A 40,917-nucleotide genomic window follows, 5' to 3' on the forward strand; every position below is an offset into this window, starting at 1 on the left:
CACCGGTCGAATACGAGAACAACCACTACCTCGCAACCATAAAACTCCAGGTCACACCCAACGTCTGAGATCTCTACCGAACCCGGAACGGTTCACCGAGAACCGCGCCGTATTCGGCGTGCAGCGGATCTGCCGGGTGCTCGGGGCGTCCCGCGCCGGCTACTACCGGCACCTGGCCACCGAGCAGGCCCGCGCCGAGCGCCGGGCCGAGGAAAAGCGGACCGTGAGTGAGATCCGCGCTATCCATGCCGAACACCAGGGGGCGTATGGAGCTCCGCGCGTCCATGCTGAACTGCGTGCGAAGGGGCGGAGGATCAACCGCAAGCGCGTCACCCGGCTGATGCGGAACAACCACATCGTCGGCCGGCACCTGCGGAAGAAGAAGCAGACGACGATCGCGGACAGGACCGCGCCGCCCGTGCCGGACCTGGTGATGCGTGACTTCACCGCGGACACGCTGAACACCAGGTGGTGCGGCGACATCACTTACATAGCCGTCGGCGCGACGTGGCTCTATCTCGCCACAGTGATCGACATCTGCTCAAGGAAGGTGGTGGGCTGGTCGATCGCCGACCATATGCGCACCTCGCTGGTCACCGACGCGATCGAGATGGCCGTGGCCGCCCGCGGCGGCCGGGTTCGCGGCGTCGTTTTCCACACCGATAGGGGCGCCCAATACAGCGCGGCCGCCTTTGCCAAGGTGTGCCGCCGGCACGGCATCCGGCGCAGCATGGGCCGGGTCGGCTCAAGCTACGACAACGCCCTCGCCGAGTCGTTCTTCCAGGGCCTCAAGCGCGAGTTGCTCCACGGGAGGCGCTGGACCTCCAAGGCGCAGACTCGGCTGGAGCTGTTCCGCTGGCTGTCGTACTACAACAGGCGCCGTCGGCATTCCGCGCTCGGCTACCTCACACCGGCCGAGTTCGAACAGCAACTGACCACATCACGTACGCTGTCACTCGTCGCATGAAACCCGGTGTCCACTCCCGGGGATCAACCTCAACCACCGCCTGCCCCGGAGCTGGCGCCGACACTTGGAAGCGCCTGCTCAAGCGCTTCGAGACGCCCGCTTTGTCAGGGGCTGCCGATGGGTGACCAGGTTCCTGGTGTGCTGGAGTACTCGTATACGCCGGAGAGGTCCGCGCTGACACAGTAGACGCGGTTTGTAGTAGCAGCGAAGGAGCTGGGGGAATCGCCGATGGCGGTCCAGGTGTGCTTGGCCCGGTCGTATTCCTGGAGCTTCCCGCTGGGTGTGTCGGTGGCGTACAGCGTCGTAGGGCTGGTGAAGATCTGGTCGGTCGTGCCGCGCACCTGGTGCCAGACACCCGGCGTGCCGCTGTATTCGAATGTGTCCTGGTGCCCAGGGTGCCGACGCCGTAGAGGTGGTCGGCGGTCGCCGCGAAGGAACTGCCCGGGCCCCCGACGCGTGTCCAGGTGTTCTTCTCGCGGTCGTACTCCTCGATGTCGCCGGTGGCACCGTCGGTGGCGTACAGCGTCGTGGTGCTGGTGAAGATCCGTTCCGTCCGTTGGCGGCGAATGACGGTCCAGGTGCCGGCGTTGCCGGTGTACTCCTCGACCTGGGCGTCGGCGGTGATGCGATAGAGGCGGCTGGAGGTTGCCACCACGATGCCGGCTCCGCCGCCCGCGGGCCGGGATTTCGGTGACGGCGACGGTGCCTGGGCGGACGACGACGAAGGGGTCGGCTGGGCTTTCGCCGGAGCCATCGGGCCGGTGGGAGTCGGGCTCGGCTGGGTGCGCGCCGCACTCTGCTCCGGGAGGCTCAAGGGAGGCGTGGTGCTGGTCTGGTCGTTCGAGTTCTGCACCTGGTTGGCGACGATGAGGGCGGCGACCAGGGCCGCGAGTGCCGCCCACTGCACCGGTGCTCCCCAGCGCCTCGCCCGGGTCGGACGAGCGGGCGGGGTCGGGGAGGACCCTTCCGTCCCGGCGCTGCCAGGAGTGGGAGCCGGCGGCTTCGACGGGGCGTTTCGTGGTTCGTTCGGTGTGGTCTGCGCGACCTCGTTCGTGGGCGTCGGTGTGGCGTCGTCCCCTGTCGACGGGTTGTCCGCGGACGGCTCGGTCGGGGCATCGCGGATGTCCTCCGACGCAGGCCGGTCGGTGCCGGGCGAGGAGGCGCCTGGGGGCGGGACCGGCGTGGGCGCGGGGGCGGGGGCCTGTGCGGCGGGCGGGGCGGCGGATGCTGCGATGGCGGTGTGAGGTCGCACCGTTGTTGCGCCGTTGATCCTGCGGTGCCGCAGATGGATTGCGACGGGTTCTGGACCCTGCTCGGGCCGTTTGACCTGTGGTCCTGCAGGTTGGGTGAGCCTGCCGCAGTTGCGGTGAGAACGCCTATTGCGGCGTGCTGGGGGGAGCGCTCCAGAAGGTGATCATGGTCGCAGTTCGGGGAATGCTTCCTCCCAGACGTCCTTGATGGCCCTGCTGATGAGCTTGTGGAGCACTGGCCAAAGCTCACGCAGGATGTCCCGGTTGAGGAAGCGGCATAGGTCGTCACGCATGCCTTCGGCGAGCGCCGTTCTGTACAGGCTCATGCGCTGGCGCGGCAGGTCCAGATCGAGGACGCGCAGTCCGGACCACGCGATGTGCAGCGGCAGCTCCACCCTCCCGTGCTTGGGTCCGACCAGCTCGTTGAGGCTGGCGGGCAGACGCCGCCTGTATCTCGCTCGCAGCAACGATGCGATGGATGTGGGGTCGTCGTGCACGGCGTCCATCTTCCTCGGCGCGCCGGCTCCGGGCTGTACAGGTGGCTGCGCCGGGCCGGCGCGCTGGTCGGCTGGCTGGGGCGGCAGCCAGCGCGCGGGGCTCGTCGGCGGGGGAGGGCTACACACTCTACGGAGCCGCGCGTGCTTTAACTCCCCATGCGGGAGGGGTTGGTGCTCCCGTTGGGATGCGGCTGCACCCGTAGAGTGTCCCCTTGCCACGGCAGGCCATGAGGAGAGGGCGGGGGAGCGGGTGGGGCAGCAGTACGTGCTCGGGGTGCACGGGATCGGGCAGGGCAAGACATCACAGCGGGAGCTGACCAAGAGCTGGCGCGATGCCCTCGATCGCGGTGTGAAACTGCTCCACGGCGGTGCAACGCCCACGGCGGAGAGCATGCTGGCCCCGGTGCTGAAGGTGCCGCACTGGTCGGCCCTCCTGGCCGATGACGGGGGCGGGCTGAGCACGAGGGAGGCGTTCCCTGACGACGCGACACCGTTCACCGCGGACGAGGAGGCTTTCATCGTCCAGGCCTTGGACGACTTGCTCACCCCGCAGGAACGCGCGTACGCCGCGCAGGTCGACCCCACGACCCTCGGGCTGGTCAAGGTGCCGCCGAGCATCACCCGGCGTGCGATCGCCTACGACCGGCGCAAGCCCGGCGGCCTGGCCGGCAAAGTCATTCGGTCCCTGCGCGAGGTCAACGCCTACCTGACCGAACCGGACCTGGCCGGCCTGGCCCGCAAGCACGTCCTGGAGAGCGCCGACGCGCACACCACGGTCCTGATCGGCCACTCCCTGGGCAGCGTGATCGCCTACGACCTCCTCCGCCACGGTGAGATCGCCGCGCCCGGCACGGCGGGTGCGGACGTGCACACCTTCGTCACCTGCGGTTCGCCCCTGGCCATCCCCACCGTCCAGCGGGGCATGGGCATCACCAACGGGCGGCTGACGCAGATCGCACCCCACCTGCGGTGGATCAACGTGTTCGACCCGGACGATGCCGTCACCGGCGCCGCGGGCCTGGACCTGGCGGCGGACCAGGTCAGGGACATCGAGGTCGACAACGGCCGCCTCGACCCGCATGCCGCCGTCAAGTACCTGCGCACCCTCCCTGTCGCCCGCGCCGTCACCGCCACCTGGTCATGACCGACGAGCACGCCCCCGCCACCTCCGAGCGCCGCCTCCTCGTGATCGCCGTCAGCGACTACGACGACGGCACCCCGGCCAAACGCAGGGCCTTCCGCGACGGGATCGACGCCCAAGTCGCCGTCGTCGAAGACTGGTGGAACAGCCCTCGCCTGGACGACCAGCGCCGCTTCGAACCCTCCCACCCGCCCAAACCACTGCACAGCGTCCATGACCTGAGAACGTTCCTCATCGACGAGAACCTCATCGACGCATCCGACGACGAGGCCCTCGTCATCTACCTCACCGGCCACGGCCTGGCCCCTGCGGGACCGCAGCACTTCCTCCGTCTGCCCGACACCCACACCGACCGGCCCCTGGCCACCGCGTTCCCCACAGCCGAACTCATCGCCGCGGCCCTCGACTCTCCGGCCGAGCATGTGCTGGTCATGGTCGACTCCTGCTTCTCCGGCCGTCTCGCCGAAGAACTCGACCGCACCCTCAAGGCCCTGCACCCCGACCGGCACGCCCTGAGCTCGCTGGTCGTCCTGGCCGCAGGCAACGAAGACAGCACACCCCGCCTGCGCGCCTTCGCCTCAGCCCTGGCGGCCGTCCACGCCCACTGCGCCGACGAGGCCAACGGCTACGCCCGCTCCCATCTGAGCTGGGAAGACTTCCACACCATCCTGGACGCGGTGTGGGATCCAGCGCAGATGGCCGACATTCACGTCCTGTGGCCGCCTCGCAGCGTCAGCCGCCGTCTCGCCGCCCGTGAGCTGAGCCCCTGCCTGCCCAACCCCGGCCACACCGACACCACCCTGCTGGAAGACGCCCGCAGCCAACTGGGATGGACCCGGCCCGACGTCGACGACTACTGGATCACCAGGGCCAGCGGCCAGATGTCCGGCGACGCGGGCTGGTACTTCACCGGCCGCACCGCACTCGTCACCCGCATGAACGCCTTCCTCGCCGGCAGCGACAGCACGCTCATCGTCACCGGGCAGGCCGGCTCCGGCAAAAGCGCGCTGCTCGCCCGCCTGGTCACCCTCAGCGACCCGCGCTTCTGCGACAACCCCGTCTACCGCCCCTACCTGGCAGCGATCCCAGAGAAACTGCGGGTGCCCATCGGCGCCATCGACGCCGCGGTGCTGGCCCGCAACACCGACCCGCAGGAACTGTCCGCCGCGCTCTACCGGGCACTCACCGGCCAGCCCGTGCCGGCCGGCACGGACGCCTCCGAGCTGCTGCGCGGCCATGCCCGCACCACGCTGGCCCGCACCGGCCGGCCGCTCACCGTGGTCGTCGACGGTATTGACGAAGCAAGAACCCCGCGCCGCATCATCACCGACGTCCTGGGCCCCCTCGCCGCCCTGCGCGGCGACGGCCAAAACGCGGTCCGCCTCATCCTCGGCATCCGCAGCTCACCACCCCCCTCCCGCCACACCCTGCCGGTCAGGGACACACACGCCGAACGGGGCCTCCTCGACCTGCTCCGGCAGGCCACCGACGCAACCGCCCCACTGCGCACCGACGACGACAGTGCGCAAGAGGACATCGCCGCCTACACCGCAGCCCTGCTGCACGCCGAACCCGCCACAGGATCCCGGCTGGTCCACCGCAGCAACCAGCCCATCGCCGTCGCCGCCGCCGCCGTCGCACAGGAAGTCACCCCTTCCTTCCTGGACGCCCGGCTGGCCGCCCAGCAACTGCACGCCCGCGCCTTCCTGCCCGCGCCGTCCGACGCCCCATGGCGCCGCCAACTGCGCGAGGGCACCCAGGAACTGCTGCGGCAGGACCTCGCGGACGTCGCCCAGCACACCCGCACCAGGCCCGAGGACCTCCTGGCCGTCCTGCGCGCCACGGCGTTCGCACTGGGCGCCGGACTGCCCTGGGCGACCGTGTGGCCGGCCGCCGTCCACGGCCTCGAACCCGGCTGCGACAGCCCGGAAGCGACGATCCGGCTGGTACGCAACAGCCGCCTCACCGGATACCTGACGACCGCCGTCGAAGACGGCCGAACCGTCTACCGGCCCATCCACGAACGCGTCAGCGAAACCCTGCGCACCGCCCCCCAGACCCTGCTCATCGAGCAGACCCTGCCCGGTTTCGACGACACCCCCGACACCGGCAGCACCCAGGTACACGCCCATCTGACCCAGGCCTTTTCCCGTCTCCTCGCGGCCGCACCCCAGCAGCCGCCGCACCCCTACCTGCGCCGTCACCTGATCGCCCACGCCGAGGCGGGCGGCGTCCTCGACGACGCGCACATCCCCGCCTCGTTCCTGCCCTTCGAAACCCACGGCCGCATCCGCGGCGCCCTGGGACTTCCCGTCACCGCTCAGGCCGGCACCCGGCGCCTGGCCGCATGGTCCCGCATCGAGCCGTTCCTGGCCGACGCCCCGCCCGCCGCACGGGCCGACAGCCTGGCACTGGCCGAACAGGCGGACAGCGCTCAACCCGTGCCGCGCCCCGACACCCTGCCCCGGCCGCCGTCACTGGTACCCCGCTGGAACCGGCTCCGCCTGCCCAACAACATCCTCGCGGGCACCCCCAGCGGCGTCTGCCAGCTCGTTACCTTCCGCAGCGCGGACCGATCGACCATCGTGGCCGCCGGTCACGTCGACGGCTCCGTCACCATGTGGGATGCCCGCACCGGAGTCCCCTTCGGTGCACCCTTCACCAACCTCGGCCCCTATGTCCGCGCCATGACCGTCCTGAGCACACGCCGGAGGAAAACCCCGCTCCTTGTGGTGGGCAGCGATGTCGGCCTGTGGCGGTGCGACCCGGAGACCGGACGCATCTGGAGCCTGCTGGACGGCCGCATCAGAGCCATCGCATCCTTCACCGGACCGGACCGGGACACCGTGCTGGCCGTTGCGACGCCGCAGGGCGTGCTCACGATGGACCCCTACACCGGAGCCATCGTGCGCGAACGCCCTCGCACGCTTGAACGCCGTCCCGCCACCGTCCACGCCCTGGAGACCATCACGCTGCCCGACGGCCAGACGCTGCTGGCCATCGCAGAAGACGGCTCACACATCCCGCTGCTGGACGCACACACCCTCGAGAGCGCCGGCCAACTGCCCGGCATGGGCATGGGCACCTCGGCGCTGCAGGCATTCACCGACCGACACGGCCAGCCTCGTCTTGCCATCGCCTCCCGTTCCGGCAAAGGCGTGCGGATCTTCGACCCCGTCACCAGACGACCACAACCCCACGCCCCCATCCGCCGGTCCGTGGCCTCGATGGCCCACTTCCCCGACCTCGCCTACAACGGGCTGCTGGTCCTCGGCAGCGGTGTCGACGGAAGCATCACCCTGGTCGACCCCGACGACGGAGAACAGCTCTACACACTGCCCGCCGAACACACCAAGGCCATCCGGGGCCTGGCCGTCCTGCGGGTGGGCAGGGAACCATTCGTCGTATCCGGTTCCATGGACGGAACCATCCGGCTCTGGGATCCCGCCCGCGACGACACCCACGACAACCGCAGCACCGACCGGCACGCCGACCATGTCGCCCTCCTCCCGCAACAGACCGGCCCGCCCCGCCTCATCACCGGCTACGACGCGAACACCCTCACAGAGCTCTCTCCCACAACCGGGCGCACGACGTCCTACCCGCACGACGGCCCCGACCGACCCGGCCACCACATCACCGCCCTGGCCGCCCCGGAGAACGCCTCCCGCCACCGCCCCACACCCCTCGCCGTCGGCTACAGCGACGGAAGCCTTCGCATCCTCACCGAAGAAGGCGACCACCATGTCCTGCAGACACCGTTCGACCCCACCCGCCGCAGCCATGCACGCACCCTGCTCTTCCTGCCGACCGCACCGTCCCAACCCCCTGTCCTGGCCGCGGGGTTCAGCAACTCCTGTCTCGTCTACTACACCCTCGACGACGAGTCCGCCCCATACAGGGACACACTGCACACCGACGGCACCATCCGTGCCCTGGCCGCAGCACCCGCCGGCGAATCACCCCTACTGGCGGTGGCCACCCGCACCGTCCGCCTGCTGCACCCCGGCCAACCGGCCCACGCCCGCCTGCCCCAGCGCATCGGCGGTACGCACAGCCTGGCCTTCATCACCCTCCCCGCCGCACCAGACCCGTTCCTCGCAACCGGCGGCGCCGACGGCGTCATCAGACTGTGGAACCCCGCCACACCACGCAGGGAAGCTCTGCCTGTTCTGCAAGGCCACCGAGGGAAAGTGACCGCCCTGACCGTCCTGCACCACCCGGCCCACTCCCAGCCCCTGCTGCTCAGCGCCAGCACGGACGACACCACCATCCGGGCATGGGACTGCCAGACCGGCGAAGAGATACTGCGGCTGATCACCGCAGCCCCCATCACTACACTCGCCGTGTTCCCGCCCGGCATCCACGGCCAGGGCAGCCAGCCCACCATCGTCTTCGGCAGCCCTCGAGGGATCGCCGCCTCGACCGTCCACCTCTGAGCTCTCGTCCATCGGAAGTTGCAGTTCTGGCGGTAGACGACGTAGCACCCTTGCCACCGCGCAGTTCACGCAGCCAACGAGCTTGAGCGTGCGGCTGGTTGGCCCTCATTGCTTGCAGGCAGCGTGTTCCTCGGTCCGGACCCGGGTACAGCCCGTGGGCAGGCTCTACGGGAGACCCGTGCGCAGAGTTCGTGGCCCACTGTCGGTGAGGTGGAGGCGGTGGAGGTCTTCGTGGAGCCAGGCGTAGGCGTAGTCGGTTGCGGGGGCGTCGTCGAAGATTTCCGGTTCGCTGAGTACCGGTGTACTCGGGCGTGCCCAGGGGGACTTCGTCGGGCGGGGCCCGTGTGCGGGTGGAGGCACAGGGGTGTAGAGGGCGTCCCTTGACGGGACGAGTCGGACGGTGACCGAGCTGCTGGGCGAGGGGTGTAGGGAGAGTCGCATGCTGGGCGGTTCGTACGCGTCTTTGCCATGGGGCGGGGCTGTGTACAGGTCGCCGATCAGTGCGGCGGGGGCTGCGCTGGCCAGGCCGAGGGCCGGCTTGAGCTGAGGGAACCAGGTGTCGACGAGCGCAGTGTAGATCTCTACTGCGGCGGTGAGGACTTGCTCGGTGCGCAGCCTGAGCTGTTCTGGGCTGTAGGTGTCCCAGACCCAGTACCGCTGGCGGCTGTGTTCTTGGTCGGGAACGGCATACGGGGAGTGAAGCAAGCCGTCAGCGTCAGCCCATCGGCCGCTGCCGAGTGCCTCCTCGAGCCGCAGCAGCTCCGCCTGCCAGCCGGTGAACCGTCTGCCGAAGCCCCACCGCACCGGCACACGACCCGGCTCGCCGTAGAGGTGCTGGCGTAGAGCCTGGTGCACTTCTTCCGCTCGCAGCGGGGTGAAACGACGGGAGGTAAGTCTCATCAGGTCCGCGCCCGCCAACCACAGGCGCTCCTTGGTGTAGGCGTCGCAGTCGGCCAGGTCGAAGTCCTTGTGCGAGCACAAGGTGTGCAGGCGTGAGGCGAGCAGCCTCAGCATCTTCTGCCAGGGCCAGGCGGCATAGTCCACGGCGGCGGACCCGAACAACGCCGTCACGGGGCGCACCCCAGGCGGTTCCGTCCACCGTTGGGCAACCGGGATCGCGAGCCCCGGGGTGCGGTCACCGTCGCGGCGCAGGATGTGCAACCCCAGTTTGTTGCCCTTGAGGTCGGCATCGACCGTGACCGGGCCGGTCCACCCCGCAGAGGAAAAGATGCGGTCACCTGCCGGGCTGAGCGCTCGCTGCCAGGCATCGAGGGTTTCCTGCAGGCGCCGGCTGACCACGTCCGCAGGCAGATCCGGCCAAGGGCCTTCCCGCTCGGGCGCGGCCTGCGGGATGGCCTCTTGGACGGCCCAGGCCGCGACGCCGGGATGAGCACGCAGCAAAGGATCCAGCACCGTACGTGCCGACTCCCAGCCGCCCGAGGCGATCGCCATCGCCAGCCCGTAGCGCCAGCGGTCCAGCAACTCCACGCTCTGCACCACCTCTGTCAGCACCCCGTGGGCCAGCAGCGCCTGCCCGGCGAAGTACTGTTCAAGCACGGGCAGCGCGAAGGCCAGATGCCGGTCTCCGCGACGCACCACCAGCCGGGTGTCCAGCAGTGCTTGTACCTCTCCGGGGCTGCCCACGTCCGCGGCCGCCGCTACTCCTCCGGTGCTGAGACAGGCCGTAGCGAGCTGCTGCAAAAGCCGCTCGGCGCGCTCTTCCTTGACGCTTTCGACATCGCGCAGGGCCCGGGTGACCAACGCGTCCAGGAAAGCCACCGGACTGTTCGGCAGACGCTCATGATCTTGCTGGATCCGGGCTGCGATGATGGCGAACAAAGGTCGGTGCAGCACGCTGCGCACCATGCGCGGCTGACTGTGCACCGCAGTGCCGTTACCGCCGAGCCGGTCCATCAGCGCGGCCGCTTCGTCCGCCGGCAGCTCAGGCATTGTCCTGCGCAGTTTTTCGTCCATCTCCAGGCCGGGACGCGCAGTAGCCAGGATGCGCCAGCGCGCACCCGCCGAGGAGAGCGTCCAACTGCATGCCTGGTCCAGCAGTTCCTTACCGCGGATCGGGCCGGGCTCCTCCAGCCCGTCCACGATCAGCCGTACCCCGCGCACGGCGGGATCCCCGAGAATGCGTGCGACGCGGGTGGCAGTGTCGATCAGGTGGCCCTGGACGTCCTGCGCGGCAAGACGGACCGGAATGGGGGCCTGCTCGTCAGCGCGTGCGGCAGCGATATCACGTTGGTGCTGGCGTTCGGCGGCGAGGGACTTGCCCGCTCCGAAAACGCCTTCCAGGACCACGACTCCGCATTCCGGCAACGCAGCCACCGTGTCGGGCAAGGCTCCCACCTGCGGAGTGTCGGTGAGGTCGGCCGCCACCGCGACCGGCACACCAGCCGCGTGCCAGCGTTCCACCATGCGGGTTCGGCAGCTGGCGTCAAGGTCATCCAGGGATGCCGCGCCCACGACTTGTTCACCGGGCCCGGCCCGGAACACGACAACGGTGTTGCCGCGTCCGCCCACGATGGTATCGGCGGAGCCGCCGACGGCAATCGCTCCGTCACCCGGAGCCGACACCGTGCCGGGCGTAACTGACGCGTCCTGCGCGCTGCGAGGCATCTTGCTGCGCCGCCCGATGCCGAGGCGCTGCCACCAGGTGACCGTCACGTGCTGTTGCCGTCGCCCGTGACTGCCTCTCCGATGGAGCCGCCCGCGGACACCGACTTCGTGCCGGATGCTTCTGCCCGGCCACTCGGGGCCGGTGATCCGGGCGGGGGAGCGGGGACGGTCCCGGAGACCTGGTTGTTGTTGCCCGTCACGACCCTGCCGATACTGCCGCCGGCGGCGACGGAACCCGCTCCTGACGCGGTGGCCTGACTGGTGGCCTGGGCGGACTGGAGCACCAGAGCACGCACGGCGAAAACCGTCATGACCAGGGTGACGGCATCGGCGGCAAGGCCCGCCGCGGTGCCCGCCGTGCCGAGATCCTTCAACCACAGCAGTAGCGCCAGTCCTACACAGGCAAGGCCGGCTGCCGTCGCCACTGCCCACAGCACGCCCTTGCGCCAGCCGGTCATCACGACAACGCCCCCTGCTCGTCTCTGCCTTGCGGCACCCTAGCCGAAGGACGGGCGAACACGGGACGTGTGCGTCTTCAGTCCGCTGCGGGCGCCGTGACGCCCAGTGCACCGCGTGACCAGAAGCCCAGAGGGCTTGCACCCGCTACGTTCTGGGAGAACGGAATCCAGCGCTGGCCACTCCCGCAGTGGCTTTCGTAGATCTCGGCGTCATAAGCCTCGTTCGTCACCAGCGCCACCACGCCGACCGCGTCTCCCGCATACGCATCGTGGAGAGCTGTTGACTCGGCATGGGCTCGGACGGTTTTCACGAAGGACGGGCTGGAGATGCGGGAGCCGTCGTACTCGCCGAATCCCGCGTGCAGGACAAGCCGCAGCTGCGGCAGGAGATAGCCGGTCCTGCTCGCGGCGTTGGCCCAGTCCGCAGCCATCATGCGATCCAGCTCGGACAGCAGGAAGGCTCCCACCGTGCGAACGTCCGCTGCCCCGGTGAACAGAAGAAGACTCTCGCCGCTGTCCTGTTCTTCTCCGTAGGCCACCAGCCCCTGAGCTCCGACATGGTGCAGAGCCTGTTCGACGTAGGACTGCACCAGGCGTCGACCGGGGTGCACCGAGACAGCCTGGCCGACCCAGTTGACCAGGCCGATCAACACAGGGACGACGACCCTGACCTTGGTGGTGGGAAAGCCCGGGGCCTCCTCGTCCGTACGCGTCGAGCCCGCCGGGCCGCCTCCACCACCGAAGATCAGGTAGTGGTGGATGATGTTGTTGTCACCAGTCACGGCGATTTCAACATCGCCGCCGACGGCGACAGCCCGCTCGCCCGAGGCTTCAACCGAAGGTGGCGCCAGCGGCGCAGGATTCGACTCCGACACGACACCTCTCTCCTTTTGACCAGGTGCACGCCCTCGGGCACCAACAGCGAAAAGGCGTGACCGGTGAAGACTTGGCCAGCATAGGGTGTGCGACGCGCCGTAGACGGCTGCCGGCTGTACGCCGCCGGTAGGCGATCGGTGTCAGGCGTCGACTGGTATCCAGGACAGATGGCAGCTACGCAGACTCTCGCCCAGCAGGGGCTCGAGGTCGGTGAGGGCCGCACCCAGGCACTCCAGCGCGTCGGCGCTGATGCGATGGACGGTCTCCTCATCCCGCTCGGCGTCCGCCGAGGCGCCAGGCATCCGAATCGTGGACACCTTGTGAACGGGATCGTATGACCACAGGCCGGCGCGCGGCGAGGTGTGGTCCAAAGACTGCGGGCGGTGACGGTGGTAGTCCATGCCGCGCCGTTGCTCCAACGCGGCAAACCTCGAGTCGACTTGCAGCAGGCACAGCCGCGCCACAAGGTCCTGCAGCGAGGCGAGGCCGCTTGCCTCGGCTGCTGCCGGCAGCAGCGTGGACCAGACATCGCCTGTAGGGGAGAACGTCAGCCAGGCCTCCTTGAGATCGGTGCCCGGAGGGAAGCCCTGCGCCTTCTTCAGTCGTTTCGCCTGGTTTACCTCGTAAGCGGCAGCGGGGTGGCACAAGACGGTCCGCAGCACGAGGTTGGCCAGCCCGTGCGCGGCACCGAGAACGAAATGCGTACTCATCTCGCACAGGGCGCGCACCGCCATCCGCCGGCTGTGCTCAAGGACGGCCGCTTGCCGTGGATCATGGATGGCGACGGCCCGTTGGTGGCGTTGTGCGTCCTGTTCCGCGGCCCGGGCCAGGGCGAGTTGCTCTCCGATGCTGCCCATCAGCCCGTGGATTTCCACCACCCGGTTGATCAGTGGCCCGTAGCCCGTGACCCCGGCCTGCCTCAAACTTTCCTGCGAAGCCCAGCCCACGTGGGCTCCGCGACTGCTGAAGGCCTGCCAGCGCATTGCTACCGCCTCCACTGCCTCGCGCGGGTCGACGGCTGCCGCCTCTTCCTGCCCACCCGAAGGAGGGGCGAACGAGGAGAAACTCATGGCTGAGGTCCACTCTTGCGTCATCCGTGCAGCGTACGCAGCAGCTAGGACGACCGGCTCAGGAACGGCGGCGGACCGGACGAGTTGCCGCCACACCAGGTCCTGCGGTTGCCCGCGAGACACTTCTGCGGAGGATGCCTGGAGGGAAGGCCATCGCGGGGAGAGACAGGTTGACCTCGATCAGCCGGACAGCGGCGATGAGTTCGGTCGTTCGCTCCTGGGAGAGCCACCCGTCGACTGATCGGTTGCCAGGCGGCCCACCAACTCCTTCTGTTCGTCGTGCAGATGCTGCCATGAGGCCTGCTGCTCGTGCAGCCACTGCCGGGTCTGGTCCTCGCCGGGGCTGCCGGGCCACCACACCACGCCTTCGGGCAGGCCGCGGAGGTGATGGCGGGCGGCCCAGTGGCTCGAGCGGTGGCTGCGCCGTCAGATCGCCGACTACTCCCGGCTGGCCTGCGGGACATCCGATCGGCCGCCTGTCGAGGCATGGTGCACGCAGCCGTGACCGTGAGGCGTGTGGCTGCGTTGACCGGGCGACTGAAGGGACTCGGGTGAGAAACCGGAACTGACTCGGTGTCATCTCCTGCCGCGGGTGCGTCCGGGAGAGCGTACGGACGGCAGGTCGTCGCGCGTGTTGTCCGCGTCGAGGGCGTCGGCGGGCATCTGGCGGTAGGAATGGAGGAGTTCGGCGATGACGGCGGGACGGATCTCGGCCGCCGTCACGAGTGCGGCCAGAACCTGCGAGCGCGACGTCTGCTCCCCGGCCGCGGCTGCGGCCCGGACCAGGATGTCCAGCCTCGTGTCCACGTCCTCCGGCCAGTCGACCAGCGTCTTGCGTCGTGGACGCTGCCACAGCAATTCCACACGTCCCCCTCGCTGACATCTGTCTATATTGAATATATATTGAGCCCATGGTGACGGTGCTGCAAGAGCGTGCAGAGCAGAGGGTCTTAGACCGCGACCCTGTGAGGAAGATCCGTGTGGCAGGCCGCACGCTGACGGTGACGCCGGTGTTCGACACCTACTGGCGCTTCGCGGCGGCGCGCCAGAAGGTTTATGAGGCGCGACTTGCCGGGGGAGCGGGACCGTTCACGGACGATCCGATCCTGCAGCGACACCGTTTCACCAACTGCTTCAGGGCCGCCGACAGGGTCAGCCAGGACCTGATCGGCGGCGTGATCTACCGGGGTGAGCAGGCATGGGAGGAAGTCTTCTTCCGGACTTTGCTGTTCAAGATCTTCAACAAGACCTCGACATGGCGGCTGCTGAACGGCGCGCTGGGAGAGGTGCGGTGGGACGCCTACGACTACCGGGCCTTTGACAGGGTGCTCTCACAGGCCTTCACCGCTGGGCAGCGGTTGTACTCGGCCGCCTACATCGTGCCCCCGCCACGGTTCGGCGAGGAGCGCAAGCACCAGAACCATCTGCGGCTGCTGGAGATGATGATGACTGCGGACGCGCCGCAGCGCGTGCTGTCCGCGCCCACACTCCAGGGCGCCTACCAGGTCCTGCTGGGCTTTCCGGCGATCGGCCCGTTCCTGGCCTACCAGTTCGTGATCGACCTCAACTACGCGGCTGAGATGCCGTTTTCGGAGATGGACTTCGTCGTCGCCGGACCGGGAGCGCGCGACGGGATCCGCAAGTGCTTCGGGACGGCGGCCGACGGCATCGAGGCGGACGTCATCCGCTACATGGCCGACACCCAGGACGAGCACTTCGCCCGCCTGGGTCTTGCGTTTGCGGGACTGCGCGGGCGCCGGCTGCAGCTGATCGACTGTCAGAACCTGTTCTGCGAGGTCGACAAGTACGCCCGGGTCGCCCACCCGGACATCGCCGGGATCAGCGGACGCAGTCGCATCAAGCAGACCTACCGGCAGCAGGCCGATGCGATGCCGGCCTGGTTTCCCCCCAAGTGGCAGCTCAACGGTCCGCCCGGACGCTGAGGTTGCCGCATACGACGCCCGCCCGTCTTGCGGCGGCTGCCGTCATGCCGCGAGGCGGCTGGTGCCGGTCAGCAGGGGGCGCAGTTGGGTGATGGGGCCGTCCAGCCGGGCGTGGCCGGCCACCACGGTCAGGGTTCCGCAGCCCAGTTCGGCCTGCTGGGCGATGTAGGCCAGCAGGCGGCCCAGGCCGAGGTAGTTGCCGTAGGCGCGCTCGAACATGAAGTGGCTGCGGTACAGGGCTGCGGCGTGCACCCGCCGGTCGCGGTCCAACTGGAGGGAGATGTGGCTCAGGCAGGGGAAGCCGATGTAGCTGTTGTCCTTCCCGGCGGTGTGGACCAGCAGGTCCGCGCCGGCCTCCTCCGTGTCCGTGACTGCGGCTATGTCGATCTCGTAGGCGGCGGCTATCTTGGTGCCCGCGGCCTGGGCCCGCAGGCGGCTGATGACGGTGCCGAGCTGGTCGACGCCGGTCTTTGACGCCGCAGGGTAGGACACCAGGCGGCCGAAGTACGTGCCGCGGTGATTGCCCGGGTACCGCTTGATCACTGGATACATCCGCCGGTAGCGCTCGGCGAGGTCATCCGGGCCGGCACTCCGTGCCGCCAGGGCCGCGGGGAACAGGGTGCCGGCCACGGTCTCCAGCGGCCACAGCCCGCGAGCGGTGCGCAGCCGGTCCAGTTCGGCGCGGAACACCGGGTCGTCGCTCGTCGGGTCCGCGATGCGCACCACCGTGTGCAGGCCGGTCCGGTCCGGGTTGTCCTTGCGATCCAGCTTGTTGCAGGCGGCTACCCAGGCCTGGGTGACGTCGCGTTCGGTCACGGTGAAGGTGTGCATCAGTCCTCCTGACGCATACGGATGTGGTCCGGGGAGTCGGGCTCAGGCGGGCCAGGTCTCGTCGACCCCAGCACGCGGGGCTTCGCGCACCACCGTCAGCCGCAGCGAGGCGCCGTGCGCCAACGCCGCGACCTCGATCAGGCCCTGTCCGCCCGGCGGGAGTTCGTCGGTCACCACGGCGCTCGCCAGCGGCGTCGCGCCGTCACTGGTCCACTGCTCCAGTCCCTTGGGCAGGACGTCGAAGACCGCGTGGTCCAGGTGCAGCACCAGCACATCGCCCGCGTCGGCGTACACCGTCTGCCCCGCGGAGGCTGCCGTGATCACGTGCACCTGGGCGTGCGCGGGCAGCGAGGCCCCACCCGCCAGCGAACTGCGCAGGCCAGCAGGAGGGATCTTGGACCACTGCCCGGCCCGGCCGGCATCCAGCAGCCGGAGGTTCACCAGGTGGCGCACCGTCCCGGCGTACGACGTGCCCAGTTCGCGCGCCACCCGGTAGACATGCTCGGGACGCGACGGCCGGCCTCCGCAGATCCGCTCCAGGGCTGCCCGCACCGCCGGCAGGGGCATCAGGAACCACGCCGCGAACGCCTCCGCAGTCTTCTCCTCCTCCGGCCAGCTGCCGTTGCCCCAGCGCAGCGCGGGATCGAGTTCCTCGTCGGCCGCGGTGCGATGGCCCAGGCGGTGATGTCCCAGCTCATGCGCGGCCGTGTGCCGCTGGGTGACGGCGTTCAGCGAGGCATTCAGCATCACGGCCGGTCCCTTGTCGGCGGGGGAGAAGTACACGCCGAACAGCCGGGGCATCGGCTGAGCCATCCCGATCACGTCCGCTGCCCCGAGCGCCCGGTGCACGTGGACGTACTGCGTGCGGTCGATGCCGAGGTCGCGGTGCGCCTGGACGGCGGCGATCGACGCGATCCGGTGTGCCAAGACCCAGTTCACGCCGTCGGACTCCCGCCCTCGGAGTCCTGCTCCTCACGTTCTGCCGCACGCCGCAGCGTGAGGTACTCGGCGAACTCCAGCACGGTCTTGGCATCCCCGTCGGTGAGCTGGGCCAGCGCCCGCGGCAGACCGGCCAGCGCGTACTCGCCGGCGTCGGCGTCCTTCTCCTCGGCCAGGAAATAGGCGACCGGCTGCCGGTACAGGCGCGCCAGCTTCTTCAGCTCCAGGCTGTCCAGCCGCCGCTCGCCGCGCTCGATGTCGCTGATGGCCGAGCGGGGGATGCCGGTGGAGTCCGAGACGAACTGCTGGGACATGTTCAGGTAGTCGCGGGTCTTCTTCAGCCGTTCACCGAGCCGTACCAGCTCAGGATCACGGTCACGGCTGTCCGAGGGAGGGGTCATGACTGCTGCCTTTCGATGATGGCGTCCAGTACCGCCGCGGCGAATGCCCGCACGGACCGGGTGGCCTGGGCCGCTTCCCGGTCTGCGGGAATGGCGACGTGGTAACGCTCCTCGACGCGTGTGAGGATCTCGACCACCAAGAGGGAGTCCACGGGCAACTCCAGTCCGCCCTGCTCCAGTTCGGAGCGGAACTCGCTGGGGGAGACGCCTTCGTACTCGGCGAGGAAGTCGATGACGACCGAGGTGATGTCGTCCATGCCCGGTGTGCCTGTGTTCGACAACTCTCCCCAATCGTCTGCATTTCCAACGGCGCTGTCGTAGCATACGACATGTTGTCGGGAAAGCCAACGTGGCTGTCCCAAGATCAGACAGGTGTGGGTGTGGATTTCAAGCGCTACCAGGAAGCGGCCGTCAAAACCCTCCAACCGCCCGCGGACGGCACCGACCCCGTCCTCGTCCCTCTCCTCGGCCTCGCAGGCGAGGTCGGATCCCTGGCCACCGCCTACAAGAAGTTTCTGCGCGACGGGCCGGCCTTCGAGCAGGGCAAGCACCAGTTACGCGAAGAACTCGGCGACGTCCTGTGGTACGTCGCCGCCCTCACCCACCGTTTCGGACTCGACCTCGACGACGTGGCCGCCGCCAACCTGGAGAAGGTCAAAGACCGCTGGCGCCCCACCCCCGATGACGAGCACGCCTCATTCGACGCTGGCTTTCCCGTCCACGAGCAGCTGCCCCGGCAGACCACGCTGACCTTCACGCCCACCAGGACCGACGACGGCCGCACCGTCGTCATCCTCACCCGGGAAGACGGAACCCCCGCCGGCGACCCGCTCACCAGCGCCTCCCACGTCGAAGACGGCTACCGCTTCCACGACATCTTCCACCTCGCACACGCCACCGTGCTGGGCTGGTCCCCCGTCACCCGCTTCCTGCTGGGCCGCAAACGCAAGAGCGACCCCCGCGCCGACGAAGCCGAAGACGGCGGCCGCGCCATCGCCATCGAAGAAGGCATCTCCGCCCTGGTCTTCTCCTACGCCGCCCGCCACCGCTACCTCGCCGACATCAAGCACATCGACCAGGAGCTCCTCGCCACCATCAGCCATATGACCGCCCACCTCGAGGTCAGCATCTGCCGCGCCGCAGACTGGGAGCACGCCATCCTCACCGGCTACACCGCCTGGCGCCAACTGCGCGACCACAACGGCGGCACCGTCCACCTCGACCTCGACCAGCGCACTCTCACCGTCACCCAGCCCTGACAGCACCGCCGTTGGGGAACACTCCAACCCGGGGAGTTCCCCAACGCCCGCACGACTGCGCCCGTGCCCGATGCGCCCCGGCGGACCTTGCGAGCGGCGGTGTTCGGAGCCGGCGGCGGGCAGGAGCGACACCAGCGGGCACGATGAGGGCCTGCACCCCCGTGCAACAACTGCCCGACCGGTGACGGACGGCCGGGCAGGCTGGGCACTGACGACCCCGACCCGTCCGGATGTGACAGAGGCCGTGGCGCGGCTTCGGATGCGGTCCTGTCCTAACCGCAGAGCCGACCCTGCGTCTGCCCGCCACCCGGCCACGCTGTGGCCGCCGAACCCGGCATGGCCGAATGGGGAGGCGTCCGAGAACTACCGCAACAAGCCTTGCCGGTGGTACCGGGACCCGTGTCGGCCCAGCGCGGCACCGCCGCAGACGACGTGCTGCCGCAGGTCACCCGCCTACTGGCTCGAAGGCGACTCATGGCCTCCGCGACCCGGAACTGCGCCTGACTCCGCAGACAGAGGACCCGAGGCACTGCCCCCGCCGCACAGCCGGCTTCCGCGGAACCCTGGTGCACAAGGAACTGACGGCGATCCGCCGGACCGTGCGCGACGCGGGCTGCCTCATCCTCGCCGACGACCAGGACAAGGCCAAGGCCTACGCGGATGTCATCAAACGGGCCACCAGCTGCGACGCGACCATCGTCATCAGCGAGGACAAGGAGGCCAAGGACAAACTCGAAGCCTTCTCGGCAACCCGCGACCCGTACATCATCGCTGTCCGCATGGTGTCCGAAGGCGTGGACATTCCCCGGCTGCGCGTGCTCGTCTACCTGACCCGCACCAAGACCGAACTCTTCTTCGCTCAAGCCACCGCCCGCGTCGTGCGCATCTCCGATCCACGTGACACCGACCCCGCCGTCATCTTCATGCCGTCCCTGCCGGTGCTGCGGGAACTCGCCCAGGGCATCGAAGACGACGTGGTCCACGAGATCGAGGAACTGGAACAGGAGCACAGCTCCCAAGACGCCTCCACGCCCAGCCCTCCGCCCCCGGCGGAACCCGCTGTCACCAACAGCACCTACCCCTCCCAACTGCCCGAGGGCGGTGATCTGCTGGACTTCAGCAGCATCGCGATCGGCCCCGGAGGTCAGATGTCGCTGCTGCCCTCCACCGTCTCGGTCGACAACGTCGCCCTGCAGCAGACACTGCTGGGCGCCAACGCGCACGAGCCCTACCTGCACTACCAGGCCCAGGACGTCATCGACCGCTACGGCTATCCCCAGACGGCCATCGGCATGCTCCGGCAGATGATCCAGGACGGGCTGATCCGCGACCCGGGCAACCCGCAGCAGGAACCGGGGCCGCCGGACGACACACCGCCGCCAGTCGAGGCGGACTACCGGATCCGAGCCCACCGCCGTAAAGAACTGGAGACCCTCGCACGCCGCATCGCCCGCCAGTTCTTCAACGACGACTTCACGGGCGTCCGAAATCAGATCAACCGTGAAACCGGCGCCTACGCCCAGTACGGAAGCACCGAACAGCTCAAAGCAGGCATCGACTACGCCAAGGAATGGCTGCGCCGTCTCGCGGCAGGTGCACCGTGAACCCCTCCCGCCCCGACACCGCCCGTCAGCTCCGGGCACATGCTGTCCTGATCAACCTGCTCAGCACAGGCCTCGACAATGGCGCCAACGGCCTGTCCAGCGTTCCCGGCCTCCTCAGACAGGTCCTTGAGCGAGGATCCTGGCGGCACTTCATCACCATGCGGGACGAAGAGATCCGCCACGACGACTTCCTCGCGTTCATCACCACTCCGCCGCTCAAAGGACTCGGCGCGACCGAAGACCTGGTCCGTCGTCTGGTCGGCGACGACATCGACCTGCTCAACCTCATCGACCAGCACCTGGCTCGCCCTCCCGGCCGCCCTGCCCTCCCGCACCAGGACGGCGAAACCGGGGGAAACGCGTCTGGCGCGGAAACCGTGTCTAACAGACACAGTTTCCGCCCTGCGGGCACCACCCGCGCCGCAGGCCTGCGAAAACTACGCAAACACGCACCCCACCTGTTGCCCCAGGTCACCTCCGGAGACCTCAGCGTCAACAAGGCCCTCATCAAGGCCGGGCTGAGGGAACAGACCGTGTCCGTCCCGGTCTCCCAGCCGGAAAGGGCCGCAGACGTCCTGAGGCGGCACTTCGCCCCGGAGCAGTTGGCGGCACTGGCGGCACTGCTCACCGTTCCTGAGGACTGAGCAGGAGTCCTGTTCCCAGGGTGCCTGCTCAGCCGGATGCCCCGAACGGTGCTGGGCGTCCTGGTCTCCCGCCTTCGCTCCGCGTCCGGCGCGCACGGATCGTGTCCGTGGTCCGAGCACCCCGGGGCGGGGTTCCTCACGCCCCGGGGTGCTCGGCCACACCTGTATGCAGTCAACCGCCAACAGTCCACAACCCTGGCTGACGGAGGACATCGTGGGCATCCGCACCGCCTCCCGCAGTACGCACCACTCCCGCCGGGTGCACGCCGAGTTCCGTCCGGACCTGAGCGTCCGCACCAGCCGCGGCACCGTGGGGCTGCTGATGCGACGCGTCGGCTTGCCCGGCTGCCGCCGCCGCGCCGAGCATGTGCCCCCATCCGTCACCGACCCGGAAGAGCAAGCTGCGCCCCGCCAAGGGACACGGACCCGTTGCGTCTGCCCGGGGCTGTCAGCTGGCGGGCATTCCGGAGGGATGACAACGGCGAGCCTTGCGGCCAGACCCGCACGGGCAGGGCGCGTTCTTGGAGACACTACGGCCGGGGCCTTCCGGCGGGCGCGGCGCCGGGCGGCGAACCATGCTCTCTCCGCGGGTACGCCAGCGCTGCAGCGGCACGGGAAAGCTGCCGGCGCGCTCAAGCACCCAGGGACCGATGACACCGTAGGCCTCGTCCCGTGAGCCTGCGGAGAACTCACGGATCTCCTGTTCGGTGCCCTTCAGCAGCAGCCCGGCGACAGCGGGATACTGCTTGCCCTCGAAAGCGCCCAGGCCCTGAACTTTGAAGACGTCCTTGGCGAAGGCAGCGCCTGCGGCCAGCGCCGCGCCGGTGACCACGTCCCCCTCGTCTTCGTCGTCAAGCCGGTTGAACAGCCGCACGAGCACGCCTTCCGCATCACTGACGAGCAGGTCCTTCTCGCGCGCCAGGACATCGGTGAACCGTTCCCGGATCTCGTCAGGCGTGCGGTAGGAGAACTCGTCCGCCGGGCCGCGGTGTTCGAAGTGCAGGGTGTAGGTACCGGGCTGCAGCCCCGACTCGTGGGCGGTCACCGCGCTCGTGGACTCGAATCCCACGAACCGCACCACGGGGTGTCGCACCGTTCCCTTGCGGGACTCGTCCCCCAGGCGCGAGTGCGGGGAGAACAGATACGGGCACACCTGCGCCGCATACAGCGCGCACACCTCGTGGACCGGAGCCTCACCGCTGATGACGCCGTTTGGCAACGGCCCCTCCTGGAGCACCGTCTGCCAGCGCAGTTCGTCAGCGAAGGGCAGACCGCACACGGCACACCAGTCGAACGCGGCCAGCGCCAGCTTCCGCCGTTCGTTGATGGAACCGAAATCCACCGCCTGCGTACTGCGCTCGACCGTCGCGATCACCGGATAGCCGCGGCTGTCGACCGCGAGATGCTTCATCCTGCGGGGCAAAGCGATCGTGCCCTGCGGTGTATGCCTCAAATCCAACCCCCTGCAACCGGCCCGATCCACGATCGGCCCCCCATGAACAGGACATCATCATGCACGGTGCTCCGGGAAACGTCACACGAAAGCAGGACGTGCGCACCACAACACAACAGGTATCTCTGGTCTGCCGTTTCGTGCTGCCCCGCTGCCCGGCGCGTGCGACAGCGTCGATAGGGGGAGCCAACACGGCGCATAGTGCTGGTGGTTGACGTGCCGTCATCACGGTGCAGACGCACCGGCCTTGCGAACACAGGCGGCGTCTGTCCTCGAAGAGAGTGCTGTTCCCGGCGCGCGGCGTCGCGTGAATGCTCGATGATCACACGAAGTAGCGAGAATACGGTCACTTCCACTGCTTGTCGTCTCAGCGCTCGTTGACCGTGTCGATACAGACATTCGCCGGAACTGGTCAGCGATGTCAGACACGAGGGGGCAGACATGGGACGGACACAGAAGAACAAGCCGCGCCGTAGACCGCATCGCCCGCGCTTGAGCCGACATACGGCCACAGCCGTAGCGATGGCTGCGGCGCAGGTCGCCTGGACGCCGCTGGAGCAGGCGTACGGCTGGGTGGTCGACTGGGGGCGGTCGCGAGGCACCGCCCATCCCTTGGCTTTCCGCACCTGGTACGTCAGTCGGCTCAGCACGACGTGTCCCTGGCACACCAGCCCCGGGGAAGGCGCCGACGGCGGTGACCTGACCGGCAGGCTGACGACACGTCCGAGCTGACGCCCTGCTGCACGCCCGCAAGGCCACAGGGGACCGTCTGGCGCCCGGCGCCGAACCCGCTGACCGCCTCGCAGCTGTCCTGAATAAGGCACAGCAGGGGACACCGTCCTGCTCGACGACGCCCCGGCGGGATTCCGCAGCTGGCTGATCGCCAAGACCCCCGACCCGGCCCGGGCACGGCTCGAACACGAACTGACCGACATCATCCTCAACCAGGGCCGCTCCGGCCTGACTCGGGAACTGCTCGAACACCTCCCCGAAGGGCTGCCCGCCCTGTAGGCCGGCCCCAGCCGGACAGCGCGGCCTGCCCAGTGTGCTCCTTTCCGCTGCCCACGGCGGGCTGCTCCGCGCGTGCGGACACGACTGGTCGTGCCACCCCCGAAAGGTCGCGGACGGCGAGCCGTGCTCGCACTGCGCCTGCCCGCCCATGCAGCATCTCTGCTCCCTCCCGCCCGCACACCCAACGGAGCCACACCATGAACAGCACTGCACCCGCCCGACCGCTCGCATCACCGCCCGGCGACCCCGTCCCCGCTCCCTTCTCGGCCTGGGATCTCATCAAGGAGTCCTCCCGCACTCCGGCGCACCGCAGCGGCAGATCTGTGGTCTATCACTCCGCCATCCTTGGAACTGAGGTCGCCCGCGCCAGCGTTCTGGCCGTCATCAACCTTCTGGCAGATGGTTGGCTGGAGGCCGAGCAGCGCAGCCTCTCCGTCGAGGCCGTCGGCCCGGACGGCGTCGTCGTCAGCGACGCCCGGCGGCGCTTCCATCTCGCAGAGGGGCCCTGGGGTCACGCTCACCGGCTCTGTGACCAGCCACGGTGCCCTGAAAGGCCCACCCTCTACCGGACCTTGTGCGATGCGCACACGATTGCGGGCGGCGCCGAGACCGTCCGCGCGCAGACCAGCCTGTTCGCCGAGCGCCACCGCCAGGAGCGGGACTGGATGCATCATGTTGAAGGCGACCTCATGACGGATCTCATGCAGGCCGCGGTCGCGGTCGGACTGCCCGCAGTCGTGCACGCCCAGTACTTCGCCGAGCAGCTCCACCTCGCCGACCCCGACGACGTCGACGACTGGTACTACGAAGAGAAAACGCCAGGGATCAACGCTGACCGGGAGCGTCTCCAGCGCGCCGTGGCCCCCAGGCCTCGCACGCAGCCGATCGGTGCGCGACGCGGCGTTCCACGGCGGATCGGCCCTCTCGATCCGCTGCAACTGCCCGGAAACCCGGGAGATTTGAAGCTGGAGTTCTCCTGCGAGCCGGAACGCCTGTCGCCTTGGTGCCAGGAGGACGCCCAGTGGTGGAGCGTGAGCGTGTACCACCGGTCGGCGGATGACGACCCTGAGCCCGCGCTGGGGCAGATCGGCCGGCTGGCGCTGGCGCGGCTGGCCTGGGGGCAGGAGGACTACACCCTGGGGAGCGTGCACGGCGAGCAGTACCATCTCGGCCGCCTGGCCGCAGACGTCTTCGCCGCTTGGGAGAACCCGGACAGCGAGATGCGTCGACTCGGCCTGCAGGGACACAGTGATCTGCTGGTTCTCCTCCATGTCCAACTGGACAAGGCCTGGAGGGGATTCGGGCTCGGCGCGTACCTGGCCGCCCAGGCAGTGGAGTTCCTCGGTGCAGGGTGCCGCCTTGCCGCCGCGGATGTCGACAACGAGGACTCAGTGTGGGGCCGCCTGGTGCAGACTGCAGGATTCCACCTGCCTGACCGTGGCCCAGCGGTCCGTAAGTGTGTGGTCCCGTCCGACGACGAGCATCGCCGTCAACTGGCCCTGCAACTCGCCCAAGTATCCTGGCTCACCCACCCGCAGCGCGGTGTCTCGGCAGAAGACCCCTTCTGATCAGGGCAATTGCCTAAAACGGGGGCCTGCCAGGGTAGGGGACGACCTGGGGCTGGGGCAGTGCGTACCTCCTGCCCCAGCCCCAGGCCCTCCGCGCCGGGGCGATGCGTCAGGGCGAGGGCATGGACGGCGCCCACGCCGCCCCCGGCTTGGGAGCGATGCTTACCCGTCCCCACTGGTGGGGACCCAGCGGGGCCAGGTCGGATGCCGTCGCCGGGCGGTCGCCGCAGGTGACCGTGTAGTGCTCGGTCAGCAACTGCAACAGTGCTTCGGCGTCACGCACGCCCTCCTTGTATCCCCAGAAGTCGCCGTCCTCGCAGTCTTCGTACCCTTCCGGGCCGTCGCTGCGGCACATCTCCTCGTAGTTGATCTCCTGCCGGAACGAGGTCCGCAGCAGGACAACGACCGAGTTGTCCCTCTCGACGCTCACGGCTGCCCGTCCCTCCGGGTCCTGCCAGCCGGCGACGACGGCGCGGGCGGCCTCGGCCAGCCGGCCAGCCTCGAACAGGCCGCGGATCTCGGCTGCTGTGATCCGTCCAGCGGCCTTGCGGATGAGTTCGTCCCCATCGACACCCGCCCGGTGTGCCTGCAGCAGCCGCCAGCGCAGGTCGTCCCGTACGTCGTCGTAGCCGCGCAGGGCTGACGTCAGATACGCCCGGGCTTCCCCCTCGGGGGACGGCGTGCACACGGCAACGACCTTGTCAGCGGTGGCACGAGAGTCTCCTTCCACAAGCCGGACACGCACATCCATCGGACCATCGCGCACCACGCGCGCGAGGTACTGCTCGTCGATGACGATCCCGAGAGCGTCGTCGAGATCGTCCTGGGCGCGTTCTTGGGGAGTGCCCGGAAGCCAGTCGCTGTCGTCCTCGTACACCTGCTCGCTGCGGGGGGCGTACGAGTAGAAGGGATCCAGCACCTCGTCGTAACGCTGCCAGGGGGCGTCCTGGCTGTCGTGATCGCGGAAACGCACTTCCAACCACGTGCGGTACTGCTCCATCAGGCATTCCCTGTTCTGGGGTGGGAGGCGGGGCGCGCCGCCGGTGCGGCGTGCCGCACCGGCGGGCAAAGAGGAAAGAGAGATGAAAGGGACGGGTCCGCCGTCCGGCCCGGGGCTGAGGGGCCGCAGTCCCTCGACGGATCGACGCCGATGGGGGCCTGCGCCGTTCGTCTGCGTGCTGCCGCAACGTGCGAGCGCAGAGCGGGCGGCTGTCCGGGAGCGCTCAGTACTCCTTCAGGAGCGGGGCCCGGCGTAGGAATTCGGTGCGCAGCCCAGTGATGACCTTGTCCGCCTGCTGCTGGGTGGGCAGGGTGACCGGGGTGCGCGGCCAGGGAACCGAAGCCCACTCGTGTTGCGCCGCTGTAAGCCGTTGGGTCGGGTCGGCCACGGCGGCCGGCAGGCTGTGCCATGCCTGGGCGGCGGCTCGCCGGACCGCAGGAGCCAGCCGGTGAAGTTGCAACGGATCGAAGATCAGCAGATGAGGAGCGGCTACGTAGGGTGCAGCTGCGACGACGCCGACGTGTCCCACGTAGTCCATGAAGAACAGGCGGCTGTGGTGGTTGCCCAGTGCCTGCTGCATTTCCTGCCGCCAGGGCTGGGAAAGGACCCACTTGTCCTTGGCTCGCGTCAGTTCGGCGGTGTCGTCAGTGGCGGCCCCGGCACGGAAGGCGGGCAGAAGGCCCCAGTAGTCCTCTTCCGCCGCGCGGGCAGCCTCCTGCATTTTCGACACGAACGTATCGATCATCTCGGCGGGCACGGTGATGACCTTGGGCATCTTGGTGAGGGGACCGGTCCTGATCACGAGGACGCCGGGCGAGGCGCCGATCTCGGTCACGTCCGCTACCACGATGGCGGGGACCAGGCGGGGACGAGCGGCTTTGGCTTTGCGTTTGGCCACGAGGAAGAAGCTCTTTCAGGGGGTGGCGGCAGGAGGGCTCTCGGCGGAGCAGGCGCTTGGCGGCGCGTGTCTGTCGGCGCATGTCGCGATGTCGGCAGCGGCCCGACGGTGACATGGGGTGCAACGAGCGGATGATCTGAGGAGATGCGCGTCAGATCTGCAGAATCGGATCGTCGGCGAAGCGTCCCACCAGCTGGTTGTCGAGGAGTTCCTTGGTGATGGCTTCGGTGCCGGTCTCGATGGCTTCCTGGGCTGCCTGGCAGATCAGGTAGGACAGCGGCTTCATGTAGCCGCCGGTGCGTTCGTGCAGATGCGCGGCGAGGTCGAGGAGGTCGCCGGGGCTGTGCCGGTGCAGGCGCAGGTCCTGGTCGAAGAACTTGATGACCTCGTGCCAGATGTCGTAGTCGTCGGGACTGTAGGGGATCGGGTTGACCGCGAGGGCGGGGATGCCGCCCGCGCCACCTGCTGGTGCCTCGGCCCGTTTGCCGCGGCGGCCGGCGTTGGCGATGTCCCGGGCGCCGGGACCGCAGTAGACGAAGGAGATGCTGAATTCGCTGGAAAGGTAGCCGAAGTAGTCGAAGGCCGTCTTCAGTTCGGAGTTCTCCAGCCGGTCGATGCCGTCGACGAGGACCAGGCGGGTGCCGCGGGTCTTCATGACATGGCAGACGGGGCCGGTCATGTCGGTGCTGCGCTGGCCGCTTTCGGGATCCTTGGTGTGCTGGTGGCCGACGAAGTCGGCGAAGGGGATGGACCAGTCCAGCTTGCTGGCCGGGGACAGTGGCACGTTGATGTGGATGACCGGGATCCGGGTGCGGTCGGCGGGCAGCTGGTCGCTGACGATGCCTTCGAAGGCGCGGCCGATCTGCCGCAGCACGGTCGTCATCCCGGTCTCGCCGGGGCCGTCGACGGCCAGGTGCAGGGGGCCTTCGCTGCGCGAGCCGCTGGCCAGCCACAGCCGCCTGGCAAGGACGACGGCCTTCTTCAACGCGGGTGTTTGCACCGTGCGCATCGTGGCGTGATAGCGCAGCCGCGCATCCCCGGCGTCGACGGGAGTGTCCGCAGGCAGGAGGTCGCCCAGCTCGGGCGGTACGACGATGCGGTGGACGTAGGACTGCCAGCCGGCGCGGACGGTGGGCCGTTCAGGCCGCCCGCCGTCGCCGGCAGCAGGGGGAGAAAGGGTCACGTCGAAGCCTTCTTCGATCGTCAAGGAGCCGCCGGGGCGGACGGGTTCGCACCCGCCCGCGCCGCGCGGAAGGGACGGACGGGGTTCTACGCGCTCTCGCCGTACAGGCTGCTGCCGGACACGTCCTGGCCGGCCGGATCGTGGGCGGCGGAGGGCAGGGACAGACGCCTCGGGTCGACGTCCATGCTGGGCAGGGCCGGAATACTCCCGAAGACGGGGGCGGGGATGCCCGCGTAGGGGTTGGGGCGCGGCGCGGGACCCACCTGCGGGCCGCGCTCCAGGGACGCGGGCGCGGGCTCGGCGGTGCGGGCGGGGCCGCGGCCGGCGCGTTCCAGCAGGGAGCGTACGACGCGGGCGATGGCACGCTCGTCCTTGGCGCTGCCGCCCTCGGCGAGGTGGACGGCGGTGGCCTGGTCCCAGACGTGCTCGCTCCACTCGTCGCCGATCACCCGCTGGTAGATGAAGTCGGCCTCCGCCCAGGTGCCCGTGCGGTGGTCCTGCAGCCACACCTTTTCGGGCTGGTGCGGGTGGTAACGCACCGGCCAGCGCTCTTTCTTGCCCGGCCAGCCGGACGCGGCGCCCCGGTAGCCGTTCAGCGCCCGGCTGTCGTAGGTGCGCTGGTGCAGCCGGATGCCCGCGTCGGTGACGCGCACCCATGCGGTCGGCAGCAGCCGCAGCCGGTCCTCTGCGGTCAGCCGCAGGGGTGCGTAGCCGCTGCTGGCCACGTGCGCGGCGAACATCTGGTTGGGCGTGCGCGGCGCCATGGACGGCAGGAACGGGTTGCGCAGTTCCTGGTGCGGGCGCTGCTGCCAGCCGGTGGCGATCCACTCCTGCAGCAGGTCGTTGAGCTGGTCCAGGCGCCACAGCCGTTCGGATGCGACCTTCTTGCCGCGGTGGGTGAAGTCCCGGCCGGTGTAGCCGGTGAGGAACTGGCTGAAGAGGCTTTTCGCCGATCCGAAGGTCCGCTCGATGATCGCCTTGTGGGTGGGGGAGTGGTAGCAGGCCGGACGTACCGAGATCCCGAGATAGGCGCACGCGTCCATGAAGGCCCGCCCGGCGAACACCTTCCCGTTGTCCATGACGATCATGTCCGGCACGATCACCGGCCGGGCCGCCGCGTCCCGCATGCGCTCATCGGCCTGAACCAGCTGCGCATACGGCAGTCCCGAGCCCTCGGCGCGGGCCCTGCGCGACCAGCCCGGCCGCACCGGCTGCGGCGTGCACATCTGGGCCAGCAGCAGCAGCGCGTCGACGGCCTTGGTCGCGCGGCCGCCGTGCCGGCGGCTGTCGGGACCGGTCTTGGTGCCGCTGGACTTGGGCCGGATGACCGCCGCAAGGATCGACCGGGTGGCGACGTCGATGGCCGCGGTCAGCTCGACGGAGACGGCCCGGCCCGTTTCGTCGAGGGCCAGCACATCGAGCTGAGTGGTGTCGATCTGCACCTGCTCACCCGGCGCGATCGCCATGGCCCGCGTGAACGGCGGCTGCGGGCGGCTGCCGTCGCTTTCCCGCTGCCGGACGGTGTCCTTGCCGCTGCCGCACGCGATCCCCAGACGCTTCAGCAGCCGGTAGAACGTGGCCCGTGACGGCAGCAGCCGCCCGGCCTCCCTCTTCTTGAACTTCTTCACGCAGGCCCTCCTGAGCAGCTCGAACAGCCGTGACTTGGTTCCGGTGGACTTCTTCTTCAGCCGGCCGTACACCTGCCTCAGCAGCCGCACGACCCGCTCGTCGACGCGGCCGCGGCTGCCGGGCGCCCGCAGTCTGCGTTTGTCGACCAGCCCCCACACCCCCTCGGCCAGCCAGGCCAGCCGCTTGCGCTCCACCGTCGCCGCCGACACCTGGTGGTGCGCGGCCTGCAGTTCGGCCGCCTTGAGCGCGTACCGTTCACGCAGCGTCGTGCGCGCCGGGTCGTATCCGGGACGGGGCTCGCAGCCGGGCGCAGCGAAACCGGGCAGACCGGTGTGCACTTCCAGTACGTGGTCCAGCCAGAACTCGGCCTCCTCCCGCGCCTTTGGCGACAGTCCCTCCAGCAGGGCCACACTCGCCAGGCCCTCCCGTGCCGGCACGGCCCGGCCGCCCGTGCTGTCGTCGGGGGAGGCGAGCCGGGCGAAGTCCGGCGCGCCCAGCAGCGCACCGAGCAGGACGACGGCGTCCTCGCCGTCGGCGCCGTGGCTGAGCAGATGCACGCTGCTGCCCTGCAGGGCAGCGACCAGGTAGCTGCTGCCATGCCAGCGCACCGCGTCCCCCACCGCCACAGCGCCCTGCCGTGCAACCGGCACACACGGCGCGGCCATCACGCCACCGCCCGGGATGCCGCAGGCGACCACACCAGCGACCGGGCCGGCACGAACGGCAGGTCCCAGTCGATGCGCAGATCCCGCTTCCAGATCAAGTGATGAGCCTGCGCCAGGGCGGAAAGCTCCGGCAGGCCGGTGGCCGCCACCCCCTCGGTGAGGGGTCTCGGTGCGGCGAACGCGACGTGCAGCAGCCGGGCCGCCTCGGCATCCGCCAGACGCGCATGCCGGTAGCGGGACAGACGCCGCCGGTTCTCCGCCTCCGCCACCGACGTGTCCGCCGGGGTGTGCACCCGTACCTGCCAGCCGGCCTGGTGCCCGGCGGCATCCAGCAGCCGGAGCACCTCTGGCCAGTCGCCGCTCGCCGTGCCGCCCGGCGCGCGCACCACGAGGCGGGCACGCCCGTCGGCCAGCCGCGCGAAGAAGTCCGGCACATGGGCGCCGCCGCCGTCCGCCCAGCTCAACCGCACCGGCCACGCGGTGAAGGCGGCCACCTCGGGATCGAACTCCAGCGCGCGGGCCGCAGCCAGCGCCTCCAACGTCGCGCAGCCGGCATGGCGGGCAGCCCCGGCCGGCCGCCACCAGGTCGCGATCGCCTGCTTGCCCCGGTACTGCACCGGCTTCCACACCGGCTCCCGCTCCTCCAGCGCCTCCCGCAGCAGCTGGCTCACCGGCCGCCGCACCAGCCGCCCGGCCGGGGAATGGAACTCGGCCCACACCACATCCCGCACAGCACACCCCTTTTCACGGATCGCGAAAACATGGACGTCGCCCGTGTGATCGATCCGGGCGGTGTCGAACACGGTGACGGCCCGAGCCTCCGTCAGGGAAGCGAACCGGCTCGAACACGCTCGAACGAGCGAGGCGCGGGAATCCGGCGCGCGCCTCGCTCGATCGTGTGAACGAACCGCCTGTCGCGCCGGCCGGGCCGGTGTGCGGCACGGCGTCGGCCGAGTGGGGCGGGACCGGCAGGGGGCGTGAGGCGACCGCCGACGCGCGCCTCACCCGAACGGGTTCGAATCACGGCACATCGGCGCAGGTCAGATCGTCACATCCGGCGGCAGAACGTTCATGCGGGCCCACGCACCGTGTTCGGGCCCTGGCATGCTCCGCTGCCAAGCGCTCCCGTCGGCAACAGCCCCCGCGCCGCCATCTGCCCCCACCACCCGAGGAGTTGGGACAAGCCGTGTACGAACTCTTTCCCACGGACGCGTTGTTGCCCGCCGCCGCAGCGCGCGACCTGCCCGCCCCCGACGAACGGCGCAGGCTGCGGCGGCAATCCGACCTGTCCCTGCACCAGGTGGCCGACGCCTGCTCGGTCACCGAGACCACCGTCCGGGACTGGGAGAACGGCACCACCACCCCGCGCGGCCACAACGCAGACGTCTACCGAAACCTGCTGGCGGGGCTGCACGCACGGCTCACGCAGACTCCCGCGCCCGCCTATGCGGACACCACCGCACCGGACTGGCCCGCCCTGGGAGCCATCCACCGCGAGATCCCGTCCCAGGCCGGCACCGACCAGCCGTGCCGGCGCTGTCGGCAGCCCACCGGCCAGCGCGTCGGCGGCAAACCCCAGCATCTGGGCACCCGGTGCCCCGCCTCCGCCCACCATCCCGCATCACCGCCGGCGGCCTCCGGACCGCCACAGAGGGTGGCACCGGCCTCCATCCAGCCCGCGGCGGTCTTCCCGCCGGCTGTTCCCGCCGCGCGCCTGGACTATCCCACCGCCGGACGCCGCACCAGCGCGGGCCCCCTCGCCGTGATCGACACCGACGGCGGGCAGGGACTCGCCGCCCGCTATCCCGACGGCCACCGACGCCCAGTTGCCGCCGACAACTGCACCGAGCTGCTGTCCTGGGCCGTCACCGCAGGCCTGGGCACGCCCGCCGTCAAACCTGGGGCCGGGCTGGACGCCGGCCCGCTGCTCGTCCTGACCGAGGCGGCCACCGCCCGCCTGGCCCTGCCGCTCGCCCCGCCCGCTTGGGCACAGCGGCATCCGCGCAGCGACCACCCCCTGCTGCGGCAGCTGCGGGCGATCGGCTGGCAGACCGACACCCACGGACTCGGCCCCTGGTCCACCCTCCACCCCAGCAACCAAGATCCCCACCGCGACGGCATCCACCTGGCCGTCACCGCCTGGGGCGCCCTGTACCGCGACGCGTGGAAGCTGCCGGAGACCCTCGACGCGCCCCAACTGGCCAGCCTGTTGGGCCAGTACACGAGCCTGCTGCGCACCCCGCTGGGCACGCCCGGAGACTGCGGCCACCGGCTGATGAGCGACCTGCGTCCGCCGGCGCGCCGGCACCCCGTCTCCGGGGTCCTGCTGTGCCCGGGCGCACCGGGCGCACTGACCGAGTGCGTCGATCCCGCACCGTGCGAGGCACCGGCCGGCCACCATCTCGCCGTGGGCCGGGCGGCCGCCGACAGCCTCGCCGTCGAAGACCTCAACTGGTGGCGCACCCCCACCCCTGCCGAAGCCGAGTGCGCATACGTGGTCTGCCTGGCCGTCAACCTGCCCTACGTCGCCGACTGCAACAACATCCGTGTCGCCGACGGCCCGGCCTGCGAGGTCGATGAACCTCCTTTCGACCGCAGAACCCCCGGCAGCTGGCTGGTCGCCCTGCCCCCCGTCCGTCCGCAACACCCCCAGCTGCCATCCCCCTTCCCCACCGAAGGCCTGGCCTGGCACCCCACCCCGGCGGTCGCCTACGCCCTGGAGCGCGGCGTCACCATCCGGCCCGTCAAGGGCCGGCTGCGGCGCACCAGCCCGCCCGGGCCCTACCTCAACCCCTGGTACGACCGCTTCCGCAAAGCCCACCTCACCGCGCTGGAACGCCTGGGCATCACCGCCCAGATGACCCCGCAGGCGTTCGAGTCCGCCCTGCACGATCTGCCCCACGGTGATCCGGCAGGCGTGGCCCTGCTGCGCGCCGTGCACGCCTCCGCCGACGGCGGCCTTGCCCGGCTGGCCGCCCAGCCCGCCGACCCCGACCACCACCCCGCCCTGCCCTGGACGAGCCCGCCCGACCCCAGCTGGCGCCCCGACCTGCTGGCCGCAGTGACCGCCAACACCCGCGCCAACGTGCACCGCAAGCTGTGCCAGACCGCCCGCACGGGACACTTCCCGCTGGCCGTCCACGCGGGCCACATCGTCTACGCCACCCGGACACCCAGCATCCTGGAGATCACCGGCGAGGCCGACTGCGGATTCCGGGTCGGCATCTCGCCCGGCCACGTCCGGCCGGTCGCCGTCCGCACCATGGACTGGTTCCTCGAGCACTGCCGCCAGGACCACAACCCCGCCCAGGCGCTGACCGACACCGCCGCCCCATGGTGACGGCACCCGCCCGAACCGGCCGCCCCGCACCGCCCCAACGGCCGCCGCGCTCCTCACGGCAGACTGGTCACCGGCCCGTCCAGCCTCCAGGGCAGGCAGGAGGAGTCCTCCAGCGTCTCGGGCAGCGGCCGGTGCGGCTCCAGCGGCTGCATCTGACCCGAGCGGTAACCCGGCGGCGGAGCCGTCTGCGCCAGCCGGGCCGCCACCGGGGCGGCGACGCGGTGCTGCATCGTCCAGCTCCGCAGCGCCCGGTAGCCGCCGTGCTCCATCTGCTCGGTCATGCCCAGCCGCTCACCGACCCAGGTGATCCAGCGCCGCGACACCCAGCCGGGCGCACCGTTGTCGAAGTCCCGGCCCCAGCACCGCTGCCGCTCGTGCACGGCCATCGCCTCCGCCACCGTGACCGCCTCCGGGTAGACCACCAGCGGCAGGGCCTGCGGCCGGCGCACCAGGCCCAGTGCCCGCTCCCGTCGGGCCCACACCGTGTCCGAGCCCATCTGCCGGCACCGCCACCAAAACCCGGCCACCTGCAGGGCGTCGGCCAGCAGGGCTCGCGCGTAGGGGCCCACCCGCTGCTCCAGCCGCATCCGGCGCCGATGGGCCTCCACCACCTCCTCCAGCCCCGCAAGACTGATGTGCTGCACACGGTCGGCGCCCTGCAGCCACTGCCCGTGGCGCACACACCTGCCAGGACGCGCGCACGGCCAGCCACACCGGCGGCAGCCCGTCGCTGCGGCGGGCTGTGCATCCCGAGCACTCCGCCAGCACCGTCCAGCCCGTGGGCCACGGGCCGACGCGCGCCGGCCGTGCCCGCGAGGAAACCGGCCCCGCGGCGGCGGTGGGCAGGGTCCGGCGCAGGTGCGCCTCGTCGCGGCCGGCCAGCATCGCCAGCAGCCCGATCCCCTGACTGCTCAGCAGCACCTCGTTCGTGCGCGGATCCAGTGCGTGATGTCCCCGGACCCCCAGATCGTCCAGGACACCGGTCGGCAGGATGCCGTTGGCGGCAGCCAGCCGGACGACGAACGAACTCGCCGCCTCTCCCCGCACCGCCGACAAATCCACCGGCTTCGCCACCAGCACACCCACCGTGCCCCGCCCCTCACTTCGCCGTCGGCGCCCCCGCGTGGCTCGGTCCCGCCCCGCCGTCCGGACAACGACCACCACCCGGCCGGGGCAACGCGCCCCCCCCCGAACCCGGCAGGAGGCCTGCCGCACCGTGCCCCACCCCACCATGTCGGTCGCCGAGGCCCTGGACATCGCCGACGCCCGCCACTGGACCAGCCGCCCCCCGGTCCGGCCCCCCGCGCGCGTGCGTCATCTGCTGCGCCACCAGGACGCCGCAGAGCTGGCCCCCCGGCTGTTCGCCTTCCCGGATGCGGTCACCCGGTGGGCCGCAGGAGACACCAGCGGCCTCACCCCCGCCCAGCAGACCCTCATCGAGCGGGAGATCTACCGCGCCTGGCAGCCCGATGTCAGGCGCCGCGCCCACCAGCAGATCCTGCACCACGGCGGCTCCGTCACCGTCCAGCTGCACGCCCGCTTCACCTACACCACCAGTTGCGGCGAGTTCTGCGACCCCCGCCTGCGCTCGCTGATCGAGGACCTGCCCACCGTGCACGCCCGGATGCTCTTCGAGGCCCGCCACCGCAACGCGGACGAGGACGAACTGCGCGGCATCCTGGCCGACGGCATGGGCGAGGCCTACTTCTTCCGCGCCCTGCCCACCGACCAGCAGCAGGCCGCCGTCGCCATCAGCGACCTCCACCTCGTCCAGTTCCACTACTGAGCACCCCTCCCAACAGCGGGGCGCCCGCGCTGATGGCGACATTTGAATCTCCCCACCCCCTGCTCGGGGGTGACCCCACACCTGCTCAGTGGATCTCCCCACGCATCCGGCACCTGACCTGCGGACGGGCGCCACAAGGGAGGGGCCGCCCGATAGCCAGCCAGGTCCAGGGGCGGGGCGGACTGTCCAGGGTGGCCGGAGGCCATCGCGGAGCGACGCCGAAGGCGCCCTTGACCGGCCGGCACGGCCCGCACACTCCACGAGCGGGCGGCCCCGGCCGGAAACACGCTCGCCGCTCGTTGAAGTCCCCCACTCTGTCGAACGGCGGACCGAGTGAGGCGACGAGCGGCCCTGGTCGTTTTCAGAGATCCCCATCAGCGCCAGGCCGCCCGCCGCACACCCCGCCCGGCCCGTGACCCGGGCCGCCCGCCGATGCGAAAGACACCACGCCCATGGCCCTCATCTACGCCTTCCAGGACACCGCCGGACACTGGCACGGCGACCTCGACACCCCCCTCGTCGCAGACCCCGGGCACGGCACCCTCACCTACCTCCCGGTGCCCGGCACTCCCGAGGCGGCCAGCCCCTTCGCGGGGCAGACCCTCAACGTGCTTTTCGCCGTCACCGACCTGGACCCCGGCCCCGTCGCCTACCAGCTCGACAGCGGCGGCACCTTTACGGCCTCCTGGCACGTGCACGCCCTCCTGGCCACGCCCGTCGGCAGCAGCCGCACCGCGCCGAACCCGCCCGACCGCGACAACACCCCCGAGCCGTACCTGGAGCTGGCCGCGACCGACCACGGCCGCCGCTACCTCCTGACCGCCACCCGCCACGACGACGGCCGTCTCGCCGCCACCCTCACCGTCAGCACCCTCGCCGGCGACATCGAAGGAGAACTGTGCGGGGACATCGACACCGCCCACCTCGACGGCCTGGCCCGGCTGCTCGGTGCCGCAGCCCACGCCACCCCGGCACAAGCCACCGCCCCCGCCACAGGCCCGGAACCCCCCGCCCCTGCGGCCCCGCGGCGCGGCGAGCCGTGGACCGACGAAGCCAGCGCCCACCTGGCCGAGAGATACCGTCATGAACGCGACTTCGCCGCACTGGGCCGGGAGTTCGGGCGCAGCCCGCTGGCCATCCACCACCAGCTCGCCCGCCTCGGTCTCACCCTCCGCCCGGCCCCGCCGTTGCCCGCCGCCCGGCCCGCGCCCGTACCGAAGCAGACCCACGGCCCCACCCTCGAGGAACGCCGCAAGACCCACAGCCGCTCCCACGAGGGATGGACGCAGGCAGAGGAGAAGCAGCTCGCCCAGCGCAGCGCCCAGGGCGCCACAGCCGAGGAGATGAGCCGGGAGTTCGGCCGCAGCGAGCGAGCCATCAACAAGCGTCTGAGCGCCATCGGCGCACAGGGCCCTGCCGCCGACAAGGCCCGCACACCGGAGTTCTGACACCGGCCGGCCGGCATCCCCGGACACACCACCCCAGCGACAAGCCTGATCAGATATCTGATCAGGCTTGCATCATGGTGGGGGAGCCGATACCGTTCAGACACGGCAGGCACCCGCATCCCGAGGAGGCAGCAGTGCTGCTGACCACGGGACAGGCAGCCGAGGAACTGGGCTGCGCCGTCACCACCTACCGCCGCCTCATCAACGCGGGCGTCCTGCCCGGCCTGTCCCGCCGAGGCGTCCGCGTCATGACGCCCCTGCCCGTCGTCCAGGCCCTGCAAGAACGTTCCCACGCCCCCCTGCACCGCCTGCACGCCACCGAACTCGCCGTGCTGCGCGTCGACGCGGCACGCCCGGTCGACGACGGCCGGCAGTGGATCGGCTACGCACCTCACCTGGGCCCCGACCGCCTCCTCAACAGCCTGAAAGGCTGGTGGCGGTGCGACGCAGCCAGCATCGCCGCCGCCGGAGTGCTGCCAGTGACCCTGTCCGGGTACGTGGTCGCCGTCCTGACCGGCCTGGACCCCTTCGAACGCAACACGCAAGGCCGCTTCGCCTTCCCCGACGCACGGCTGGCCGGCTACGTCACCGACCTGGCCGCCCCCGCCACCGAACTGACCTCCCGGGTGAAGAGCGACCGCACCCTCGCCGAACTGCTGCTCGCCACCCGTCTGCAATCGCACTCCGGCGGAGCGGTCGCCTACGTCACCACCCACACCACAAGGCCCGCGACCCGCCGGCTGCCCGAGGAACCGTGATGGACGCACAGAGCTACAACACCGGCCTGGCCGAACTGCGCACCCTGCGCGAGAACATCAAGAAGACCGCGGCAGCCCTGGCCAGACTCGAGACGGAACGCTCCAACACCATCACCGCACTCGCCGGCTACAACAAGGCCAAGGCCGACCGGATCGCGCCCGCTGCCGGAATCAGCGTGGCCGAAGTCGTGACCATCGCCCCCCAGCTCGCCCCCGACAGCCTTGCCGCCGCCCCCTCCGCCGTGCCGCACACCGATGCCGGGGCACAGGACCCCGCGCCCGCGGCGCAGACTCCCGCCGCACCGGCGGATGCCAGGCAGGCCCAGGCACCCCTCACCGCGGACGGCGCCCCCCGCACCCTGCCGTCCCTGCCCGACGAGAGCACCGCTGACCGCTGGTTCACCCACACCCCCCGCCTGGTCTCCCAACGCCCGAACTTCCTGCAACGGCCTCGCGCCACCGTCTTCCTGGACGCCACCACCGGCGTGCTGGTCCACCGCGACCACACCACCCGCCTCGATCTCGGCGACCGGTCCGCCGCAGCCCTCCTGACGGCCGTCTTCCACACCGTCCCCGACAGCGTGGAGCGGATCTACATCACCGCCGGCGACCCCTGGCACCACGACGCCGACCGCTACCCCTACCTGCGCGACGCGGTCGCCGCCTGGCTGAACGCCCCCATGCCCGGCTGGCGCACCGACACCGGCCACGGCAAGGACCGCCTGGCAGGGCACTTCGTCCACGCCCGCAACCCGGTCGGCCGCTACCAGCGCGAGGGCGGCGACCACCGCGTCGAAATCCGCTCCGTGGGGGAGTGGTTCGACCTGACGGACGACGACGACCCCGCCATGGTCCGCGACGCCTTCCTGCTCCTGTGGCAGGAACTGCGCCGCCGCTGGCCCGACGCCGTGATCATGGGCTCGCCCTCACAGACCGGCCGTGACCTGTGGACCCGCACCATCCCCCAGCGCGGAAAATACGCCGACGGCTTCCCCGTGCTCTCCGAAGAACTGCGCGGCCTGCTGCACACCACCGCAGGCCAGGGCCGCAACGAACTCCTCACCCCGCCCCACGTGCCCGGGCAGCTGCCTCAACTCGTCGAATACGACCGCACCTTCGCCTACGCCAAACACACCTGGAAGTCCCCCGTCGGCACACCCCGCCGCATCACCAGCCGCACCTTCGCCTCCTGGACCGCGCAGGAACAGACCAACGCCCTCTACGGCTGCGGCCACTGGCACGTACGGGTCACCGTCCCCGACGGCTGGAACCACGTCGGAATCCTGCCCGCCCCCGCCCCCGGAGAGCGCGCCTGGCACTACCCGAGCGCACCGGGCACCACCTTCACCACCTGGGCCGGCGGACCCGAGATCCACACGGCACTCAACAACCCGATCCAGCCCTGGAATATCGAGATCATCGACGGGATCCTCTGGGAAGCGGACAAACCCCTTGCCGACTGGGCCAAGAAACTCAAAGACACCTGGACCAACCTCTCCGCCCAGGCCCACTACCAGGGCGATGAACGCCAGGCCCGCGCCGCCCACCTGGCCTCGCGCGCCGTGCGCGCCATCCTGCTCTACGGCATCGGCGCCTTCGCCCAGCGCCCCCGCATGGTCACCGGCACCACCCCCCGCACCCTCGAGCGCGATGTACCGCCGGACGCGGAAATCATCGGCTTCGACGACGAGCTGATCACCTGGCAGCGGGCCACCGGGTTCGCCCGTGATCCCAACGCCCACCCCGAATGGGCCGCGACCGTCTGGTCCGGCGCCCGTGGCGCCCTGCTGAGCCAGTACCACCGAGACGACGACACCTACGCCGGAGCCCTGCACACACCCCCCGGCACCGTCGTCGCCTTCCGCACCGACGCCCTCTACCTCACCGAGCCCCAGAACTGGCCCCACCACCATCAGCCCGGCGACTACCTCCTGCGCGGCCGCCTCACCGGCCCCCTGGCCGCACCCACCACCGAGGAAGAACTCCTCACCCTGCGGGACACCGGACGAGCCGGCCTCACCTCCGCCGGGCAGGGGACCTGATGCCGCCCCGCGCCCGCCGTGACCGCCCCAGCAGCCAGGGCGAGTTGAACGAAGCCGCCCAACTCGCCGACCGGCTACAGCAGGCCGGCTACACCAAACGCGACATCGCCCGCATCATCGACCGCGACCCGTCCCTGGTCTCGCAGTTCTACACCAGGAACAAGGGCGCCGCCTTCGTCACAGCCCTGCGTGAAGTCCTCACCGCCGTGGAGACCGGCGGTATCACCGACCTGCCCGAACTCGCCGCGATCGCCGCCCGCCACACCATCCGGCGCACCACCGCCTCCGGCGCCCGCGCCCGGGTCCGCGGCAAAGCCCTCCTGATCACTCCCACCGGCTCCGGCACCGGCCGCGTCGGCGCCCAGGCCATCGCCTCCGGCTCCGCCCGCCTGCGCCCCCTGATCGCCGAAGCCGCCCGCCGAGGACTGCGCCTGGCCTTCACCGTCCGCCTGGCCAAGACCGCCTACCTGCACCCCTCCGGCAGCCGCACCGACTCACCCGGCATCCGCCGCGACGTCATCCAGCGCGCCGACCACACCGAGGAACGCTCCTACGGCTCCGCCCAGACCGGCGGCTTCGATGCCGCCGACTTCGCCCGCCGCGTCGACGCCGCCGGAGGCGACGTCACCGCCGCCGTCTACCAATGGCTCGTGGAGACCGGCCGCATTCACCCGGACGTCCACATCCTCCACCTCGAAATCCGCACATGGCGGCCCCGCTGACGGAACCCGTCACGACACACCAGGCGCGGCCCGAACACAACGCCGCGCGGACTGCCCGGTGACGTGCAACGGTGGGTTGAACACCATGGTGCTGTCGTCGGGAGAACGAGTGAGGGCCGCGATCACCGCACTCATGCGGCTGACGGGGGACACAGGCCGATCCCGCTGCGGCGCTGGGAATGCGCCAAGCACAGGTCAGCCGCCGCCAGTCGGACACCGCCGCCTGGCCACTGGACGACTGCAACCGCGTGGCCGCCCACTGCGCCATCGACGCACTTGCTGGCTTTGCATCTGAGTGAGGGAGTCGTTTCGAGGTGACTGTGGGAGTCGCCTTCTGAGCGAGTTTGGGGTGTCGGTTTGTTTTGACGTCACCTGAGACTCTGTTGCTGAATTGCCTGCAGGGGTGCGGGGTGGCCCGGCATGATCGTTGGTGCGGTCGTTCTGTCTGCCCCGGCCGTAGGGGGTTGGTG

33 protein-coding genes are annotated in these 40,917 nt (G+C 70.2%); 16 read left to right on the forward strand and 17 right to left on the reverse strand.

Going from position 1 to position 40,917, the window contains the following annotated elements:
• Nucleotides 1-967: IS3 family transposase (locus tag ACFV9M_RS37205; RefSeq protein ID WP_385102662.1), on the forward strand; the 967-nt coding region annotated here is incomplete at its 5' end.
• Nucleotides 968-1,623: 656 nt separating this feature from the next.
• Nucleotides 1,624-2,211 (forward strand): hypothetical protein, encoded by a 588-nt coding sequence (locus ACFV9M_RS37210; RefSeq protein ID WP_385074819.1) that lies wholly within the window; start codon nt 1,624-1,626, stop codon nt 2,209-2,211.
• 170 nt (nt 2,212-2,381) lie between these two features.
• Here ACFV9M_RS37210 and ACFV9M_RS37215 read toward each other — a convergent pair whose 3' ends face one another.
• A complete protein-coding gene (locus tag ACFV9M_RS37215) occupies nt 2,382-2,723 on the reverse strand; it encodes a hypothetical protein (RefSeq protein ID WP_385074814.1) in 342 nt (113 codons plus the stop codon).
• A gap of 241 nt (nt 2,724-2,964) precedes the next feature.
• Here ACFV9M_RS37215 and ACFV9M_RS37220 point away from each other — a divergent pair, with 241 nt between their 5' ends.
• Both ACFV9M_RS37220 and ACFV9M_RS37225 read left to right on the forward strand, forming a co-directional pair.
• Nucleotides 2,965-3,858, forward strand: coding sequence for an endopeptidase (locus ACFV9M_RS37220; protein WP_385074811.1), 894 nt, complete (start codon nt 2,965-2,967; stop codon nt 3,856-3,858).
• The gene (locus tag ACFV9M_RS37225; RefSeq protein ID WP_385074809.1) at nt 3,855-8,294 is read left to right on the forward strand and encodes an AAA family ATPase; all 4,440 of its coding nucleotides are present in this window, start codon (nt 3,855-3,857) and stop codon (nt 8,292-8,294) included. The genes ACFV9M_RS37220 and ACFV9M_RS37225 overlap by 4 nt, the downstream gene beginning before the upstream one ends.
• A 165-nt stretch (nt 8,295-8,459) precedes the next feature.
• On the opposite strand, the gene ACFV9M_RS37230 is transcribed toward ACFV9M_RS37225, so the two are convergent.
• From ACFV9M_RS37230 to ACFV9M_RS37250, 5 genes are all read right to left on the reverse strand, one after another.
• On the reverse strand, nt 8,460-10,967 hold the full coding sequence (locus tag ACFV9M_RS37230; RefSeq protein ID WP_385074807.1) for a hypothetical protein: 2,508 nt from the start codon (nt 10,965-10,967) through the stop codon (nt 8,460-8,462).
• On the reverse strand, nt 10,964-11,377 hold the full coding sequence (locus ACFV9M_RS37235; protein ID WP_385074805.1) for a hypothetical protein: 414 nt from the start codon (nt 11,375-11,377) through the stop codon (nt 10,964-10,966). The genes ACFV9M_RS37230 and ACFV9M_RS37235 overlap by 4 nt, the downstream gene beginning before the upstream one ends.
• Before the next feature lie 77 nt (nt 11,378-11,454).
• Complete coding sequence (locus ACFV9M_RS37240) at nt 11,455-12,252, reverse strand: hypothetical protein (protein WP_385074802.1); 798 nt, start codon at nt 12,250-12,252, stop codon at nt 11,455-11,457.
• 141 nt (nt 12,253-12,393) lie between these two features.
• Nucleotides 12,394-13,347 (reverse strand): hypothetical protein, encoded by a 954-nt coding sequence (locus ACFV9M_RS37245; protein ID WP_385074799.1) that lies wholly within the window; start codon nt 13,345-13,347, stop codon nt 12,394-12,396.
• A gap of 552 nt (nt 13,348-13,899) precedes the next feature.
• Entirely contained in the window at nt 13,900-14,187 is a 288-nt protein-coding gene (locus tag ACFV9M_RS37250) for a hypothetical protein (RefSeq protein ID WP_385074796.1), read from the reverse strand.
• Nucleotides 14,188-14,234: 47 nt separating this feature from the next.
• Between ACFV9M_RS37250 and ACFV9M_RS37255 the strand changes: the two genes are divergently transcribed.
• Nucleotides 14,235-15,266 carry a nucleotide kinase domain-containing protein gene (locus ACFV9M_RS37255; protein WP_385074794.1) on the forward strand — a complete coding sequence of 344 codons (1,032 nt, stop codon included), beginning with the start codon at nt 14,235-14,237 and terminating at the stop codon, nt 15,264-15,266.
• A gap of 42 nt (nt 15,267-15,308) precedes the next feature.
• Here the strand turns inward: ACFV9M_RS37255 and ACFV9M_RS37260 are convergent, their stop codons facing one another.
• The 4 genes from ACFV9M_RS37260 to ACFV9M_RS37275 are packed head-to-tail and all read right to left on the reverse strand — an operon-like array spanning nt 15,309 to nt 17,694.
• Nucleotides 15,309-16,097, reverse strand: coding sequence for a hypothetical protein (locus tag ACFV9M_RS37260; protein WP_385074791.1), 789 nt, complete (start codon nt 16,095-16,097; stop codon nt 15,309-15,311).
• Between the two features lie 42 nt (nt 16,098-16,139).
• Complete coding sequence (locus ACFV9M_RS37265; RefSeq protein ID WP_385074788.1) at nt 16,140-17,036, reverse strand: ImmA/IrrE family metallo-endopeptidase; 897 nt, start codon at nt 17,034-17,036, stop codon at nt 16,140-16,142.
• A complete protein-coding gene (locus ACFV9M_RS37270; protein WP_385074786.1) occupies nt 17,033-17,437 on the reverse strand; it encodes a helix-turn-helix domain-containing protein in 405 nt (134 codons plus the stop codon). Before ACFV9M_RS37270 ends, ACFV9M_RS37265 begins: the two co-directional genes overlap by 4 nt.
• Entirely contained in the window at nt 17,434-17,694 is a 261-nt protein-coding gene (locus ACFV9M_RS37275) for a phosphopantetheine-binding protein (RefSeq protein ID WP_385074783.1), read from the reverse strand. Before ACFV9M_RS37275 ends, ACFV9M_RS37270 begins: the two co-directional genes overlap by 4 nt.
• A gap of 123 nt (nt 17,695-17,817) precedes the next feature.
• Between ACFV9M_RS37275 and ACFV9M_RS37280 the strand changes: the two genes are divergently transcribed.
• From ACFV9M_RS37280 to ACFV9M_RS37290, 3 genes are all read left to right on the forward strand, one after another.
• Nucleotides 17,818-18,696 carry a nucleoside triphosphate pyrophosphohydrolase family protein gene (locus ACFV9M_RS37280; protein ID WP_385074780.1) on the forward strand — a complete coding sequence of 293 codons (879 nt, stop codon included), beginning with the start codon at nt 17,818-17,820 and terminating at the stop codon, nt 18,694-18,696.
• 566 nt (nt 18,697-19,262) lie between these two features.
• Nucleotides 19,263-20,300 (forward strand): DEAD/DEAH box helicase, encoded by a 1,038-nt coding sequence (locus tag ACFV9M_RS37285; protein WP_385074778.1) that lies wholly within the window; start codon nt 19,263-19,265, stop codon nt 20,298-20,300.
• The gene (locus ACFV9M_RS37290) at nt 20,297-20,944 is read left to right on the forward strand and encodes a hypothetical protein (protein WP_385074776.1); all 648 of its coding nucleotides are present in this window, start codon (nt 20,297-20,299) and stop codon (nt 20,942-20,944) included. The genes ACFV9M_RS37285 and ACFV9M_RS37290 overlap by 4 nt, the downstream gene beginning before the upstream one ends.
• Before the next feature lie 448 nt (nt 20,945-21,392).
• Here the strand turns inward: ACFV9M_RS37290 and ACFV9M_RS37295 are convergent, their stop codons facing one another.
• Nucleotides 21,393-22,355 carry a YecA family protein gene (locus tag ACFV9M_RS37295; protein ID WP_385074773.1) on the reverse strand — a complete coding sequence of 321 codons (963 nt, stop codon included), beginning with the start codon at nt 22,353-22,355 and terminating at the stop codon, nt 21,393-21,395.
• 564 nt (nt 22,356-22,919) lie between these two features.
• Here ACFV9M_RS37295 and ACFV9M_RS37300 point away from each other — a divergent pair.
• Nucleotides 22,920-23,129 carry a hypothetical protein gene (locus ACFV9M_RS37300; protein WP_385074771.1) on the forward strand — a complete coding sequence of 70 codons (210 nt, stop codon included), beginning with the start codon at nt 22,920-22,922 and terminating at the stop codon, nt 23,127-23,129.
• A gap of 476 nt (nt 23,130-23,605) precedes the next feature.
• Nucleotides 23,606-24,976, forward strand: a complete 1,371-nt coding sequence (locus ACFV9M_RS37305; RefSeq protein ID WP_385074768.1) for a hypothetical protein — start codon at nt 23,606-23,608, stop codon at nt 24,974-24,976.
• A gap of 109 nt (nt 24,977-25,085) precedes the next feature.
• On the opposite strand, the gene ACFV9M_RS37310 is transcribed toward ACFV9M_RS37305, so the two are convergent.
• The 5 genes from ACFV9M_RS37310 to ACFV9M_RS37330 form a co-directional block, all read right to left on the reverse strand.
• Nucleotides 25,086-25,976 (reverse strand): hypothetical protein, encoded by an 891-nt coding sequence (locus ACFV9M_RS37310; protein ID WP_385074767.1) that lies wholly within the window; start codon nt 25,974-25,976, stop codon nt 25,086-25,088.
• A gap of 223 nt (nt 25,977-26,199) precedes the next feature.
• The gene (locus ACFV9M_RS37315; RefSeq protein WP_385074765.1) at nt 26,200-26,874 is read right to left on the reverse strand and encodes a hypothetical protein; all 675 of its coding nucleotides are present in this window, start codon (nt 26,872-26,874) and stop codon (nt 26,200-26,202) included.
• Between the two features lie 151 nt (nt 26,875-27,025).
• On the reverse strand, nt 27,026-28,057 hold the full coding sequence (locus tag ACFV9M_RS37320; RefSeq protein ID WP_385074762.1) for an ATP/GTP-binding protein: 1,032 nt from the start codon (nt 28,055-28,057) through the stop codon (nt 27,026-27,028).
• A gap of 86 nt (nt 28,058-28,143) precedes the next feature.
• Entirely contained in the window at nt 28,144-30,294 is a 2,151-nt protein-coding gene (locus tag ACFV9M_RS37325; protein ID WP_385074760.1) for a Mu transposase C-terminal domain-containing protein, read from the reverse strand.
• A 56-nt stretch (nt 30,295-30,350) separates the two neighbouring features.
• Nucleotides 30,351-31,154, reverse strand: coding sequence for a hypothetical protein (locus tag ACFV9M_RS37330; RefSeq protein WP_385074757.1), 804 nt, complete (start codon nt 31,152-31,154; stop codon nt 30,351-30,353).
• A gap of 383 nt (nt 31,155-31,537) precedes the next feature.
• Here ACFV9M_RS37330 and ACFV9M_RS37335 point away from each other — a divergent pair, with 383 nt between their 5' ends.
• On the forward strand, nt 31,538-33,691 hold the full coding sequence (locus tag ACFV9M_RS37335; RefSeq protein ID WP_385074755.1) for a helix-turn-helix domain-containing protein: 2,154 nt from the start codon (nt 31,538-31,540) through the stop codon (nt 33,689-33,691).
• 53 nt (nt 33,692-33,744) lie between these two features.
• Here the strand turns inward: ACFV9M_RS37335 and ACFV9M_RS37340 are convergent, their stop codons facing one another.
• The gene (locus tag ACFV9M_RS37340; protein WP_385074752.1) at nt 33,745-34,335 is read right to left on the reverse strand and encodes a hypothetical protein; all 591 of its coding nucleotides are present in this window, start codon (nt 34,333-34,335) and stop codon (nt 33,745-33,747) included.
• A gap of 572 nt (nt 34,336-34,907) precedes the next feature.
• Between ACFV9M_RS37340 and tpg the strand changes: the two genes are divergently transcribed.
• The 5 genes from tpg to ACFV9M_RS37365 all read left to right on the forward strand — a co-directional run bounded on the left by tpg (nt 34,908) and on the right by ACFV9M_RS37365 (nt 40,447).
• Nucleotides 34,908-35,477, forward strand: a complete 570-nt coding sequence (tpg, locus tag ACFV9M_RS37345) for a telomere-protecting terminal protein Tpg (protein WP_385074749.1) — start codon at nt 34,908-34,910, stop codon at nt 35,475-35,477.
• Between the two features lie 452 nt (nt 35,478-35,929).
• Nucleotides 35,930-36,925, forward strand: coding sequence for a hypothetical protein (locus tag ACFV9M_RS37350; protein WP_385074746.1), 996 nt, complete (start codon nt 35,930-35,932; stop codon nt 36,923-36,925).
• Between the two features lie 134 nt (nt 36,926-37,059).
• On the forward strand, nt 37,060-37,683 hold the full coding sequence (locus tag ACFV9M_RS37355) for a DNA-binding protein (protein WP_385074743.1): 624 nt from the start codon (nt 37,060-37,062) through the stop codon (nt 37,681-37,683).
• Entirely contained in the window at nt 37,683-39,725 is a 2,043-nt protein-coding gene (locus ACFV9M_RS37360) for a hypothetical protein (protein WP_385074742.1), read from the forward strand. The genes ACFV9M_RS37355 and ACFV9M_RS37360 overlap by 1 nt, the downstream gene beginning before the upstream one ends.
• Nucleotides 39,725-40,447 (forward strand): helix-turn-helix domain containing protein, encoded by a 723-nt coding sequence (locus tag ACFV9M_RS37365; RefSeq protein WP_385074739.1) that lies wholly within the window; start codon nt 39,725-39,727, stop codon nt 40,445-40,447. Before ACFV9M_RS37360 ends, ACFV9M_RS37365 begins: the two co-directional genes overlap by 1 nt.
• Nucleotides 40,448-40,917: the final 470 nt, after the last annotated feature.

The organism is Streptomyces sp. NPDC059895, from assembly GCF_042731035.1.
Classification (GTDB): domain Bacteria; phylum Actinomycetota; class Actinomycetes; order Streptomycetales; family Streptomycetaceae; genus Streptomyces.

Coding starts and splice junctions, on each gene's coding strand:
- ACFV9M_RS37210 (WP_385074819.1), top strand. CDS start 1,624: ATGCCGGCTCCGCCGCCCGCGGGCCGGGATTTCGGTGACGGCGACGGT.
- ACFV9M_RS37215 (WP_385074814.1), bottom strand. CDS start 2,723: ATGGACGCCGTGCACGACGACCCCACATCCATCGCATCGTTGCTGCGA.
- ACFV9M_RS37225 (WP_385074809.1), top strand. CDS start 3,855: ATGACCGACGAGCACGCCCCCGCCACCTCCGAGCGCCGCCTCCTCGTG.
- ACFV9M_RS37235 (WP_385074805.1), bottom strand. CDS start 11,377: ATGACCGGCTGGCGCAAGGGCGTGCTGTGGGCAGTGGCGACGGCAGCC.
- ACFV9M_RS37245 (WP_385074799.1), bottom strand. CDS start 13,347: ATGACGCAAGAGTGGACCTCAGCCATGAGTTTCTCCTCGTTCGCCCCT.
- ACFV9M_RS37255 (WP_385074794.1), top strand. CDS start 14,235: ATGGTGACGGTGCTGCAAGAGCGTGCAGAGCAGAGGGTCTTAGACCGC.
- ACFV9M_RS37260 (WP_385074791.1), bottom strand. CDS start 16,097: ATGCACACCTTCACCGTGACCGAACGCGACGTCACCCAGGCCTGGGTA.
- ACFV9M_RS37270 (WP_385074786.1), bottom strand. CDS start 17,437: ATGACCCCTCCCTCGGACAGCCGTGACCGTGATCCTGAGCTGGTACGG.
- ACFV9M_RS37275 (WP_385074783.1), bottom strand. CDS start 17,694: ATGGACGACATCACCTCGGTCGTCATCGACTTCCTCGCCGAGTACGAA.
- ACFV9M_RS37295 (WP_385074773.1), bottom strand. CDS start 22,355: ATGAAGCATCTCGCGGTCGACAGCCGCGGCTATCCGGTGATCGCGACG.
- ACFV9M_RS37300 (WP_385074771.1), top strand. CDS start 22,920: ATGGCTGCGGCGCAGGTCGCCTGGACGCCGCTGGAGCAGGCGTACGGC.
- ACFV9M_RS37305 (WP_385074768.1), top strand. CDS start 23,606: ATGAACAGCACTGCACCCGCCCGACCGCTCGCATCACCGCCCGGCGAC.
- ACFV9M_RS37310 (WP_385074767.1), bottom strand. CDS start 25,976: ATGGAGCAGTACCGCACGTGGTTGGAAGTGCGTTTCCGCGATCACGAC.
- ACFV9M_RS37350 (WP_385074746.1), top strand. CDS start 35,930: ATGGCCCTCATCTACGCCTTCCAGGACACCGCCGGACACTGGCACGGC.
- ACFV9M_RS37360 (WP_385074742.1), top strand. CDS start 37,683: ATGGACGCACAGAGCTACAACACCGGCCTGGCCGAACTGCGCACCCTG.
- ACFV9M_RS37365 (WP_385074739.1), top strand. CDS start 39,725: ATGCCGCCCCGCGCCCGCCGTGACCGCCCCAGCAGCCAGGGCGAGTTG.